Raw genomic sequence first — 55,996 nt, forward strand, 5'->3', positions numbered from 1 at the left:
CAACATTGGTTAGTACCTAGAATTGGCGACTTCCGCGACTGTCATCCAGATTTATCGATGTTAATAGAACCGACCAACAAACTGGTTACCTTTGAAGACTCGGCTGTCGATGTCTGTGTTCGATATGGTCATGGTAACTACCCAAACATTGAATCACGTTGGTTGATGGACGAAGTGGTTTACCCTGTCTGCCATCCTATCTATCAAGACAAATATGGAATCTATGACATCAGCGATCTGCATAAAGCAGAGTTAATTGAAGACCGTTGGCCTGATATGGATTGGAATCTATGGTTAGACGTTGCTGGGGCGAAGGCAGGACGTTCATCATTGCAATTTGATGGCTCACATTTTGTTTTAGAGGGTGCATTATCCGTTCAGGGCGTTGCCTTGGTTAAGCACAGCTTGGTGTATCGCTATTTGCAGGAAAAGAAACTCGTCCGAATCGGTAATATCGCGCTGAAGCCTAAATACAATTACTTTTTATGCGCGCCTCCAGGTTACTTCCATCGAGAAAAGATAAAACGCTTCGAAGAATGGATGCAGGCTCAAGTTAAATTGTTTGGTGACACTGGTAGAGAAGAGCTGTCGATTATCCACACCGATTACGAACTTAAATGGTCTGATAATTCATAAAGCGAAACTGGTATACTGAGCTCAAATAAATGGCGAGAACATCTCATGACACAAGACAATAATCCACTTCACGGTATCACTCTACAGAAGCTACTGACTGAATTGGTTGAACATTACGGTTGGGAAGAGTTGAGTTACATGGTGAACATCAACTGCTTTAAAAAAGACCCAAGCATTAAATCGAGCTTAAAGTTTTTGCGTAAAACAGATTGGGCTCGTACCAAGGTAGAGCAGATTTACATCGACTTAAAGCGTTAATCTCTCCCTACTTTATCTGTCCCGTGTTGATTAAATACGGGACAACCCCTGTGTCTACTTTTTAGGGGCCATATCAATATCACATCTCGCATCTCGCATCTCGCATCTCGCATCTCGCATCTCGCATCTCGCATCTCGCAGTATGTTACAAGCAATAAAAAGCCCCGCAAGCTTTCACTTGCGGGGCTTTTTTAGCTAATTGAGAAAAGGGCTAATTACTTACCAGCTTCTTTTTCTGCTTTAACTTTTGCAATCACTTCGTCAGCAACGTTAGTTGGACATGGTGCGTATTGTGCGAATTCCATAGAGAATTGGCCACGACCAGAAGTGATAGTACGTAGGTGACCGATGTAGCCGAACATCTCAGAAAGAGGTACGTCAGCTTTAATACGAACACCAGTAACGCCAGCTTGTTGATCTTTGATCATGCCACGACGACGGTTAAGGTCACCGATAACATCACCAACGTGATCGTCTGGAGTGAACACGTCAACGTTCATGATTGGCTCAAGAAGTTGCGCGCCAGCTTTAGGCATAGATTGACGGAATGCGCCTTTCGCTGCGATTTCAAATGCGATAGCAGATGAATCGACTGCGTGGAAACCACCATCGAAAAGTTCAACTTCAACGTCTAGAGTTGGGAAGCCAGCTAGTACGCCGTTTTCCATCATAGATGCGAAGCCTTTCTCAACTGCAGGCCAGAATTCTTTAGGAACGTTACCGCCCACAACTACAGAGTTGAACTTGAAGCCAGAACCTGCTTCGCCTGGTTTGATACGGTAATCGATCTTACCGAATTGACCAGAACCACCAGATTGCTTCTTGTGCGTGTAGCTATCTTCAATTGCTTGAGTGATAGTTTCACGGTAAGCAACTTGAGGAGCACCTACAGTTAGGTCAACGCCGTATGTACGCTTAAGGATATCTACCTTGATGTCTAGGTGAAGTTCACCCATACCTTTCAGGATAGTTTCGCCAGTCTCTTCGTCAGTCTCAACTTGGAAAGATGGATCTTCTGCAACCATTTTACCGATAGCGATACCCATTTTCTCAGAACCGCCTTTATCTTTTGGAGATACAGCGATTGAGATTACTGGAGTTGGGAATACCATTGGCTCAAGCGTTACTTGGTGCTTAGGATCACATAGAGTGTGACCAGTTTGCACGTTCTTCATACCAACGATCGCAATGATGTCACCAGCTTGTGCGCTAGTTAGTTCGTTACGGTCATCAGCTTGCATCTCAACCATACGGCCAACACGTTCAGTCTTGCCAGTGAATGAGTTAAGAATCGTGTCACCTTTGTTCAGTTTACCAGAGTAAATACGAACGAAAGTTAGAGCACCGAAGCGGTCATCCATGATTTTGAATGCAAGCGCTTTGAAAGTCTCATCTGTAGAAACGATAGCGTGTTCGCCAGTTTCTTCACCGTTCTCATCCATTAGAGGCTGAGGGTCAACTTCAGTTGGTGCTGGTAGGTAATCTACTACAGCATCAAGGATAAGTTGCATACCTTTGTTCTTGAACGCAGAACCACAGAACGTTGGGAAGAATGCGATATCACGAGTACCTTTACGGATACAACGCTTAACGTCTTCAATAGAAGGCTCTTCACCTTCCATGTAAGCTTCCATTAGGTCATCGTCTTGCTCTACAGCAGTTTCGATTAGCTCTTCACGGTATTGCTCAACGTCATCAACCATGTCCGCTGGAACATCTTTGATTTCGTAGTTTTCAGGAAGACCAGTGTCATCCCAAACGTATGCTTTACGGCTTAGTAGGTCTACAACACCAACGAACTCGTCTTCACGGCCGATTGGTAGAACCATTACTAGAGGAGTTGCACCTAGAACGTTTTTAACTTGGTCAACAACGTTGTAGAAGTCTGCACCCATACGGTCTAGTTTGTTAACGAAGATCAGACGAGATACTTCTGATTCGTTAGCGTAGCGCCAGTTAGTTTCTGATTGAGGTTCAACACCACCAGAACCACAGAATACACCGATACCGCCATCAAGAACTTTAAGAGAACGGTATACTTCAACTGTGAAGTCAACGTGTCCAGGAGTATCGATAACGTTTAGACGGTGATCGTTCCAAAAACAGCTTACAGCTGCTGATTGGATAGTAATACCGCGCTCAGCTTCCTGTTCCATGAAGTCAGTCGTTGATTCGCCATCATGTACTTCACCAGTCTTGTGGATTTGACCAGTTAGCTTAAGGATACGCTCAGTGGTAGTTGTTTTACCCGCATCAACGTGCGCGAAAATACCAATGTTTCTGTATTTCGATAAATCTGCCATTGTCTTACTCTGTTAATAGGATATAAAATGCGCGCAGAGTATATCACAATCTGTGAAGACTGATAGCTTTGCATGCATTTGGGACTAAAAAACTTTGCCTTTTTCTAACATATAGAAAAAGGCAATCTGTAGAAACAATCTAAATGATTGTTTAGTTTAGTGCTAATCTAAAGCGCAATTGGCGTTTTAAGTTAGACTGAATTTCTGCTGTATAGAGTAGCTGAAGTGAGCTCAATTACAACTCATCAAAAGCATTAATTGCTTCTGATAATTTTTTCACACCGTGGATCTGCATTCCTGGAATGCCACCTTTCGGCATGTTCGCTGCCGGTACAATCGCTTTCTTGAAACCGTGTTTAAAGGCTTCATTAAGACGTTCTTGCCCACTTGGTACCGGTCGAATCTCACCCGCTAAGCCTACCTCGCCAAATACCACCACATCTTTTGGCAATGCGCGGTCTCTGAAACTCGAAAGTAATGCCATCACTAAAGCAAGATCAGCACTGGTTTCGGTTACTTTAACACCACCGACGACATTCACAAACACATCTTGGTCAGCCATTTGTAAGCCCCCGTGTTTATGCAGCACCGCTAATAACAACGAAAGTCTGTTTTGTTCTAAACCAACTGCAACACGGCGCGGATTTGCCAGCTGGGAATAATCCACCAGTGCCTGGATTTCAACAAGAAGTGGACGTGTCCCTTCCCATACCACCATAACAGAACTACCTGACGTTTCTTCTTCGCCTCGAGATAGGAAAATAGCCGATGGATTACTGACTTCTTTAAGGCCTTGGCCTGTCATTGCAAACACACCCAACTCATTGACCGCACCAAAACGGTTTTTGTGACTACGCAGAGTTCTGAATCGACTATCGGTTCCGCCATCTAATAAAACAGAACAGTCAATAATGTGCTCAAGTACTTTTGGCCCTGCTAAGGTGCCGTCTTTAGTTACGTGTCCAACTAAGAACACAGCAACGTTATTCTGCTTCGCGTATCGCGTTAACGCCGTTGCCGACTCACGAACCTGGGCAACACTGCCCGGTGAAGATTGAACATCAGCTACATGCATAACTTGGATTGAGTCGATGACCATGATCTTTGGCTGTTCTTTTTCAGCAACCTGGCAGATCTTATCAACGTTGGTCTCAGAGAGCATCTTTAGGTGCTCTTTTGGCAACCCAAGTCTAGAAGCGCGCATTGCAACCTGCTGTAGGGATTCTTCGCCGGTTACATAAAGTGTCGGTAATTGAGAAGAGAGCTGACACATGGTCTGCAATAACAGCGTTGATTTACCTGCCCCAGGGTTACCACCAATCAGGATCGCAGCGCCAGGAACAACACCACCACCGAGTACGCGATCGAGTTCTTTGAAACCACTGCTAAAACGTGGCACTTCTTGTAGATTAATTTCAGATAATGTCTGAACGCTCGATTCTGTTACAGAACCAGCATAACCAGATAATCTTTCATTGCGCGCTACCTGAGGTGAAGCGGCTAACCTAACTTCTGTAATCGTGTTCCAAGCACCACATGCGTTGCACTGCCCTTGCCAACGTGGAAAGTCAGCGCCACAGTCATTACACACATAAGCTCGTTTTGCCTTAGCCATAAAACCTCAATAATTTGCTTGGTAACTGGTAAATGTTACTATTTTGTGACCTTGTTGACCGTACGCATTAAAATAAACGTTGCAGTCATACCACTTATACTTAAAGATCGATTGAAACTAGCCGATAACATCAATGCACCGTCCATTCTAACAAGAAAAATATGCAGCAATCTGAAATTCTATCTGTAGCAGAACGACTTATCCCGGCTTACCACGCCGAAGATTTCGAATTCCTTCTTTCACAAATGACAGAAGGCGAATCGCCGTCTCTAAAGCTACTCGTTAAAATGGAACTGAATCGTATCATGGCTCCGTGTACAAAGAGCATTGATTTACGCGGGCGTATTGATAATGAATGTCGCCAGTTCACGCTAGACGGCCGTAAACACTGGCTTGATGACATCGCTTTGAATGCTTACCAACGCGGCACTAAAAAGTTTAAAGGTTACACAGAGGGCACGTGGGAGTTGGTAATGACACCACGAACTCAGCCACTTCGCAGTGTTGTTAATATCTCCTCTCAAAATAAACATGACATCACCAATGCGAATAGTCCATATGAAGCAGAAGCGATTAACTTGGGCTACGATTTAAAACGTCAAGAAAACAGACTCAAGATCAGTTCACAGGTTGAAGTGACAACATCTAAAGGTCAAAGCCTACATGGTGTGACAGTTGATATATCTCCGTCAGGCGCAAAATTCAAAGTACCAAGCACCTTTCGATACAATCTTGGTGAAATCATTAGTGTTAAATTCACAGAGTTGGTTGAGAAATCTCTAGAGATCGATGTTAACAAAGCCATTGAATTTCGTGTTTTGGGTATCGACGAATCTTATGAGAACAACGCGGTCAAATTTCTAAGAACCATCAAGGTAAGCGACAACAATATTGTGGCTCGCTTACTCGATGAGTCTTTAAATAGCACCAGTAAGAAAACCAGCCATGAGAATCAAGATAGGATTATTCGAACTCGTACTCGAGGAATCGAACATACCTATCTAAAGCATACTTGTAACCTACCCCTGTTTTTCAGCGGCAGCGAACTAAAGCTTGCCCTACTGACGGATAACAACCATCCATTATGGCAATATTGGCACGACGAACGAAATCAACAAGCGCTGGGTACCCTGTTCAACGAGCAACGTATGAACCTGTTGGCGAAACCAGGAGTGAAGGGAACCAGTAACGTTATCTACTCTTTTACCCATGAACACCAAAACAATACCTTGTTCTATTCAATGATGCTGCCTGAAGCCTCTCGTGAACAAAGACAGCTGTTCTGGCACATCGGTGGCAAACGTAAAAGTTGGAAGGCGTTCAAGTTCTCGGTTTTCGAACTTTCAGACACTGAGCGACAAGCATTAGCTAAACACTCGGATACGCTGGCTCAAAGCTCAGCTCAACTGACGCATTGCGGAATCTTGCAAGAGATTGGCGATCACGAAAGTGCGGCGGACTATCTTCTGAGTGAAAAGCCACGCATTCCAAGCAGTGAATTGAACCGCTTCCGTCACCCGCGTACTGTCGTCGGCAATATTCAAAGCATCTACTTTGACTCTCAGACTCGTCGTAAAGAGCCGAGATACCAATTTAAGTCACCGTTGCAACTTACATCACAAGATGGCACAGCGGCGAACGGACACACCTTAGATATTTCGAAGCGTGGACTGAGCATTAGCCTTGAACACCCAATGGTACTCAAGATTAATGATCCGGTATTAGTGAACTTCAATGAACTGCAGCTCTATGACAAGAACCTGCCACTGAGCACAGTGCCTTACCACGTAATTCGAGTGAGTCCGAATGGTCGCAACGTGCAGTTGGTTATTGCCGAGAACGCCAAGACAATGCGTACCATCGCTTTCCTTAATGGGCTTATCGATCAAAACCAAAGTAAGCTGATTAAGAAGCAAGAGATACTGCCAACACATTCGCTACTCGAATCACTGCACAACATTTTGTTGAGCAAGATGGTCAGTAACCCAATATTCATTGATAAGCCAAGTTCAACGCTGCGCTGTAAGATCATTGGTGTGAATTTCCCATTGAATAAGCATCTAGCCTTGCTCGCAAAGCTTGGACACAATCAAAAGTTCTCACTCGAACCTATTTTCAAAGGGCACTCTAACTCGCTACTGGCTGAGCCACTAAAAAGGATTGAAGGGGCAGAACCTAAACACCATGACGTCTACATTGCTGCGGTTAAGTTTGGTGACAAGATCCAATCCGTACATACGAAACTGGTCAAAGATTTCACGTCTGCAAAAGAGCGAATCTTATTCATTAAGAAGGCACAGCACTTAGGTGACGTATACGTATTGCGAGTCACGACAGCTCCCATCTTTAATCCACTCACCAGTTTATTCCAATCGGATTTAGAAGAACTTGCACGAATCAGCATGCACCAGGCGAAGAAATTAGAGAATGAGGTGACGGCGTTTATCGGTTATGGCGAGATAGAGGACATTACCGATGAAGTGCTGATTCGATTGGAGCTAACACGCTAGCCTCGAGTGGCGTATTAACTTAAGCATGAAAATTGAAAAAGCAGGCTGATAGCCTGCTTTTTTTGTGTCTGAGCCACTATTGCTAAATAAGATACATAGCCAATAGCACTTAGGTAGAGCCCCTAAGGTTTCGCTTGCCAGCTGATCTTCTGTTGCTTAGCCAATACACCCGACAAGATACACAGCACACCGCCTAAACCTGCGTAACGAACAGCAGTTTGAGCTTGCTGCTCTACTTTTGGTTTTGCGTGGTAGGCAATGCCTAAACCTGCAGAGCCCATCATCACCAAGTCATTGGCACCATCACCAACGGCAACGGTATTATGTAGTTCCAATTCGTACTCTTCAGCCAACTCTACCAAGATATCCGCTTTGGTCTGCGCCGAAACAACATCGCCTAAGACTTCACCCGTCAACTTACCGTTGACGATCTCAAGCGTGTTTGATTGAGCATGGTCTAGATCAAGGGTATCTTTCAGGTAGTCAGAGAAGTAAGTAAAACCGCCTGATGCAATCGCCGTTTTCCAGCCAAGCTTATTTAGAGTATTCACCAGCCCGACCAAGTCTGGCATGAATGGCAATGACTGACGCACTTGCTCTAATATCGATTCATCCGCACCTTTCAGTGCTCCTACTCGTTGGCGCAGGCTCTGTTCAAAGTCGAGCTCGCCTTGCATCGCTCGTTCTGTGATTTCAGAGACTAACTCTCCCACTCCAGCTAGCTTGGCAATCTCATCAATGCATTCAATTTGAATCGCTGTGGAATCCATATCCATCACGATCAAACCTGGCTTAGATAAGTCTGGGACCTCGCTAAGGCAAGCATAATCAAGCTTTAGCGCTTGGAGGATTTCTTCGTGTGCTGGCGTTAGATTGCCTGACATCAAAGCCACTTCATAATGCCCAACCTTCCACGTATCGAGGATGGTGTTGTAAGTGCCAGTGAAAAAGTCGATGTCATCGAAAGATTGTGGAGATAGGTACTCACCAAACACAATCCAATTGGCCTTGGATTTAGCGAGTTGAGAAGCGAAACAAGTCTCGGGGAGTCGAGTTAATAATGTCGTATGCCTTTTTATCGGCAGATATTTCTGAGCGTCCATGTGTATGATTCCTAATTAACTATGCTAAACGTTAACCTATTGCAATTTGAAAACGCAAGTCTCAATATGTCTTAATCATAACATTTGTTTATTTCAGGCTTCGTGAAACATGAATGAATCATTGTTCTCAATACGTAACGCTTTACGAATGCTAGCCCTCATTTTGTTGGCTACCATGTTCGTTGTAACGATTAAAAATACGGTCGTGATCAGTAAAGGTAACGAGAAGATCCAAGCAAAACAGTTGGAAACTCTTACCAAGCTGCTTATCTCTCAGGCATCACTTTCAGCCAGCAAGATGATCACGCAACAAGACCAAGAGCGATTGCTTGATCTGACTAACCAGCTATCTCAAGACCGACTGGTGTTCGATACCACCATCTATGATGCAGAGGGTATTCGACTGGCTTCGAGCGAAAAAGCCCTCTCGGTACGTGAGGTTCTTGGCTTAGATACACCACTTTCAACAGCAAGTATCGGCAGACAACAGTTAGTTGAACCTATTTATTCTCCAGAGAAAACGATCATCGGCTTTATTCGAGTGACTTTTGAAACCGGTAAGATGACGGCGATTTCTGATCACCACTACCGCAAAAGTGATCGCTACATGATCGGTATGGTGTTGATGGGGTTTGTGAGTGGCTTGTTGTTCATCATGCTGATTCGCAGAAGACCAACTAAGTCTGGTGAGAACTTACTATTGAAAAATGTAAGCTCATAAACACACTAGGCTGACAATAAATACTAGACTCAGAATAAGTACAGCAATCCAATAAAAAGCCCCGACGCTCAGGCAGCAACGGGGCTTTTTGTTATCTGTTCACTTATCAAGCTAAGACAAATCAAGATTATTCTTGGTCACCAAGCAACACTGAGTCTAGTGCGATAACCATCATGTCGTTGAAAGTCGTTTGACGTTCATCTGATGTCGTTTGCTCACCAGTCTTGATGTGGTCAGAAACAGTACAGATCGTTAGAGCTTTTGCGCCGTATTCAGCACATACACCATAGATGCCAGCCGCTTCCATCTCTACGCCAACAATGCCGTATTTGTCCATTACTTCGAACATCTCTGGATCTGGCGTGTAGAACAGCTCAGCCGAGAACAGGTTACCGACTTTTACGCCGACACCGAGAGCTTTGGCTGCATCTTCTGCCGCGCGCACCATTTTGTAATCCGCAATCGCCGCAAAGTCATGATCTTTAAAGCGAATACGGTTCACTTTAGAGTCAGTACATGCGCCCATGCCGATCACCACATCACGCACTTTGATATCTTCGCTCACTGCACCACAACTGCCCACACGAATGATCTTCTTCACACCAAAGTCTTTGATAAGCTCAGTCGCGTAAATAGAACAAGATGGAATGCCCATACCGTGTCCCATTACCGAAACCTTACGACCTTTGTAAGTACCGGTGTAACCAAACATGTTGCGAACGTCGCACACTTGAACCACTTCTTCTAAGAAGGTTTCAGCGATGTATTTAGCACGTAGCGGATCGCCTGGCATTAAAACTACGTCAGCGAAATCACCCATTTCAGCATTAATATGTGGAGTAGCCATTGAAAATATCCTTAATCTCAAAACAAAAAAAGAAGAGAGAGGTTTCCCTCTCTCTTCGTTAACTATTATAGAAAGCTTGTACCGTGTCCCATTGGCGATGTACCAAAGTATGACGCTAAGCTTTGACCGATATCAGCGAACGTATCGCGACGGCCTAAAGAACCGGCTGGAACCTTCTGACCGTAAACAATCACAGGGATGTGCTCACGAGTATGGTCTGTACCTGGCCATGTCGGATCACAACCGTGGTCAGCAGTTAAGATAAGCACATCGTCTTCTTTCATCATATCGATGATTTCATTGATGCGACCATCGAAGTACTCAAGTGCCGCTGCGTAACCAGCAACATCACGGCGGTGGCCGTAAGCTGAGTCAAAATCAACGAAGTTAGTGAACACGATAGTGTTGTCGCCCGCTTCATTGATCGCATCTTTGGTTGCTTCAAATAGCGCAGGGATACCTGTTGCTTTGGTTTTCTGAGTGATGCCACAACCCGCGTAGATATCAGAGATCTTACCGATTGAGTGAACGTTACCGCCCTTCTCATCAACCAACTTCTGAAGAATGGTAGCTGCAGGTGGCTCAACAGAAAGGTCACGACGGTTACCAGTACGTTCGAATTGACCTTTACCTGGGCCAATGAACGGACGAGCGATAACACGACCAATGTTGTAATCTTCTAGCTCTTCACGAGCAATCTGACAAAGATCTAATAGGTTTTGCAGGCCGAATGTCTCTTCGTGACAAGCGATCTGGAAAACAGAGTCTGCAGAGGTATAGAAGATAGGCAAGCCAGTCTTCATGTGCTCTTCACCTAGGTTATCTAGGATTTCCGTGCCAGATGAGTGGCAGTTACCTAAGAAACCAGACAGGCCTGCACGCTCAAGGATGCGGTCAGTCAGTTCTTTTGGAAAGCTGTTCTCTTTGTCGGTGAAGTAGCCCCAGTCAAACAGTACAGGAACACCCGCGATTTCCCAGTGACCTGATGGCGTGTCTTTACCAGAAGACAGCTCAGCAGCGTGACCGTAAGCGCCAATGATCTCAGCGTCTGCATCCATACCAGGAGCAAAACGACCTGTAGACTCTTTGTGAGCCATCGCTAGACCTAGCTTAGACAGGTTTGGCAGTGCCAGTGAACCTTTACGATCTGCATTGTCTGCAAGACCTTGGTCACAATGATCTGCGATGTGGCCCATAGTGTCAGAACCTACATCACCAAATTTGTCTGCATCCGCTGTTTCACCGATACCGAATGAATCTAAAACTAAAATAAATGCTCTTTTCATTTTCTTCACCAACTTATTGCTCTTTGCACCAGAACTCTGTTTATCGGTATACGCGAGGTATACCGATACCTGTTATTTACACGTCTTCAGAACGAATCTGACGGTAAACGTCTGGCGTTGCTGTATATTCTCCGCCCACAGTGATTGCATTTTGTAATGCTGTTGCAGCTTCTTGCCACTGTTGTTCGTTACGAGCATGAATCATTGCTAATGGCTTATCTTCACTTGCTACTTCACCTAGGCGAATGAAGTGATCAAAACCGACTGCGTAATCAATGCTGTCAGTTGCTACACGACGACCGCCGCCCATACCAACCACAGCCATACCAATTGCACGAGTATCCATTGCTGATACCACACCGCTTTCTAACGCGTACACTGGCTTAATAATGTCTGCTTTTTCTAGGTAGTTATCGTAGTTCATTACGAAATCAACTGGACCACCAAGGCCCGCTACCATTTTACCGAAGCACTCTGCTGCCTTACCGTTATCCAGTACTGCCATCAGTTTTTCGCGCGCTTCGTCTGAGTCTTTAGCTAGGTTACCGAGCACCAGCATTTCAGCACACGATGCTAGAGTGATCTCTAACAAGCGAGGGTTACGGTATTCACCCGTTAGGAACTGAACCGCTTCACGAACTTCTACTGCGTTACCCGCTGAAGAAGCCAGCACTTGGTTCATGTCCGTTAGGATTGCTGTTGTTTTAGTACCCGCACCGTTTGCTACTGCAACGATAGATTTCGCTAGCTCTTCAGATGCTTCGTAAGTCGGCATGAATGCGCCTGAACCTACTTTTACATCCATCACTAGAGAATCAAGGCCCGCAGCCAGTTTCTTAGATAGGATTGAAGCCGTGATCAGCGAGATGTTATCGACTGTTGCTGTGATATCACGAGTTGCGTAAACACGCTTGTCAGCAGGAGCTAGATCGCCTGTTTGACCGATGATAGCCACGCCAGCATCTTTCGTTACTTCACCGAACACATCGTTGGTTGGTGTAATGTTGTAACCCGGAATAGATTCCAGCTTGTCTAGCGTACCGCCAGTGTGGCCTAAACCACGACCAGAGATCATTGGAACGAAACCGCCACATGCTGCCACCATTGGGCCAAGCATCAGAGAAGTAACGTCGCCAACACCACCAGTAGAGTGTTTATCAACGATTGGGCCATCAAAGTTCATGTGGCTCCAGTCAATCACCATGCCTGAATCACGCATTGCACACGTTAGTGCGATACGTTCTGGCATCGTCATTTCATTAAAAAAGATAGCCATTGCGAATGCGGCAATTTGGCCTTCAGAAACCGTGTTCTTAGCCACACCTTGAATGAAGAAGTTAATTTCTTCAGCTGTTAGGACTTCACCGTCACGTTTTCTGCGAATAATTTCTTGAGGTAGATACATTAGTGCCTCCCAAACTCTAGTGAGTATGGTTTGTAGGGAAAAGAGGTAATATGGAGTGGCTTGACGCCACTCCATCAAACAGACTTATTATGTTCAATACTCTAAATATTTGGCGTTGCAGTTAGGCGACCAGTGAGTTCATTCCTATGAGCATAGAGGCTCTATGTGATTAGGAGGAACTTACGCAGTCAACAACGCTGCGGTGTCAAATATGACGAGTAAATTAGTATGCTGCTGGATCAGCAGTCTGGTCTGTCACTTCTAATGTATTAAGAAGGTTAGTTAGTAGGCTTGAAGCACCAAAACGGTAGTGCATGTTGTCTGCCCACTCAGCGCCTAGTAGCTCATCAGCCATTGCTAGGTATAGTGCTGCATCTTCAGCAGTACGTACGCCACCAGCTGGTTTGAAACCAACTGTTTTAGCAACACCCATGTCACGAATAACTTCAAGCATCATGCGCGCGTACTCTGGAGTCGCGTTTACTGGCACTTTACCTGTTGAAGTTTTGATGAAGTCTGCACCTGCTTCGATACAGATTTGAGAAGCTTTCTTGATTAGTGCTTCTTCTTTCAGTTCACCTGTTTCGATGATCACTTTAAGCGTGATGTCACCACAAGCTGCTTTACACTGTTTAACTAGCTCAAAGCCAACTTCTTCGTTGCCAGCAATAAGAGCACGGTATGGGAATACTACGTCAACTTCGTCTGCGCCGTACGCTACCGCTGCTTTTGTTTCTGCAACAGCAATTTCGATGTCGTCATTACCATGAGGGAAGTTAGTTACAGTCGCAATGCGTACTTCTGGAGTACCTTGCTCACGCAACGCTTTCTTAGCTGCTGGGATAAAGCGAGGGTAAATACAGATTGCAGCGGTGTTGCCTACTGCAGTCTTCGCGTCATGACAAAGCGCCACTACTTTTTCAGTAGTATCGTCGTCATTTAGCGTAGTTAGGTCCATAAGTTTAAGTGCACGTAGAGCTGCTGCTTTTAAATCGCTCATTTCTATCTCCGATCAATATATTCAAATAGTTAACTACTTCGCCCTCCATCCAGTATAGATGGATATTTTAGTAATGCTCAGTAGCCACAAATGAACGGACTTGGTTCCCTGAAGACTTGATAACTTTCGCTACCAATTGCAATCCTTGTCACCGCACAGTACCAGTTTGGTCTATGGCACAACAAATCAGTCATGTTGTGTCTAACATCTATAGCGTATCGCTAATTTTGGCTTAATCCCAGAAGAATAACGTTCGAGTTGATTTCGAGGTTACTTTCTTGCCAACAGAGACATCCTATCCCTTTAGCTTATACATTATAGGTATCCATCAATAAATTGTAGTGCTCCTTAGAACGCAAACGGTTTGTATCTCAAAAAAACATTCTAGACCCTACATCGAATCTAAGCATAAGCGCGTGCATATACTAAAAACGGCAGGCCTAAAAACAAAAAAGCCCCGCAGCAATTTCTTGCTACGGGGCGATATTATTATGGCGTCTATATATCGATTTCTAACTAATTAGAAAGACAGGAAGAAGCCAGCAATTGTTGCTGCCATCAGGTTAGATAGAGTACCAGCAATTACCGCTTTAACACCCATACGTGCGATGTCGTGGCGACGGCTTGGTGCAATACCACCTAGACCACCTAGAAGAATCGCAATTGAAGAAAGGTTTGCGAAACCACATAGTGCGAATGCGATGATAGCTTGAGTCTTCTCAGACATCACTTGACCAGTTGCTGCAACAACTTGAGCGTTTTCACCAACGTATGGTACGAAGTTTAGGTATGCAACGAATTCGTTAACAACTGTCTTCTGACCAATGAAAGAACCAGCGATAGTTGCTTCTTCCCATGGAACACCAATGATGAATGCTAGCGGTGCGAAGATCCAACCTAGAAGAAGTTCTAGAGTTAGGTTTTCCATACCGAACCAACCACCGATGCCACCTAGGATACCGTTGATTAGAGCAATTAGACCGATGAATGCTAGTAGCATTGCACCAACGTTAAGTGCTAGTTGTAGACCAACTGATGCGCCACCTGCTGCTGCGTCGATAACGTTAGCTGGTTTGTCATCGCCACCGTCCATTTCGTCAGCGATGTTGTCGTCTGGCGTATCTGTTTCAGGCTTGATGATTTTAGCGAATAGTAGACCACCAGGTGCTGCCATGAATGACGCTGCAACTAGGTACTCTAGAGGTACACCCATAGATGCGTAACCTGCTAGTACACCACCAGCTACAGAAGCCAAACCACCACACATTACTGCGAATAGTTCAGAGTTAGTCATTTTAGGAACAAATGGACGAACAACTAGAGGTGCTTCAGTTTGACCAACGAAGATGTTTGCTGCTGCAGACATAGACTCGGCGCGAGAAGTACCTAGAGCTTTCTGAAGACCACCACCAAGAACTTTGATTACAATTTGCATAACACCAATGTAGTAAAGTACAGAGATAAGTGCAGAGAAGAAAATCAGAGTTGGTAGTACTTGGAAAGCAAAGATGAAACCGATACCGTCAACTGAGAAGTTAACTAGGCTGCCGAATAGGAAACCAGTACCGTCTTTACCGTAGTCGATCACGTTTGCTACACCAGCAGAGAAACCTGCAAGTAGATCACGACCCCAAGGGATGTAAAGTACGAATGCACCAAGTGCGAATTGGATAGCGAAAGCGCCACCCACTGTTCTTAGATTAATAGCTTTGCGGTTGTCAGATAGTAGTACTGCGATTGCGATCAGTGCAACCATTCCGACTAGGCTCATAAACAGGCTCATAGTTTATGACTTCCTTATTAGTTATTTATTGGCGTGTTACAAAATGGGGCTATAAAGCGGAGGCAATTATACTCATGCGACCACTAATAAAGTAATGCCGTCCTCACACTTTCGTAGAAGATTCATGTACCATTCACACACAAATGTGACCCAAATCACAAGCTCAGTGCAATTTACGCAAACGATAAACAAAAACCTTCGATTTTATTCACATATACCGAATGCGCGATGGCTATTTTGCCAAATTTGCGCTGCAATCGATTGCTTTGGCTCTTTTCTAAGCAAAAAAAGTTCATTTAAGATCGTAACTAAATATTTGGAATGATTAACATTTCCTTGGTTTCCATACATGGGCATGTCCGGAGCATCCGTTTCCAATACCAGACATTCAAGGGGCAATTTTGCGATGGTTGTGCGTGTTTTTTGCGCTCTTGGGTAAGTTATCGTTCCACCGACGCCAATATAGAAACCGAGCTTGATCCACGCCAAAGCTTGCTGTTCACTCCCAGAAAAACCGTGAATCACACCACCTAAGGTGAACTTATGCTGCTTTATTAGCTCGATAAGTCGGTTGTAAGACTTCCTCTCATGGATGATTAAAGGCAGGTCAAACTCCTTGGCAAGTTCCATTTGCTGGATGAAAAAGCGCTCTTGTTTCTCCTGTTCCACATCCACAAAAAAGTCCAACCCACACTCACCAATGGCCACACACTGACGTGTTTTTGATGCGAGTAGTTGGTGAAGTTCTTCAAATTGCATCTCATCCGCTTGCTCTAAAAAGTAAGGATGAAAGCCTAATGCGTAGTAAACATTGGGGTGAGATTGAGCGATTTCATCGAGCTTCCTCCAGTTACTTTGGCCAATAGAAGGGATGATTAACTTCTCGACTTGAGCTTGCTTTGCTTCTTTAAGATAGCCATCAATACTTTGTTCAGGTGTAAAACCTTGCTCAAACGCCTCAAAATCCGCGTGGCAATGAGTATCAAACAGCGGAAAGTCACTTATTTGCTGTGTCATCTTCCCTACTCTCTGTTTGTTTCCCTTGAGGATCACGGCGATAAGCAACACAACTGCGCTTGTTCTCAGGCGTTAACCCAAGCTCTTCACACCACTTATCGTATCTTTTAACCCAAGTTTTTATCCAACCCAACATAACTGCCTCTAACCTCAGCCTTTAAACCTCAAATAAAACGCATTAAAAAACGCCTATTGCAGAACAATAGACGTTTTTGTTTAACTCTAATAGATCGCGGAGAAATTAGTGCTCGCGCGTCGCTCGGAATTGAACTTCAGGGAAACGTTCAGAAGCTAGGTTCAAGTTCACCATAGTTGGTGCGATGTAAGACAGGTTGTCACCGCCATCTAGCGCTAGGTTAGATTGGTTCTTACGTTTGAACTCTTCCAGTTTCTTAGCGTCGTCACACTCAACCCAGCGAGCTGTTGCAACGTTAACACCTTCGTAGATAGCTTCTACGTTGTATTCCGCTTTCAAGCGCGCTACAACCACGTCGAACTGAAGTACACCAACCGCACCAACGATCAGATCGTTGTTCTGCATAGGACGGAATACTTGTACTGCGCCCTCTTCTGAAAGCTGAACTAATCCTTTTAGAAGTTGCTTCTGCTTCAGTGGATCGCGTAGACGGATACGACGGAATAGCTCAGGTGCGAAGTTAGGAATACCAGCGAACTTAAGGCTCTCACCTTGAGTAAAGGTATCACCAATCTGGATAGTACCGTGGTTATGTAGACCGATAATATCACCCGCGTATGCTTTTTCAGCACGTGCACGGTCACCCGCCATAAAGGTTACCGCATCAGAGATACTTACACTCTTGCCTGTACGAACATGGTTCATCTTCATACCTTGGTTGTAAGTACCCGAAACGATACGCATGAATGCGATACGGTCACGGTGTTTAGGGTCCATGTTTGCTTGGATCTTGAAGACGAAACCAGAGAATTTCTCTTCTGTCGCTTCTACATCACGCTCATTCGCTTGGCGCGTTTGAGGTGCAGGAGCCCACTTCGTTAGACCATCAAGCATGTGGTCCACACCAAAGTTACCCAATGCAGTACCGAAGTAAACCGGCGTTAGCTCACCAGCAAGGAACAGTTCGTGATCAAACTCCGGACAAGCACCAATAACAAGCTCTAGTTCTTCACGTACGCTTTCCGCAAGATCAGCACCTACCGCTTCATCTAGCTCAGGGTTGTCCAAACCTTTAATGATGCGAACTTCTTGAATCTCATGACCGTGGCCAGATTCGTACAAGATCGTTTCGTCACGGTGAATATGGTAAACACCTTTAAACTCTTTACCACAACCGATTGGCCATGAGATTGGAGCACAAGCCATACCTAGCTCGCTTTCCACTTCATCAAGCACTTCCATCGGGTCACGAACATCACGGTCAAGTTTGTTCATAAACGTTACGATTGGAGTATCACGAAGACGTGTTACTTCCATCAGCTTACGAGTACGGTCTTCGACACCTTTAGCAGCATCGATAACCATCAAACAAGAATCAACCGCTGTTAGCGTACGGTACGTATCTTCCGAGAAATCTTCGTGTCCTGGAGTATCGAGTAGGTTTACTAGGCAATCATTGTATGGGAATTGCATTACCGACGTAGTTACCGAGATACCACGTTCTTTTTCCATCTCCATCCAGTCAGATTTAGCGTGCTGGTTAGAGCCACGGCCTTTTACGGTACCCGCTTTTTTAATCGCGTTTCCGAATAAAAGAACTTTTTCAGTAATCGTGGTTTTACCCGCATCCGGGTGAGAGATAATCGCAAACGTTCTACGTTTGCTCACTTCTTGTTGGAAAGACATAGTCGCCCTTTGCTGATCTAAAGCGTAAAAAGGGCAAGTAGATAATACTTGCCCTTGAATTCTGTGTGCGGATTATACAGAAAGCGTATCACTTTCTAAAGGGTCAGTTTACACCCTATTTTTTGGCTAATTTTGTGATTAGCTATCTAGTTAGCGAAAAGACGTAACATGACTAGCTAAAAGACATAAAAAGATAGCTCATAATGATGGCATCTTCGTTGCCTTGTTTAGTTGGATAGTAATTACGACGGCGATCAACTTCGTTGAAGCCTGCCTTTTCGTAAAGATTAAACGCGTTCACATTACTTTCGCGAACTTCCAGCCAAGCACTTTCCGCGTCAGCTTGCTCACACATATCAAGGAAATGTTCCGTTAACGCTTTTCCATACCCTTTGCCTTGCTGGCTTGGGTCTACCGCGATATTAAGCAATGTGACTTCGCCAACGATGTTTTGCGCGAAGAAATAGCCCACCACTTGTCCATCAACTTCAAGGACATGATGACAAGCGCCTCGGCTATCAAGATCTCGGATCATATTTTCAGACCAAGGGTGAGAATGCGCGGCCTGCTCTATCTTCCAAATGGCGTCTAGGTGTTGTTGTGAAGTCGGTAAAAATTGATTAGTCATAAGCACAAATTTGTTGCCATAAGTCGCGGCGGTGTTGGTTGTTACCGTTAATGTCAGACAGTAATGGCGATTGAAGTGTTTTAGCCTTCAGCTCTTGAGCCGACTCACAACCAGCAAACCATATCCACTCAACCGAACCTAAATCCACAGTAGACAAGTGTTGCGGTTGAAGGTGTAAAGCCTGAGATAAGTCGAGCTTGATACTTTTGAGTACTCGCTCAAACATCACGGCGAGATCTTCCTGAGGTTTTTCAGGCGAAACCAACAGTAACTTGCAATCGCTCGAGAGCGGAGTCAATTCAGATTCATAACCTGCTAAACGCTCTGGGTGACTTAGTTCCCATTGGCTAATGCCCATCTCATGTAGGTATTGCGCGTGTGTTTGTGACATATCTAGCGGTAGTAACCTTATGTTTATTGGAGCCAAAGTTTATTGGAGCCAAAGTTTATTGAAACCAGAAGTTTGTTAGAACTAGTTTTGTGAAAGCTGCCTCTATTGAAAGAGCGCTTATTAGAGCAGGGCTGATACTAACAAAAAATAAAGGAGCATCAAGCTCCTTTATTTAGACTAAATCAGTTTGTATCTTGTTGCGTGATAAATCAGCTTATAAGTCGTTGAACTCAGGACTGTAAGCAATCTCACCAGTATGTCCAGCAAACGCACCGTTTACCAATTCAATCGCTTGGAAAGCACCTTCAGGCACATCCCAAACACAACTCAGGCCAAACTCGCTCGCAGCCTTGAAACCAAAGCGGCTGTAATAAGCAGGGTCACCCAACACAACGCAAGCTGGGTAACCAAAATCAACCAAAGTGGAAAACGCATCTTCAACTAGAGATTTGGCAATGCCTTGGTTGCGGAACTCTTCTTTCACAGCGAGAGGCGCAAGCCCTTGCCAGTTATGATCGTCGCCATCAAGAGTGATAGGGCTAAACATCAGGTGACCAACCACCTCGCCTTCATCAGAACAAGCCACCAGCGATAGCGTTAAATGGCTATTCTCACGCAAGCTCATAACCAAGTTAGCTTCTGCATCTGTTTCAAAAACAGATTTCAATAAACGATCAATGACAAGTATATCTGCCGGTGCTTCAGTTCGAATAAGCATTCATTACCTCACTTTGTGTATCTGGGGATTGTACTCCCTTCTGCACAAAATCAGCTAATTGATTTAACAAAGTTTTCATAGGAGTCGGCAATAAGTCCAAATCTACGCTATCCATCAAGTTTTTAACTTCTAAACCGAGCTCGGTATCGCCTTCAATAGACAGTCTACGTTGGAAGAAAAGCGTATCTGGGTCTTCTTTACGCCCCGCAATCAACACAAGATCGTTAAGATTGCCGCTAAAGCTTACATCTTCAACCACCTCTTTATCAGCTACAACCAGTTGCTCATTTTTGTAGCTAATACACCAACTTAACCCCATGTCTTTTATTGAGACTTTCAGCCATTTGTCTTCTAAAAACTCAAAGTCACCGTCCTCTAAAGCTTCCTTGAATACATTCTTAAGCGCCTCCAATAAGGCTCTTTTTTGTACTGTTTTAGGCAATAACTGGACTGGAGATCGCAAAATTGATGCGGCATTTTGAACTAGTTGAGTGCGAATCTTGTTTATCACGTGACTTATCCGTAACTTTGTCAATAATATGGAATGCATCATAGATGATGTTGAGATCTCAGTTACTGTTATGTATCAAATTAACTTCTGTTTGATACTCGACCTTTAATATCCTGAAAATCACAGTTATAGTAACTCAGGTAATGAGAATTACAGCGGATCGCTGCACTCACAGGTAAATATCGATAGCCACACAAAAAGTAATAAATATTTATCGATAGTGAATATTCAAGCTCTTGGAGAATTGGTAGTACTTTGATGCCTCCCCAACAACTACAACATTGGTTTACCCAGCTAACTGCAAATAGTCCGTTCTTTTTTGCAGTACTTGATGCTCAACATAACTATTTTATGGTGAATGAGCGTTACTGCGATATTGCTGGTTTGAGTCAAACAGAGCTTGCAGGCATGAATGATCGCCAAACATTGGGCGAACAGTTCTACCAACATCTCAAGCCTTACTATGAGCGTGCATTCAGTGGCGAAACGATTGAGGCCGAAGTCACCCTCAACGAAACAGACCTCGATACCAGCCTTCATTTCAGCCTATCTCCGCTTACCAATGGCAACAAAACCGACTACATCGTCTTTCACGCCTTCGACACATCAGAAAACCAAGTACTTGTCCGTTCTTTAGAAGAATCCGAAGCCAAATTCCACAAACTATCTCAACTACTCCCTGACGGATTACTGCTCGTTGAAAGTGACTACATCTTGTCATCTAACCCAGCAGCAGCGCGCTTGCTTGGCTTTAACTCAACCACAGAGTTAATTGGTGAAGAGTTGGGACGCCTATTTATCGATGAACAAACCAAAACAGTCTTCAATAATAACCTCAGCTCTATTATTTCTGAGTCTGGTTTGGTTTGCTTAACGGGTGCGCGATGCGGCTTTGAACGTAAGGTCCAGCTCAACATCGACTCCACCACCGTTCTTGGAAGCAACACTCAGCTGGTGCTTATTCAAGACGCACAAGAAACCGCAAAACAATACACACCAGCAAACAGTGAAGATGCCTACATAGATGCACTGACCAAACTCTACAATCGAGTTGGGTTTACTAAGCGTCTTGAGCAGTTCATTCACAACGATACGCCGGTGGTGATGCTCTACTTAGACATTGATAACTTTAAAAATATCAATGACTCACTTGGTCATCACATCGGTGACAAGGTGATTAAAGAGGTCGCTTCGCGTCTTAAACGCTTACTGCCTCGTAAGGCCGTGATTGGACATTTAGGCGGGGATGAGTTTGGTATTATCCTTCCAGAACCTGAACATCAGCGAACACCTGAAATGCTCGCTGAAAAGATCATTTCCCTGATCAATCAACCCTTCGATCTTCACCACTTTAGCAAGCGCTTAGCCTGCTCTATTGGTAGTGTGAGCTTTCCTCAAGATGGTACTGATGCTCGTATCTTGCTGCAAAATGCAGACACAGCAATGTATGAAGCGAAAGATCGTGGTCGTAATCGTCTGATCAAGTTCAACGAACAGATGAATAAAGAAGCGCGTATGCGACTGTGGCTTGAGATAGAGCTCCAAAAAGCACTGCAACAAAATGGACTTGAGGTTTGGTATCAACCGAAAGTGAATGCCCGTGATTTCACCATCAACGGCGCTGAAGCTCTGGTACGTTGGAAGCATCCTGTCGAAGGTTATATCAGTCCGGCCGCGTTCATTCCTGTGGCGGAACGAGCAGGGCTTATTGAACAACTTGGCCGAGTGGTAATGCGTGAAGTATTTGCTACGGTTAAGCGCTGGAAGATGCAAGGTATCCTTCCAGGTCGAGTGGCTATCAACCTTTCACCAGAACAGTTTGGTAACCCGAAACTGATTGATTACATGGAAAAGCTACTGCGTTCGACCGAGCTTGATCCAAGTGCGATTACATTCGAGCTAACGGAAAGTGCGGTGATGAGTGATAGTGAACACACACTCCAAATGCTTAACGCCATCAAGAAACTTGGCTTTGCTCTCTCCATTGATGATTTTGGTACAGGTTACTCTTCACTGTCTTACCTTGCTCGCTTCCCAATTGATGAGCTTAAGATAGACCGTGCTTTCATCTCTGATATCGATACCCTACCAAAGCAAATCACCGTAATTGAAAACATCATCAACCTAGGTAAATCTCTCGATTTGACCGTGGTTGCTGAAGGTGTCGAAACCAGTGAGCAAGCAACTCTGCTATCGAACCTCAACTGTAGTTCGATTCAAGGCTTCCACTTCTACCGTCCGCAACCAAAACAAGATGTCGAAGAGTTGTTTGCCCAAAACCGCCGTCATAAGAACTAATTAAGCGACTCAAATACCTTACCGCCTAAGCGAAACTAATACACAAAACCACGATTCGTCAGTACCTCAAACGGAGTAAAAGCAGATTTATCCATCTAAACCTGCCTTACATCAATTCCGTCATTCACAATTCTTCATAAAATGCTCGCTTCAACTTAATTCTACTGGTAGTGAGCAAATGGAACTCTTATGCCCAGCGGGTAACTTACCTGCTTTGAAAACCGCTATTGATTGTGGTGCGGATGCTGTCTATATCGGATTCAAAGACGATACCAATGCCCGACACTTTGCAGGCCTAAACTTTGCGGGTAAAAAGCTCGATCGTGCTGTGCAGTATGTGCATGACCACAACAAGAAAATTCATGTTGCCCTAAATACGTTTGCTCACCCAAATGGCTTCGACCGTTGGACTAATGCCGTAGACAACGCCGCTGCTCTGGGTGTTGATGCGCTGATCATCGCAGACATCGCGGTGCTTGAGTACGCTGCAAATAAGTATCCAGATCTAGAACTGCACCTATCAGTGCAAGCATCTGCGACCAATGCGGCGGCTATCGACTTCTACCATAAAAACTTCAACGTTAAGCGTGTCGTACTACCGCGTGTGTTGTCGATTCATCAGGTCAAACAGCTTTCTCGTAACATCACTTCTGACGTTGACCTTGAAGTATTCGCTTTTGGTAGCTTGTGCATCATGGCAGAAGGCCGTTGCTACCTCTCTTCATACATGACAGGCGAATCACCAAATACTGTTGGTGCTTGTTCTCCGGCGAAATACGTTCGCTGGCAAGAAACAGAAACTGGCCTCGAATCTCGCTTGAACGAAATCCTTATCGATAAATATGAAGCAGGTGAAAACGCAGGTTACCCAACGCTGTGTAAAGGCCGCTTTGAAGCAGATATCGATGGTGAACGTAAGCGCTATCACGCACTTGAAGAGCCAACCAGCCTCAACACGCTATCCATGTTGCCTGAGCTTTTCGCGGCGAACGTTGCCTCAGTGAAGATTGAAGGTCGCCAACGCAGCCCGGCTTATGTTGAACAAGTCACTCGTACGTGGCGTGCAGCTATCGATCGCTACTTAGCGAACCCAGAACAATACCAAGTGGAACAAGCTTGGAATGCGACACTGGCGAATGTATCGGAAGGTACACAAACCACGCTTGGCGCTTATCACCGTAAATGGCAATAGAGCCAAATGGAGAACTCAATGAAATACGCATTAGGCCCTCTACTTTATTTTTGGCCAAAACAAGACGTTGAAAGCTTCTATGAGCAAGCGAAATCAAGCTCAGCCGATATCATCTACCTAGGTGAAGCGGTGTGTTCAAAGCGTCGTGAGATGAAAGCGAAACACTGGATGGACATTGCTAAAGAGCTGTCGGCTTCAGGTAAGCAAGTCGTACTTTCCACCATGGCATTGCTAGAAGCACCAAGCGAAGTCAACATCATGAAGAAGTACATCGATAACGGTGACTTTGCGATCGAAGCCAATGATGTGTCTGCTATTCAACTGGCCAGCGAAAGCAAAGTACCTTTCGTGGTTGGCCCGGCAGTAAACACCTACAACGCACGCACCCTGAACCTATTCTTGAAACAAGGCATGACGCGTTGGTGTATGCCGGTTGAGCTTTCTCGCGAATGGCTAAGCAACGTAATGACCCAGTGCGAAGAGCTAAATATTCGTAACAAGTTCGAAGTTGAAGTGTTTAGCCACGGCTACCTGCCGCTTGCTTACTCAGCACGCTGCTTTACCGCTCGCGCGGAAAACAAAGCTAAAGACGATTGCGAAACCTGCTGTATCAAGTACCCAACAGGGCTACAAGTAGAAAGCCAAGAAGGCCAATCAGTATTCAACCTTAATGGTATCCAGACGCAATCAGGCTACTGCTACAACCTAGTCAATGATTTGCCAAACATGCACGACCTGGTTGATGTGGTTCGTTTAAGCCCACTCGGTATCGATACCTTCTCTGAAATCAACAACTTCAGAGCGAACGAGCAAGGTCAAAAACCGATGAAGATTGAAAGCCGCCAATGTAATGGTTACTGGCATCAGCTTGCAGGTTTAGACGTTAAGAACATCTAGTTCCTCGCATTGAACTAACCAGCAACAGATACAAAAAAGGTCTAGCATTCGCTAGACCTTTTTAATTCGACTTAAGAAACAGACCTATGCCGTCGCTGTTTCCATCGGTGAGGCATCGAGCTTCTTTAAGTCTTTGTAGAGCATTACCATCACCACCACACTTAACGCGATGTTAGACAGTGGGTACGCAATCCAGATCCCCGGCACACCGTACAACTTAGGCATGATATACAGGAACGGCAGTTGGATTAGCATATTGCCTATCGTTACAAACATCGCCTTGCTGCCCTTGTTTACCGCTTGGTAATAAGCACCCGCTACCACTAAGAAACCGTCCAGCGCCAATGCAAACATGTGTAGTCGAATACCCAACACCGTGTACTCAACTAACTGAGGTTCGTCTGAGTTAAATACTGATACAAACTCACGTGGGAACGCATTGAGAAGCAGCACGAACGCCACACCAATCAATACCGAACTCATCATCGCAATCTTAAGTAGCTTGCGGATGTTTGCTTGGTTACGCGCACCATGGTTGTAGCTCACCAATGGTTGCATGCCGTTGGCGATACCTTCAGCCGTGAGATAATAAACCGTCACGATGTAGCCCAAAATCGCGTAAGCACCGATCATCAACTGGTTGCCATATTGAGAGAACAACGCATTGTGCAACGCCACCATCATCGAACCATAAGCGTACATAAAGAAGCTTGATGTACCAATGGCGAAGATTTGTGGAATCACATCCAGCTTCAATCTCAACTCATTCCAACGTAAACGTAGGTTTGCTCGACGCGAGAAGAAGTAAGCCAAGCCGAGAGCCGTTACTACAAACTGGGCAATCGCTGTTGCTAATGCTGCACCCATCAACTCCCAGCCATAGAGAGCGATAAACAGGTAATCGAGCACGATATTAATCACCGCACCAACGATCATCAGTATCGTCGCTAAGTTCGGACTGTCATCGTTACGCAGTAGAAACGGCATCGCGATCGAACCTAGCGTGAAGACACTAGCACCAATCAGAATGTGTAAGTACTGCAGACCAAGTTCATACACTCGCCCTTCAGCGCCCTGCCAAAGCAAGAAGTTATCAGCAAACAAGAACAGCAATGCAGAGACAATAGGCGTTATCGCTAACAACAAGGTTAAGCCCGTTGCTAAGATCTGCTTAGCGCCTTGAGTATCTTTTTCACCTTGGCGAATCGAGACAAGCGCACCAGTGCCCACACCCACCAACATACCAATACCAAGAATCGAACCAATCACAGGCCACGCAACATTGATACCTGCAAGTCCATCAGCCCCCACATAGCGGCCAATGAAGATGCCATCCACCACTTGGTACAGGCCATTAACCAACATGGCCGCCACGGTAGGGATTGTGTATCGCCAAAATTGACGACTAATTGAGTTACTCATTTCTTACTCTACTTTCATTTGTGAGTCGCATATCAACAAGATATGACTCGAAAAATTAGTTAACAAGGCTAACTAAATATCTAAATTATTTACTTTAAAGCTTTATTTAATAATAGGTTTAACTGCTGAGATTCTTGCTCAGACAAACGGCTTTCCAGTATCTGTGCCATGACCTGATAGATCTTACTTTCTTCTTCCAAGCCGACTTCCGCTTTGCTGGTCAGTACGACCAACTTAGACCTCGCATCTTCGAGCGAAGCTTTACGCTCAACGAGACCTTTTCTCTCTAACCTTTGAACCATAGTAGTTGCTGAAGGCTTGGTTACTTGCATTTCAATCGCCAGATCTGTCAATCGGATCGGTTCAGGAGAGGCTTGAATGACCTTCAAATAGTCATATTCATTGAAGCTCAATTGGCAAATAGGATCTTCATTTACCTGAGTGCGCCATATCTTAGAGGCGAAGCGCTCAATCTTTTCTAAATTCTGGTTCAGCATACTCACCTAATCAAAGAATGGCATTTAGTTAGCAAGGCTAACTATTTTAGTGTTGTTTAAATAAAAAGCAATCAAAACGAGATGAAGATCATAAAAAAGGAGCATAAAAAAACCGCTGACAGGCAGCGGCTTTTCGGAATCAAAATGTGTTGCTTACTTAGCGTTAGCTTCTTCTTCGGCCTCAGCTAACTTAACTTGTGCTAAGTGCTCAGCTTTAAGCGTGGTGAAGATACGGCTTAACTCTAAGAAAGAGTAACGGTGTTCTACGTATTCATACACGTTAAAAGAAACCGCTAACTTGTACAAAGAGATAGCATTCGCGTAATCACCATTCATATGGTAACGCTTAGCAAGGTAGAAGTACGTCTCTGTTAGACGCTGCGCAAGTAACGTGTTGTCACGAGTACCGGTTAAGATCGCCTTGAAAGCCTGCTCTTCAGTAATGTCATCAAGCATAATCGCGACTAATACCCAACCCCACTGCTCATCACGGCTCTCGTAACGTTTTTGCAAATCAAGCTTAGCCTGCTCTGGCGTCAGCTCATGCTGAATGATGTACAACCACAGAGCGCGAAACGGATCGCTAGGATCGTCGGCATAGTGCTTCATCATCTCTTCATTGGCTAAGTCGTAACGCTCGCCATAGTAAAGCGCGATAGAGCGGTTCCTTTCTGCGTAAGAGTTTGCAGGATCAAGCTCTAACGTAGAATCAAAAGATTCATAAGCCGCATCAAACTCCCCTACCTGCGTAAAGTAAACACCCAAAAGATTGAAGATATCAGGTTGAGCAGGGTTCAATGAAAGAGATTGGTTGAAGTCGAGACGCGCGAGATCACGCAGGCCAACACTGTCGTAGTAGTTACCACGTTCAAACAGCATCTTAGCTCGAACTTCATCGTTCAAATCTGGGCGCTGTAATAACTGACTAAGACGTGCAATTTGAACTTCTTGCTGAACGCTTGGTTGCAGTGGCACAGCCATCGGTGGATAAACCCAACTTGAGGTGTTATCTGATGTTGTCGCACAACCTGTTAGTACAAGCAGTAAACACATACTCGCGGTTTGAAACCATTTCACAAATAATTACTCCTGTTATGACCGCAATAAAAAAGGGGAGCGATATGCTCCCCTTTATAACATGCTTTGTTGACGATAGGTTAGAAATCACTAAAAAGCGATATCACCATCGACACACTGAGAATTACTCAGCAGCAGGTGCTTCGCCTTCAGCTGGCGTTTCAACTGCTTCTTTCATGCTTAGACGTACACGGCCTTGACGGTCAATTTCAAGAACCTTAACAGGAACTTCTTGACCTTCAGTTAGGTAGTCAGACACTTTCTCAACGCGCTTGTCAGCGATTTGAGAGATGTGTACTAGACCATCTTTACCTGGAAGGATAGTAACGAATGCACCGAAGTCAGCTAGACGAGCAACTTTACCTTGGTAAATGCGGCCAACTTCAACTTCAGCTGTGATCTCTTCGATACGACGGATAGCTTCTTTAGCAGCTGCGCCTTCAGTAGCAGCAATCTTGATTGTGCCATCGTCTTCGATTTCGATTGTAGTACCAGTTTCTTCACAAAGAGCACGGATAACTGCGCCGCCTTTACCGATAACATCTTTGATCTTATCAGAGCTGATTTTCATTGTGTGGATACGTGGAGCGAATTCAGAGATATCTTCACGAGCACCAGAGATAGCTTCATCCATTACAGAAAGGATGTGCTTACGTGCACCTTGCGCTTGGTTAAGTGCAATTTGCATGATCTCTTTAGTGATACCTTCGATCTTGATGTCCATTTGAAGTGCAGTGATACCAGCGTTAGTACCTGCTACTTTAAAGTCCATGTCACCTAGGTGATCTTCGTCGCCAAGGATGTCAGAAAGAACAACGAAATCGTCGCCTTCTTTAACAAGACCCATTGCGATACCCGCAACAGAAGCTTTGATTGGAACACCAGCATCCATAAGAGCTAGAGATGTACCACATACAGAAGCCATTGAAGAAGAACCGTTAGATTCTGTGATTTCCGATACAACACGAACTGTGTATGGGAATTCTTCAACAGAAGGCATTACTGCTTGGATACCACGTTTAGCAAGCTTACCGTGACCAATTTCACGACGCTTAGGAGAACCAACGAAACCAGTTTCACCTACACAGTATGGAGGGAAGTTGTAGTGTAGAAGGAAGTTGTCTTTCTTCTCACCCATCAGGCTGTCGATGATTTGAGCATCACGTTGTGTGCCAAGCGTTGCAGTAACAAGTGCTTGAGTTTCACCACGAGTGAATAGAGAAGAACCGTGTGTACGTGGAAGAACACCAGTACGTACGTCTAGCGCACGAACCATGTCTTTTTCACGGCCATCGATACGTGGGTTGCCAGCGATGATGCGGCTACGTACTACGTTTTTCTCTAGAGAACCAAGCATGCCGCGGATTTCGCGCTCATCTAGGTTTTCGTCTTGTGCAATTAGAGCTTCAACAACGTCGTTCTTGATTACGCCAACTTGCTCGTAACGAGCCATTTTCTCAGTGATCTGGTACGCGTCAGATAGACGAGTTTCAGCAAGTTCAGCAACTTGAGCTTTAAGCTCAGTGTTAACTGCTGGTGCTTCCCAGTTCCAAGATGGAGTTGCAACTTCAGCAGCAAACTCGTTGATTGCTTTGATTACAACTTGTTGTTGGTCGTGACCGTAAACAACAGCTGAAAGCATTTCTTCTTCAGATAGGTTATCTGCTTCAGATTCAACCATAAGTACTGCGCCTTCTGTACCAGACACAACTAGGTCTAGTTTAGAGTTTTCAAGCTCAGTATTTGATGGGTTAAGAACAAGTTCGCCGTCGATGTGACCAACACGTGCAGCACCGATAGGACCATTGAATGGAGCACCAGAGATAGCAAGCGCAGCAGATGTTGCGATCATAGTGATCATGTCTGGGTTTACGTCAGGGTTGATAGAAACAACCGTAGCGATAACTTGAACTTCGTTTTTAAACGCACTTGGGAAAAGTGGACGAATTGGACGGTCAATCAGACGAGCTGTTAGTGTTTCGCCTTCAGATGGACGACCTTCACGCTTGAAGAAACCACCAGGGATTTTACCCGCAGCGTATGTACGCTCTTGGTAGTTTACTGTTAGTGGGAAGAAGTCTTGACCTGCAACTGCTTCTTTCTTAGCAACAACAGAAACGAATACTGAAGTATCGTCCATAGTCGCCATTACAGCAGCAGTAGCTTGACGTGCAATTACGCCCGTTTCTAGAGTAACGGTGTGGTTACCGTACTGGAACGATTTTACAACTGGTTTTTCAAACATTGTATATCCTTAGCTCTAAAGTCAGACTTTAGATTAAGTGAATAATGACTCAAGACATTACCAATCGCGACTAGTGAAAAGGGACTTAGGATGGTGACTCTTTGTATGTGTTCATACGCCGAATTAAGACCAAATCCGCCTTTGAATAGTCGCGACCTATTGGCCGACATCTGTGACTGTAATCTCTTGAGAGGTTGATTGCCAAACGCTGAAAACGCTATAGGCGGGCGTAGTATAAACTATTTTTATTAGGAGATATATTTCCTATCAGAAAAAGCCAGATGATATTCTGAGCATCCAGCCTAGCATTTTCTTACAGGCACAAAAAAAGGAGCATAAATGCTCCTTTTCTTCAAACTGTCTTTGCAGACATCGCTATTAGCGACGTAGGCCTAGACGCTTGATTAGGTCTTGGTAACGAGCAAGGTTTTTGCCTTTCAAGTAATCAAGAAGCTTACGACGGCTAGAAACCATACGTAGTAGACCACGACGGCTGTGGTGATCGTGTTTGTGCGCTTTGAAGTGACCTTGTAGGTGGTTGATAGAAGCAGTAAGTAGTGCTACTTGTACTTCTGGTGAACCTGTGTCGCCTTCAGATTGTGCGTATTCTGCAACGATTGCTGCTTTAGTTTCTGCATTCAGAGACATAATTCTCTCCTGATAAGAGTAAGTTTATATTTGTAGCAGCCAATCTCTGATTCAGCCGCTACGCGAGCCGAGGATTATAGGGAAGTTTGTCAGTTGGTGCAATAACAATCGAACCCATTAAAAACGAAAAAAGCGAACCACCTAAATTAGGCGTTCGCTTTCTATCTTATTTGCTCGCTTTTCACGACTCAGCGCTAAGATCCGATGTAAGCGCTACGCTTGTGGCTCTTCATCTCTGAAAACAACCAAACGCTTCGGTGCAACTCGGCCATCTTCAGCAATCTGAGCTACGCCGACAAACAGCTTCTCTTCGCCACTTGTCATACGAACCGTGCCTTCAGTTGGCGCACCAGCAACCTGAACTGGCATACCGTGCTGAACTAGGTCAGTCAGTTCCGCGTTCAGGTTTACTTCTGGTAAGTCTTCAACGGCAGTGTCCATTGGCATCAGCAGTGGATCAAGCAGCTCTTTCGGTGCAATTTCTTGCGCCTGTGCTTGCTCTAAGATCTCGTTTAACTGCTCCAAAGTCACCATACGCTCGTATGGGTACTTCGCGACACCTGTACGACGAAGCATGGTCACGTGAGCACCACAACCTAGCATCTCACCAAGATCGTCGGTAATTGTGCGGATGTATGTGCCTTTCGAACAATGCACTTCCATTTCAACTTCATCACCTTCAAAGCGAAGCAGTTCAATAGAGTACACAGTGATCTTACGAGACTCACGAGGAACCTCAATACCTGCACGTGCGTATTCGTACAAAGGCTTACCTTGATACTTCAATGCCGAAAACATTGATGGTATCTGATCGGTTTCACCCTTGAAGCTCGCAATGCAACGCTCAAGCTGTTCTTGAGTCACGTTAACATCACGTGTCTCTACCACTTCACCATCAGAGTCAGAGGTATTGGTACGCTCACCAAGCTTAGCGATAACAACGTAGCGCTTATCAGAATCTAGAAGAAACTGAGAGAACTTCGTCGCTTCACCAAGACAAATTGGCAGCATGCCAGTCGCAAGAGGATCCAGAGCACCGGTGTGCCCTGCCTTCTCTGCAAAGTAAATACGCTTTACTTTTTGCAGTGCATCATTAGACGAAATACCAGTCGGCTTATCTAATAGAATTACCCCGTTGATAGGGCGACCTTTACGACGGCGAGCCATTACTCTTCGCCCTTAGACTGAGTTTCGTCAGTGCGGCCAGCTTCTTCTTGCTTACGCTTGTCGTCGTTCAGAACTTCACTTACTAGGTTAGACATACGCATGCCTTCTACTAGTGTGTTGTCGTAAGTAAAACGAACTTCAGGCGTTAGACGGTGGCGAATACGCTTACCAAGAGCCATACGAACTGGCACTTCATGCTCTTTAAGAGCTTTAAGGCATGATTCCGGTGTTTGCTCACCAACACATAGGAAAGTCACGAACACTTTTGCGTAAGCAAGGTCACGAGACACTTCTACGTCTGAGATAGTTACCATACCAATACGTGAGTCACGAACTTCACGTTGTAGGATAAGAGCAAGCTCTTTTTGAAGCTGCTGAGACACACGTTGTGTGCGGCTAAATTCTTTTGACATTTTCTTTTCTCACTTAGAAAGATGGGGGGCTTGGTAATTACCAGCCCCCCATGGTGTATTCAACAACCGATTACTTATTACCTTTACTAGTAATGTTAGTAACCTTAGTCAATATGTCGAGTCGTACAGACTGATTAGTCTAGAGTACGTTTAACCTCAACGATTTCGAATACTTCGATCTGGTCACCAACGCGAACGTCGTTGTAGTTCTTAACGCCGACACCACACTCGTAACCGTTCTTAACTTCTTGTACGTCATCTTTAAAGCGACGAAGTGACTCTAGTTCACCTTCGTAGATAACAACGTTTTCACGAAGTACACGGATTGGGTTGCTACGCTTAATCGTACCTTCAGTCACGATACAACCAGCGATTGCACCAAGTTTAGGCGACTTAAATACGTCACGAACTTGTGCAAGACCAATGATCTCTTGACGGAATTCAGGAGCAAGCATACCGCCCATCGCCTGTTTAACTTCGTCAATTAGTTGGTAAATGATTGAGTAGTAACGTAGATCTAGGTTTTCGTTCTGAACCGTGTTACGCGCAGTTGCGTCAGCACGAACGTTGAAACCAAGGATGATAGCGTTAGAAGCTGCAGCAAGCGTTGCATCAGTTTCAGTAATACCACCAACACCAGAACCTACGATGTTCACTTTCACTTCGTCAGTTGACAGTTTCAGTAGAGAGTCAGCAATCGCTTCTACAGAACCTTGAACGTCAGCTTTAAGTACCACGTTAAGCTCAGCAACTTCGCCAGCCGTCATGTTCGCGAACATGTTCTCTAGTTTCGCTTTTTGTTGGCGAGCTAGTTTAACATCACGGAATTTACCTTGACGGTAGTTCGCAACTTCACGTGCTTTACGCTCATCACGTACAACAGTCGCTTCATCGCCTGACGAAGGAACACCAGAAAGACCTAGAATTTCTACAGGAATAGATGGACCTGCAGTTTCGATGTCTTTACCGTTTTCATCACGCATTGCACGAACACGGCCGTACTCTTGACCACAAAGAACGATATCGCCTTTGTTTAGAGTACCAGACTGTACTAGTACTGTTGCAACTGGACCACGACCTTTATCAAGACGAGATTCAACAACAACACCAGACGCCATGCCTTCTTTAACCGCTGTAAGTTCAAGAACTTCAGACTGAAGAAGGATAGCTTCTAGAAGACCATCGATGTTTGTACCCTGTTTAGCAGAGATGTGAACGAAGATGTTCTCACCACCCCACTCTTCAGGAATAACGTCGTATTGAGCTAGCTCATTCTTAACGTTGTCTGGGTTTGCACCCTCTTTATCGATCTTGTTCACAGCAACAATCAGAGGAACGCCTGCCGCTTTCGCGTGCTGGATTGCTTCGATTGTTTGTGGCATTACGCCATCGTCTGCTGCAACTACAAGTACAACGATATCTGTCGCTTGAGCACCACGAGCACGCATAGCTGTAAACGCCGCGTGTCCAGGAGTATCAAGGAAAGTGATCATACCGTTGTCAGTATCTACGTGGTAAGCACCAATGTGCTGCGTGATACCGCCAGCTTCGCCAGAAGCAACGTGTGCTTTACGAATGTAATCAAGTGTTGAAGTTTTACCGTGGTCAACGTGACCCATGATAGTAACAACAGGAGCACGACCTTCAGCGATAGCATCGCTATCACGGTCAGCTAGTACTGCTTCTTCAAGTTCGTTTTCTTTACGTAGGATTACCTTGTGACCCATTTCTTCAGCAACAAGTTGTGCTGTTTCTTGGTCGATCACTTGGTTGATAGTCGCCATAGCGCCCATCTTCATCATTACTTTGATAACTTCAGTTGCTTTAACTGACATTTTGCTAGCCAGTTCAGAAACAACGATAGTTTCGCCGATAGCAACGTCAGATTTAGCAACAGTTGCTGACTTATCGAAGCCTTGCTGCATTGAAGTTGGTTTAGCAAGCTTAGCTTTACCGCCACGACCACGCTGGTTACGACCACCACGGTTGTTTGCAGGTTGGTTAGCAGGAGCTGCTTTCTTCTTGCGACGACGAGGTGCTTTCTCATCTTTCTTATCTGCCGCATCTTCAGCTTCACGAGCGTAAGTAGAAGTAGTCACATGGTAATCCGCAGATTTCTCTTGCTCTTTCTTCTTCTTCTCTTCTTCAGACCAACGTTCTTGGTTCTCTTCTGCTAACTTACGAGCTTCTTCAACAAGCTTAGCTGCTTCAGCTTCTGCTTTACGAGTTGCTTCTAGCTCTTGACGAGCTTTAAGTTCATCCGCTTCTTTTTTCGCTTGTGCGTTAGCGTCTGCATTTTTTGAATTCATGTCTTTTTTAGCCTTTTCAGCTTGTGCGCGTTGAGCCTTCTCTTCAGCTTCACGTTTTGCATCCGCTTCACGTGTTACTTTTTCTTCAGCTTCGCGCTGTGCTTTCTCTGCAGCATCACGTTTCGCTTGCTCTTCAGCATCGCGTTGTGCTTTCTCTTCCGCTTCACGATTAGCTACTTCCTCAGCTTCACGTTTCGCTTCATCTTCAATAGTGCTGCGCTTCACGTAAGTACGCTTTTTACGTACCTCTACTTGAACATCCTTACTCTTACCGCCTCCAGCGGCAACACTTAGCGTGCTGCGGGTCTTGCGTTGAAGAGTTAAACGAGTCGGTTCTGTTTCGCCTGAAGTATCGCCGTGCTCCTTTTTAAGGTGCGTTAGCAATGTTTGCTTCTCTGAATCAGTCACTTGATCCGACCCTGCTTTCTTCATGCCTGCATCAGCAAGTTGTTCAATTAAGCGGTCAACTGGCGTACCAATCTCTTCACTCAGTGCTTTAACTGTTAATTGTGTCATACCGCTTTCTCTCCTTGCTGAATTATTCTTCGTCGCCGAACCAACAGATGTTACGCGCAGCCATAATTAGCTCGCCTGCACGCTCTGCAGTTAGGTCTTCGATGCCTTCTAGTTCATCAACGCCTTGGTCAGCTAGGTCTTCCAGTGTCGCAACGCCTTTTGCTGCTAGCTTGTAAGCCATTTCACGCTCAAGACCTTCAAGTGCAAGTAAGTCTTCAGCAGGCTCAACACCGTCGAAAGTTTCTTCTTTCGCTAGCGCTAGAGTAGTCAGTGCGTCTTTTGCGCGGTTACGTAGTTCTTCAACGATACCTTCGTCTAGACCGTCTACTTCAAGAAGCTCGTTCACAGGAACGTATGCTACTTCTTCAAGCGTAGAGAAGCCTTCTTCAACAAGCATTTGAGCAAAGTCTTCTTCAATGTCTAGGTGCTTCATGAAGTTTTCAATAGAGGCAACTGCTTCTTCTTGGTGCTTCTTCTCAAGATCAGCAACAGTCATTACGTTCAGTTCCCAACCAGTAAGTTGAGACGCTAGACGTACGTTTTGACCGCTACGGCCAATCGCTTGTGCTAGGTTATCCGCTTCAACAGCGATATCCATAGAGTGTGCGTCTTCATCAACGATGATTGAAGCAACATCAGCAGGAGCCATTGCGTTGATTACGAATTGAGCCGGGTTATCATCCCAAAGAACGATATCGATACGTTCACCACCAAGATCGTTAGAAACAGCTTGTACACGTGCGCCACGCATACCAACACACGCACCAACTGGGTCAATACGTTTGTCGTTTGTTTTCACAGCGATTTTAGCACGAGAACCAGCGTCACGTGCAGCACCTTTAAGTTCAATTAGCTCTTCACCAATCTCAGGCACTTCAACACGGAATAGTTCAGCTAGCATTTCTGGCTTCGAACGAGTAACGAAAAGCTGGAAACCACGAGCTTCTGGTTTAACTGCGTAAAGAAGACCACGAACACGGTCACCTGGACGGAAGTTTTCACGAGGAAGTTGGTCATCACGAAGGATTACCGCTTCAGCGTTGTTACCTAGGTCTAGAATAATAGTGTCACGGTTAACTTTCTTAACTGCGCCAGTTACTAGCTCGCCTTCGTTATCGATGAACTGCTCAACGATTTGAGCGCGTTCAGCTTCACGTACTTTCTGTACGATAACTTGCTTAGCCGTTTGAGTCGTAATACGGTCAAACGTTACTGATTCGATATCATCTTCAATGAAACCGCCAAGTTCGATCTCTGGGTCATCGTACTTTGCAGCTTCAATAGAGATTTCTTTTGTTGGGAATTCAACTTCCTCAACAGCTTCCCAACGACGGAAAGTTTCGAAATCACCCGTTTTACGGTCAATTTCAACACGAACTTCAATTTCTAGTTCGCTTTTCTTTTTTGTTGCCGTTGCAAGCGCGATTTCAAGCGCTTCAAAAATACGCTCACGAGGAACTGCTTTCTCATTTGAAACAGCTTCTACTACCGCCAAAATTTCTTTGTTCATTAATCTAGCCTCTTAAGCTCTTCTCTCTAGGAGAACTAAAATTTAGGGATCAGGTTAGCTTTCGCAATATTGCTCAGGACGAATTCTTCTTCTTGTCCTTCAACCAATACTTTCACTGTCTCGCCTTCGATAGATTGGATATCACCTTTCCATTTACGACGGTTGCCGACAGCCATTTTCAAAACGATGCTTACCTCGTGACCAATAAATTGTTGGTAATGCTCTGCTTTGAACAGTGGTCTCTCTAAACCTGGTGAAGACACTTCAAGGTTATAAGCCACTGAAATTGGATCTTCAACGTCCATTACGGCACTTACTTGGTGGCTAACTTCAGCGCAATCATCTACATTGATACCGTTTGGTGAATCGATGTAAATACGTAGCGTTGAGTGCTCACCAGCACGAATAAATTCTAATCCAACTAACTCATAACCTGATGCTGCTACTGGAGCGTCAAGCATTTCAGTAAGTTGTCTTTCTAAACCAGTCATTTAACCACTCCAGAAACAAAAAAAGGGCTCAAAGCCCAATTTAAATTCCAAGCAAACATTATCTAAATACATTTACAAATGCTTAGATAACAAAAAACCCCGTATAAGCCGGGGTTTTTGTTGCTGGACCCTTATATGTTAAGTGCCATCACATTCGATATCGCACCTAACTCACAGTGAGGTTCACACTGTGCAAACTTGCTACCAATACAAGCTATATAATAGCATTGAAATTGGTTGCGGGAGCCGGATTTGAACCGACGACCTTCGGGTTATGAGCCCGACGAGCTACCAAACTGCTCCATCCCGCGTCCGACTTGCGAGCATTATACGCCCAACAAGATGTTTTACAAGTTTGTAAACATGGTGCCGAGAGAGGGACTCGAACCCTCACACCCTAAGGCACTAGCACCTCATGCTAGCGTGTCTACCAATTTCACCATCTCGGCATCAAATCTTTACAGATTATTGTGGAATTTCGTCGCCTTGCGCCGGAACTTCACTCACTGCATCATCAGCTTGTTGAATCACCTGACCTTGGGTCGGGTCAATCCATTGTGACTCAGTTTTATGTGTAGACATATTACCAAGCACTAAGCTAAGGATAAAAAATGTAGTTGCAAAAATTGCAGTCATTCGGGTAAGGAAATTTCCTGAGCCACCAGCACCAAACACAGTGTTTGAAGCGCCAGCACCGAAAGAGGCTCCCATATCTGCGCCTTTACCTTGTTGAATCAACACTAGGCCAATTACACCAAGCGCTGCCAACAGGTAAATCACAAGTAGAACTGTAAACATTTTTCCACCTATGTTCCTAATTGTTGAGCCAGCGCCGTTCAAAAAACTATTTTTAAGAACAAGGCTAGCGACCTCCTAACTGAAGGCCGAGCAATACTAGCGAATGCGACGATGGCTGACAAGGAGAATTTGCTAAAAAATAAGCCTTTACCAAGTGAATGGTCAAAAAAAGGTCAAAAGCGACACAAAACTCATTTATGTCTCTTTTGACCGTTATATCTTTTGACCGTTATATAAGTCAACCACTTCTAATCACAAGCGCTATTCGCTGCGCCAGCTAAGTAAAAGGTTAAATTAGCAGTTTGCTTTTACTGCATCTGCAATCTTAAGCGCTGATGCTTGAACAAGCTCTGCATCTTCGCCTTCAACCATGACACGCAGTAGTGGCTCGGTACCAGACTTGCGTAATAGTACACGGCCTTTCTCGCCAAGCTCTGCTTCTACTTCAACAACCGCTGCTTTTACCGCTTCGGCTTCTAGTGGGTTTGAATCTCCGCTGAAACGAACGTTTTCTAGAACTTGAGGGTACAACGTCATGCCCTGAGACAACTCATTCAGTGTCATTTCGCTATCAACAACTGAAGCCAAAACTTGCAGAGCAGCAACGATAGCATCACCCGTCGTCACTTTATCTAGTAGGATAACGTGCCCCGAATTTTCAGCGCCGATCTTCCAGCCTTTAGCAAGAAGCTGTTCCATTACGTAACGGTCACCAACAGCAGCACGTACAAACGGAATACCTAACTGCTTAAGGCCGTTTTCCATACCCAGGTTGGTCATTAGTGTACCAACAACGCCGCCTTTCAACTCACCGCGACGCAGTGCATCACGAGCAATAATGTAAGCGATTTGGTCGCCATCAACTTTGTTGCCTAGCTCGTCAACCATGATGATACGGTCACCATCACCATCAAAGCCAAGACCTAATGCCGCTTTTTCTTCAAGCACTTTTGCTTGCAGAGCACGTACATCCGTCGCACCGACTTCGTGGTTGATGTTAGTACCGTTTGGCTCAACACCAATCGCAACGACCTCAGCACCCAGTTCTTTAAATACAGCAGGCGCAATGTGGTAAGTCGCACCATGTGCACAATCGATAACGATCTTCATGCCAGCTAATGTCATTTTATGTGGGAACGTACTTTTACAGAACTCGATGTAACGGCCAGCCGCATCGTTCAAACGTACTGCTTTACCTAGCTCTGAAGAATCAACACATTCGATGTCTTTATCCAACTCTGCTTCAATTGCCAACTCGATATCGTCCGGCAGTTTTGTTCCCTCAGAAGAGAAGAACTTGATACCGTTATCGTAGTATGGGTTGTGTGATGCAGAGATAACAATACCGGCTTCAGCGCGGAAGGTTTGAGTTAGGTAAGCCACAGCAGGTGTTGGCATTGGGCCAGTAAACGTAGCCTGAAGACCAGCAGCAGCAAGGCCAGCTTCTAGCGCTGACTCAAGCATGTAACCAGAGATACGAGTATCTTTACCAATGATGACTTTCTTTGTGCCTTGCTTCGCAAGAACACGACCCGCAGCCCAGCCAAGCTTCAGAACAAAATCAGGTGTAATCGGGTACTGGCCTACTTTGCCACGCACACCATCTGTGCCGAAATAACGTCTTTTATCAGACATAGTGATTTTCCTTAATTATATTTAGTGATTGTTGTTCATCACTTCGATTATTTTCATCGCTTCCAGTGTCTCCTCGACATCATGAACGCGAATAATTTGTGCGCCTTTCATCGCGGCAATCGTCGCGCAAGTGACGCTTGCGACCATGCAGTCGGCCGGAACCTTGTCTAGCAATTTAAAGATCATCGATTTTCTCGACATCCCCGCTAAAACAGGTAAGCCTAACGAATGAAACTTTTCAAGGTGCGCTAATAGGTGGTAATTATGCTCAATGGTTTTACCAAAACCAAAACCAGGATCCAGAATCAGCTGATCTTTTGATATACCAACAGCCTCACAAGCCTCCACCCTTTCTTTTAAGAACGCTTCAACATCCATTAGGACATCATCGTAATTAGGGTTAGCTTGCATGGTTCTTGGCTGACCTTTCATGTGCATCAGGCAAACGGGCACATTAGCATCGGCGGCCGCTTCTAAAGCTCCGGGCTCTTGCAGTGCGCGCACATCATTGATCAAATCAGCCCCCGCTTCAACGGCTTGGCGCATCACTTCAGCTTTACTGGTATCAATGGAGATCCACACATCAAACTTAGCGCGAATTGCTTTAATGGCAGGAATAACGCGAGCGAGCTCTTCTTCTAAAGGAACGTCAGGCGCTCCCGGGCGAGTTGATTCACCACCAATGTCAATAATGCTAACACCAGCTTGAATCATTCGCTCTGCTTGCAGTAAAGCATTATCTAATGAATTGAATTTTCCGCCATCAGAGAAAGAGTCAGGCGTAACATTGAGGATACCCATCACATGTGGGCGGTCTAAAACGAGCGTTTTATTATGTGCTTTTAATATCATGGAAGGTGGGTCTTAAAGGTAAAAACATCTAGGGCTAGAAACAGAAAAACCCTGAGCGTACTCAGGGTTTTAATTTAAAGCTTAGCAATTAAGAATCTTTGTTTTGAGCATCATCTGTTTCAGATTTAACTTCTTCAACTTTCGACTCTTCAGCTTTTGGTTCCGCTTTAGCTTCTTCTGCCTTAGCTTCAGGTTTTGCTTCTTCCTTTGTAGGTTCAGCTTTTACCTGATCACCCCAACCAGCTGGATCACGAATCTCTTGCTTACGCTCCATCAAGTCATCAATTTGACCTGCATCGATCGTTTCGAACTTCATTAGAGCGTCTTTCATCGAATGCATGATATCCATGTTATCTTCAAGAATCTTCTTAGCTCTATCGTAGTTACGGTCGATAAGGATACGAATCTCTTCATCGATAAGCTTAGTCGTGTCATCAGAAACGTGCTTAGCTTGGCTCATGCCGCGACCTAGGAAAACTTCACCTTCTTCTTCTGCGTAAAGAAGAGGACCCAATTTCTCAGAGAAGCCCCACTGCGTAACCATCTTACGAGCAATATCAGTTGCACGTTCGATATCGTTAGACGCACCAGTTGACACTTTGTCTTTACCGTAAATAAGTTCTTCAGCAAGACGACCACCGTACAGGCTAGAAATCATAGACTCTAGATGTTGGCGAGACATGCTCACACGATCTTGCTCTGGCAAGTACATGGTTACACCAAGCGCACGACCACGTGGAATGATTGACACCTTGTACACTGGATCGTGTTCAGGTACCAAACGACCAACAATTGCGTGACCCGCTTCGTGGTAAGCCGTTGACTCTTTCACTTCTTCAGACATAACCATTGAACGGCGCTCTGCACCCATCATAATTTTGTCTTTCGCAAGTTCAAACTCAACCATAGATACATTGCGCTTGTTACCACGAGCAGCAAATAGCGCCGCTTCGTTCACAAGGTTCGCAAGATCTGCACCAGAGAAGCCTGGAGTACCACGAGCGATCAGCGACGGTTCAACATCACCTGATAGTGGCACTTTACGCATGTGTACTTTAAGAATCTGTTCACGACCACGTACATCCGGTAGACCAACCACAACTTGACGGTCAAAACGACCAGGACGAAGTAATGCAGGGTCTAGTACGTCTGGACGGTTAGTCGCAGCGATAACGATAATACCTTCGTTACCTTCGAAACCATCCATCTCAACCAACATTTGGTTCAGTGTTTGTTCACGTTCATCGTGACCACCACCAACACCAGCGCCACGTTGACGACCTACAGCATCAATTTCATCGATAAAGATGATACAAGGTGCCGCTTTCTTCGCTTGTTCGAACATGTCACGCACACGAGATGCACCAACACCAACAAACATTTCAACGAAGTCAGAACCAGAGATAGTAAAGAACGGTACTTTCGCTTCACCGGCAATCGCTTTTGCAAGCAATGTTTTACCCGTACCAGGAGGACCAACCAACAGGATACCTGTCGGGATCTTACCACCTAGCTTTTGGAAGCGGCTTGGGTCACGAAGGTAGTCCACAAGCTCTTTCACGTCTTCTTTTGCTTCGTCACAACCAGCAACATCAGCAAACATGGTTTTGATTTGTTCTTCGCTCATCATTCGAGCTTTACTCTTACCGAAAGACATCGCGCCTTTACCGCCGCCGCCGCCTTGCATTTGACGCATGAAGAAAATCCATACACCAATCAGTAAGATCATTGGGAACCATGAGATGAAGATAGTGCCAAGCAGGCTCTGCTCTTCAGGTGGTGTACCCTGAACTTTTACGTTTTGATTAATTAAGTCATCAAGTAGCTTTTGATCATAAACAGGCATGTAAGTTACATACTTAGAACCACCACCACGACGTGTGAAAGTGATTTCGCTGTTATTGAACTGTGCGTCTTGAATCTGGCCTTGGCCAACTTCCTGTACAAACGTGGTGTAATCTACTGCTCTGCCGTTACTTTCCCCAGGGCCGAAGCTCTGGAATACCGACATCAACACTACCGCGATAACAAGCCACAGAATTAAATTTTTTGCCATGTCACTCAAGGTGTAAGCCTCTCGATAACTAATTGTAATTAAAGGTAGGGTACTACAGTTTGTAACCTGTAGCCATGTTGTTAACTCTCACTCTTGGAAGAGAATCGTTAACCTTTGTAACCAGTGGCTACGATAAACACTTCACGAGATCGAGCTCGAGAAGAGTCGGGTTTTCTAACTTTTACTGTTTTAAACATCTCGCGGACGTCCTTAACGTATTGGTCAAACCCTTCGCCTTGGAATACTTTTACAACAAAACTACCATTGGTAGCTAGAACTTGTCGACACATATCCAAAGCTAATTCAACTAAATACATAGCTCTTGGCTGATCCACAGAATTGTTGCCTGCTATATTAGGTGCCATATCTGACATCACGACATCAACCATGTTTGGTTGTATACGTTCCAACAAGGCATCTAGCACAGCTTCTTCGCGGAAATCGCCTTGTAAAAAGCTAACACCAGCAATCGGATCCATTGGTAACAAGTCACACGCAATGATTTGTCCGTTGTCTCCAACAATCTTAGCAGCATATTGAGACCAACCGCCAGGTGCTGCACCCAAATCCACAATGGTCATCCCAGGAGACAGCAATTTATCTTTCGTTTGAATCTCTTCCATTTTGAAATAAGCACGTGAGCGATAGCCTTTCTTTCTTGCTTCGTTTGCGTACTTGTCGTCGAAGTGTTCCTTCAACCAACGGCCTGAACTGGCCGAGTGTTTCTGTTTGCTCATTGGATACCTAAAGTGGAGGAAAGTACTAATTGCCGAATAAATTATAGTCTTCAGCTTTAGATGGCGTTAAAATAGGTTTTTTCAACCCTAATAGTAAAGAAAATTGGCCGCGTAATGAACCTAAGTACCAAACAAAAGCAGCATCTAAAGGGCCTAGCTCACAGTTTAAAACCTGTTGTGCTAATGGGCGCAAATGGACTTACTGAAGCTGTTCTAGCGGAAATCGAATTAGCTCTAGACCACCACGAACTGATCAAGATTAAAGTTGCATCAGAAGACCGTGAGACTAAGCAACTGATTATCGATGCAATTGTACGTGAAACTAAAGCTGAGAAAGTACAGACTATCGGTAAAGTTCTAGTACTGTTCCGCCAGTCAGAAGCACGTAAAATCGAGATTCCACGTAAATAAGCGAGTTTGATATAAGCTAACTTCACTAATAGGAAGCCACAGCGCTTATCTTTTAGTGTAGCGTGAGAAACGAAAAAGGTCGCATTTAGCGACCTTTTTACTTATCAGAAACAAAGAAAATTCAATTAGATATATTCTACTTTGTCGATTTCGAAGTCTTTGTCACCACCAGGGGTAGAGATCATGACTTCGTCGCCTTCCATTTTACCGATAAGACCGCGAGCAATTGGCGATTTCACAGAAATGCGACCCGTTTTGATGTCTGCTTCGTCTTCTGAAACGATTTGGTAGCGGAACTCATCATCGGTATCCACATCAATCAGTGTCACTGTCGTACCAAAGATAATCTTGCCCGTATTATCCATTTGCGTTACATCGATGATCTGAGCCAGTGATAGCTTATATTCAATATCACGGATCTGAGCTTCACAAATACCCTGCTCTTCACGAGCGGCGTGGTATTCAGCATTCTCTTTTAAGTCACCTAGTTCACGTGCTTCACCAATAGCTGCTGAGATAACAGGGCGTAGCTTAAGTAGGCGATCTAATTCATCACGTAGCTGCTGAGCGCCACGTACTGTCATTGGAACCTTTTCCATTTTTTACCTCTATGCCAAAGCTTTCTTTAGCCAACATAAATACACCCAACGTATTTATTGGGTGATAGAAACAAAACGATTTGGCTTAGTGTAAACAAACTTTATGGCTAAATCACCTTTATTCCACTTTGCGTTATAAAAGCTTTATCTAGGTCTAAATTACAGACATCACAAAAATGAATAATAACCTCCCCATCAATAAGTTGAGAATTAAATACCTAAAAAAACAAAAAACAAACAAAATAAACACAGATCACACTTTTATAAAAATCACTTTAAAACAAATACTTAATCAACAAGAGATATAATAAAACAGTGTTCATTTTTTAGTTTTATATCATTTTACTAACTGACCATGGAACTTTAGAGGTAAAAAGTAACCCATGGATTGCACTGGCATTTTTCAGACTTCTGTTCTAATCATGATTATGAAGCCTGATTAATACAGGCAATACACAAAAGGGTTCAAATCCTTGATAAAACTTCTATGGACAGTAATTAGGAAATAATAACATGAACAAGACTATGATCGCGCTTGCTGTATCTGCTGCAGCTCTTGCTACTAACGCAGTGGCAGCGGACGGTAAACAAGCTGGTGGTATCGAAGGTACATCTGTATACAGCTCAAACGGCACTTCTCTAGAAATCGGTGGTCGTGCGGAAGCTCGTCTATCTCTAAAAGATGGCAAAGCACAAGACAACTCTCGTGTACGTCTAAACTTCCTAGGTAAAGTTGAAATCCAAGATGGCCTATACGGCGTTGGTTTCTACGAAGGCGAATTCGTTTCTAACCCAGAAACTGTACTAAATACATCTGGCGAAAAAGTTACGGTAGACAGTTTAGACAACCGTTACGCTTACGCTGGTATCGGCGGTACATTCGGAGAAGTGACATACGGTAAGAACGACGGCGCTCTAGGCGTTATCACAGACTTCACTGATATCATGTCTTACCACGGTAATTCCGCAGCAGACAAACTTGCAGCAGCAGACCGTACAGACAACATGCTTTCTTACAAAGGTCAATTCCAAGACCTAAGCGTAAAAGCAAGCTACCGCTTTGCAGATCGTACAGATTCAGCAACTGACAGTGGTTACGACGACAACGGTGAAGATGGTTACTCTCTATCTGGTATCTACGCAATCGGCGATTCTGGCTTCAAGCTAGGTGCGGGTTACGCTGATCAAGACCTAGACAACGAATACATGCTAGCGGCATCTTTCCGCACTGAAGCTCTATACTTTGCAGGTGTATTCACTGACGGTGAGAAAGAAGCTGACACTCTACGCCGTACTGTAGATTACACAGGTTACGAATTTGCAACTGCGTACACGCTAGATAAAACTGCGTTTACTCTAACGTACAACAACGCAGAAACTAACGATGAGACTTCTGCAGATAACGTTGCAATCGATGCAACTTACTACTTCAAGCCTAACTTCCGCACGTACATCTCGTACAACTTCAACCTAATTTCTGAAGGTGACAAGATCGGCGGTACATCTCTAGTAAACGGTAATGCATCTAAAGCTGACGCTGAAGACGAAATCGCTCTAGGTCTACGTTACGACTTCTAATTCTGATTATCTAATTGATTAATTAGTTAATTGAGAATCAAAACGCCCGCTATCTAGCGGGCGTTTTTTATATCTGTATACTGAAAACATCAGCCATCCAAGAAATCTTCTATGCGCCTTCTATCCACACTACTTGTATGTAGTTTTTCCATTAGCGCTTTCTCAGTTAACGCTTTCGCTTACCCCCCTCTAGATAAACTGCCTGATGGCAGTAGCACCAGTGTAATTTTGGAATCCCTGAGAGGCGATTCATACAAAATGAATTCCAACAGTGATGGCTTCTACCCTCCCGCCAGTACTTTAAAGCTGGTCACAGCTTTAGCAGCGAAGTTGGAATTAGGGGATGACTTTCACTATACGACTAGCATTGCTCGTTCTAATAAAGATGTTGTGCTCTCATTCAGCGGCGACCCGACGCTACAAAGAGAGCAGTTAAAAAGGCTTTTAGCTCAATATACTAAATCACAATCTAAAACCATTAACGGTAACCTGTATCTCGATAACTCGACTTATACGGGCTATCAACGCGCGGTGGGTTGGCCTTGGGACATTTTAGGCGTTTGTTACAGCGCGCCTTCTAGTGCAATGACCTTGGACAGCAACTGCGCACAAGCCTCTATTTATACAAAAGGTAATGGCAGCACTCGCGTTTATATTCCCGCTCACTATCCGATAGACGTGACGACCACCGCTGCCACGGTAACTCGCTCTGGGCAGAAGGCGACACAATGCGACTTAGAGCTCATTACCACTCCAGATAACGCTTACAAGCTCTCTGGTTGCTTGGTTGAGCGTAAAAAGCCACTGCCACTCAAGTTCGCGATTCAAAATCCAGAACTTTACACCTATCAAGTCGTGACATCGCTTCTCAAAGAACTGAAAATAGAAGTAAAAGGTGATGTGATTATTGGTAAAAAAGCGAAAGCAGACAAAACCACGTTAGTCGCTAGTCACAACTCAGAAAAGCTTCCTGAACTGCTCGATATCATGCTCAAGAAGTCGGATAACCTTATCGCAGATAATCTAACTAAAACGCTAGGAGCGACATTTTATGTTCAACCGGGTAGCTTCAATAACGGTACTGAAGCGATAAAACAGATATTACTGACCAAGGCTAATATTGACCTGAGTAAAGCGCAGCTCGTCGATGGTTCAGGGTTATCCAGAAATAACCGAATGAGGTCACAGACCATGGCTCAAGTGCTTCGTTATATCTGGGAAAACGATCAACAGCTCAGCCTGATTGAGGCTATGCCTACATCTGGCACTGATGGAACGCTCAAATACCGTCAGAGCATGAGAAAAGCACCGATTCAAGGCAACATTATCGCCAAGAGTGGTTCTCTATACGGCAGTTACAACATGGCGGGATACGGATTAGATAAAGCGGGAAAACCAAACTCTCTGTTTGTGCAGTTTGTTCGTGATTACTTCCCTGAAGAACAAGATCCAGACAAACCAGTGGAAGCACCTATCACCCAGTTTGAGCGTGCTTTCTACAAAGATGTAGTTGAGTTCAGTCAAACACAAAGCAAATCGAAGTAATGTTTGGCTCTGTGTAAACTTCTACTCAAACAATAAAAATGGCGCTGAAGACCTTCAATCTGCAGCGCCATTTTTGTTTCTCAGATGTATTTAGCTATTTTTATAGGTGCCTATTTTTATAGGAGCTAAGCGATACCGAGGAATGAGTTAACCACAGTGAAGTAGATCCACATTCCTGAGATATCAACTATGGAAGCAAGCACTGGGCTCACTAGCACTGCAGGGTCCAACTTGAACAAACGAGCCACGATAGGCAACCCGCCGCCAAGAACCGTCGATATTGTCACCTGAATAAACAGAGCAACAGCGATAGCAAAGGCAATCATGTTAATGTCGTAACCACCAGTAGACTGGTTTTCACTGAACAGCAAGATACGTCCAATCATTACCGCGGCAATCGCCAGTGCTAAACAAATAGCCACTCTAAACTCTTTCCATAGAACATTGGCCCACTGACGTTTTTTCAATTCACCAGTGGCTAAGGCTCTAATCACCAAAGTAGCGGCTTGTGTTCCCGTGTTACCTCCCGCTGCAGCGATAACTGGCATATAGATAGCTAGCAGTACCAGTTGGCTAAGGATATCTTCGTACTGAGCGATGATAAGACCAGAAACGATACCTAGCAGTGCCAGCGCAATAATCCAACCGATACGCTGTCTAACATGGCTTAATACACCTGTAGAAAGGTAACCCTGTTGAGGCTCAACCTCTGAATAGATTAGCCCTAGTTGGTGAGCTAGATGTCGCGAACGCTTTTCAAAGCCTTGCTCCTCTAACTCACTAAGTAGAGCTTGAATCGTACTTAGAGAGCATTGCCCTAATACAAGTACTGCATCTTCAAGCGGCATACAGTTGAGAAGCCTAACTTGCTGCTCACGCCCGTATTGCTGAAATGCATTCGATACAGCTTGGATGTCTTGCTCTGAGTACAGAGCTTCAATAGATAAAAAAGTGTTGTTCATTACCGTCATGGCGAATCTCCCGATTGGCAAAGGTAACGACCATCAAAACAAGTAGCCTACAGTAAGTACTTCACAAACATAAAGCGGTGTACACCAAGAGCGTAGAACTCGATACCTAAAGCATATAACTGAGCGCACCAAGAGCTTAAAGCACTGGTGTGTCTACTTGTTAGAATCTAGAGTGTGGAAAAGAATGAAGGGAAAACAAAGATACCCTACCTGAACGGCAGGACAATAGATCAATACCGAGACAGGTTATTCTTCTCCATTCAAACTAGGAGGATGGTCGGTATTGTTCATAAAAATCTCCAAAATTACTGTCAATATGACAGCGCGCATAGTGTAGCAATAGCCGTTCAAAAACTTCGTCAAATTCCTGTCAATAAATAGGGGTCAATAAAAAAGGCATCCGTGGATGCCTTTAGTTCAATTATTGATGTGCATTATTACTTAATAGTAATACGAGCAAACTTACGCTTACCTACTTGGTAAACCGCAGTACCTGCTTCAGGTACGAATTTGCTGTCTTCAATCTTCTCGCCTTCAAGCTTAGCCGCGCCTTGCTTGATCATACGCATCGCATCAGAAGTCGAGTTTACAAGACCCGCTTCTTTTAGAACGTTCGCAATTGGCAGGCCTGCTTCGAATTCAAATTCCGGCATTTCATCAGGAACTTGGTTTTTAGCAAAGCGGTTAACGAACTCTTGCTCTGCTGCATCAGCATCTGCTTCACTGTGGAAACGAGCAATGATCTCTTTAGCCAGAAGTACTTTAACGTCACGTGGGTTTTTACCCGCTTCAACACCAGCTTTCAGCTCTGCCACTTCTTCAAGTGGACGGAAAGAAAGTAGCTCGTAGTAGCTCCACATTAGATCGTCAGAGATAGACATGATCTTACCAAACATTTCGCTTGGTGCTTCGCTAATACCGATGTAGTTGTGTGCAGACTTAGACATCTTCTTAACGCCGTCTAGACCAACAAGTAGTGGCATCATCAGTACCGCTTGTGGTTTTTGACCTGCTGCTTTTTGCAGTTCACGGCCCATTAGCAGGTTAAACTTCTGGTCAGTACCGCCAAGCTCAACATCGCTCTCTAGTGCAACAGAGTCGTGACCTTGTAGAAGTGGGTACATGAATTCGTGGATAGCGATCGGTTGACCACCAGCGTAACGCTTTTTGAAGTCATCACGCTCAAGCATACGAGCAACAGTTTGGTTAGAAGCAAGACGAATCATGCCTTCAGCGCCAAGCTCAGATAGCCATTCAGAGTTGAAACGAATTTGCGTCTTCGCAGGATCTAGAATCTTGAATACTTGCTCTTTGTAAGTTTCAGCATTCTTCAATACGTCTTCGCGGCTTAGCGGTGGACGTGTTGAGTTTTTACCTGATGGGTCACCAACCATTGCAGTGAAATCACCGATAAGGAATGTCACTTCATGACCAAGCTCTTGGAAAGCACGAAGCTTGTTAAAGATAACCGTATGGCCTAGGTGGATATCTGGAGCTGTTGGATCGGCACCCAGCTTAATGCGTAAAGGACGACCTTCTTTTAGTTTTGCAATCAGTTCGTCTTCTGGAATCAGTTCTTCTACGCCACGTTTGATCTCGGCTAGTGCAGCTTCAATACTCGCCATTCTTGTTCACTCCCACAGATTTGGCAAAAATACATTAATTAGACATCTTACTTGAATAGCGATGTATTTTGAAACCAGTTACACTATTCCGTCGTCGATTTTCATAATATTTACAGAACGAACCGGAACATGTTGTCTATTTTTGCACGCCTTCCTATTTTGCACCGGGCTTTTATCGCATTTTTTAGTGCCATAATTTTCGTCGCGATTTTCTTACTCCCCGACGTCAACAGTTTGCGTGACGATTCGGGCGCTTTAGTTGTGGGAAAACATTACCCACTGACTATCAATGCCTCTGCACTTATTAGCTCAAGTGACGCTCCACCGACGGCAGTGCTCAATTGGGAGAAATACACCGTTCGCTCTGGCGAAAGCACCTCTGTTTTATTTGAACGTATTGGCCTCTCATACCGTCTGCTGATCACACTACTCAATACCAATAATGATATTAAGAAGCAGCTGTCTAACCTAAGACCTGGTGATGTCTTGCAGTTCGGCTTTGATGAAAACAACGACCTTATTCAGTTAAAACGACAACTTAGTGCGTTTGAAAGCTTCAAGATCACTAAATCTGGCGATTCTTTCTCATCAAGTTTCGACAAAAAAGAAGTGGTATACCAATACAATTATGCCGAAGCCAACATCACCTCTAACTTCTGGAACGCTGGCGTCAGCGCAGGTTTAACCGCAAACCAAATTATGGAACTGGCCGGCATCTTCGGTTGGGATATCGACTTTGCGTTAGATATTCGTAAGAACGACAGCTTCAAAATCTTATACCAAGAGAAAGTGGTTGAAGGTGAAGTAGTTGGTCGCGGTAAGATCATGGCAGCCGTATTCAAAAACCAAGGCGATTCATTTACCGCGGTATTGGATGATAAAAGCGGCAACTACTTCGATGAAAATGGTCGTGCGATGAAGAAGGCGTTCTTGCGCTCACCAATTGATTTTCGTCGCGTAACATCGAACTTTAACCCTACCAGGAGACACCCAGTAACCGGTAAGATTCGAGCTCACCGCGGTACTGACTACGCAGCCCCTGTTGGCACGCCTATCTGGGCAGCCGGTGACGGTATTGTTCAGAAGTCAGGTTACAACCAATTCAATGGTAACTACGTGTTCATCCGCCACAGCAACACCTACATCACCAAGTACCTGCACATGAAGCGACGTATGGTGAAAACCGGTCAGCGCGTAAAACAAGGCCAAACCATTGGTACTTTGGGCGGTACAGGCCGTGTGACTGGCCCGCACTTACATTATGAATTCTTGGTTAATGGCGTACATAAAAATGCGCGTACCGTGAAATTGCCTCAATCCAAGTCGTTAACTGGTAAAGCAAAAGCAACCTTTATTGCCAACTCAGAGATTCGATTAAGAAACCTTGAGCGATACGGTCAGTTACTAGCGACTAACTAGGCGTTTGTAGCTTCACTGCAAAATAGAAAAATGCAAAGAGCGCCCATCAAGGCGCTCTTTTTTATGCTCACATACCACAACTAGCTACTGTTTTTCAGGTTTGTTGTTCCGTCCAAGCATTAACAAACAAGGGGTTAATACTAAAGTCAGCACCGTGGCAAACGCCAAACCACCAGCAATAGCGGTCGCAAGCTGTGACCACCATTGTGTACTTGGCGCGCCAAACTCTATCTTTTGATTAATCAGGTCGATGTTCATCTCTAACACCATCGGCATTAAACCTAAGATAGTCGTAACCGTCGTGAGCATTACTGGCCTTAAACGCTGAACACCGGTTCTTAGAATCGCATCTCGCTTGTCCAAGCCTCTTTTGATGAGCTGATTATAAGTATCAATCAACACGATGTTGTTGTTCACGACTATGCCGGCGAGCGCTATTACCCCAATTCCCGACATCACAATGCCAAACGGACGTTGGAAGATCAGTAAGCCAACGAACACGCCAACGGTCGAAAACAATACAGCACTCAGAATCAAAAACGCTTGATAGAAGCTATTGAACTGAGTAATCAGAATCAAAGCCATTACCGCCAAAGCAACCAAGAAAGCACTTTGTAAAAAGGCTGACGAGTTTTCTTGTTCTTCGTTTTGACCACGGATGCGAAATTCCACGCTACTCGGCAGCCCTAGCTCACTCAATGCTTGTTCGATCTTTGGTAGTTCGAGAGCAAGGTTATACCCTTCTTCCATATCCGCCATGATGTTCACCACACGCTTGCCATCAAGGCGTTTAATGGTGTCTTGCTTATGGTCGGGAACGATCTGAGCGAAATTAGTAATAGGTACTAAACCTGCTGGCGTTTTCACCCTAAGCTGGTCGAAGCGCCCGATATCACGCTTATCATTAGGGTAGCGCACCAAGATATCGACCTCTTCTGAAGAGTCATCGGGCAGATAATCACCAATCTTGAGACCATTAGTCACGAATTGAACGGTATTACCCACTAAGGTCGCATCAGCTGCAAAGCGCGCAGCATCGTCGCGGCGAATATCCACCTTCCAATCGATGCCATCTTTACTCGCAGTATCGCTGATATTGGTCAGTGCTTTATTTCCATCAGCCCAACCTCTCACAATTTTTGCAGCCTGATTGAGCTGCTCTGGAGTTCTTGCCGACAGCTCAATCACTAAGTCATTTTCAACCGGAGGCCCAGCATCAGGGAACTTATATTCAATCTCAACACCAGCGTATTGATCGGTTTGTACCTTCAACTCATCAATAATCGCCTTAACGCTGCGTCGATATTGCCAGTCAACAGGCGTAATTGAGATCAAACCAATCTGGTCGTCACCACCAGTACGCGTGTAAACGGTATCGAACTCATCATGATTGAGCATCATCAGTTCAATATCACGCATGATGTCATCCTTTTCTTGGATAGACAGATCCCCATGCGAGCGAACTTTGACATTAAAGAATGGCGGATCAACTTCTGGGAAGAACTCTGCACCTAGACCCGCTTTTGAATAAGTAAAACCAACTGCAACCGCGAGCAGTGCCGCACTGAACAAAATCTTAAAGGGGTGTTTAATCGCTAAAGAAAGCGTGTGGTAGTAAGCCTTGGTTAAACCAGTAGCCTGTGAAAAGTCACCATTATGCAGTGCGACCATTCGAGCTTGGCTTTTAGACGATACGTATTGAGGTTTGCCAATCAAACCGCCCAGCACGGGCACAAACAACAACGCCATGATCAATGATGCAGTTAAAGTCGCGATCAGAGTTAGTGGTAAGAACTTCATAAATTCGCCCGTCACATCAGGCCAAAACAGTAACGGAGCAAATGCGGCTAAGGTTGTGGCAGTCGATGCGGTTATCGGCCACGCCATCCGTTTCGCTGCATCTCGGTAAGCGGCTTTGCGCCCTTCACCCTCTTGCATTCGCCTGTCTGCAAATTCGGTCACCACAATCGCACCGTCTACTAGCATCCCCACCGCCATAATCAGAGAGAACAGCACTACGATGTTGACGGTTAAGCCAAACACCGAAAGAACCAATAACCCGGTTAGGAATGAGCCTGGAATGGAAATACCCACTAACAAAGCGGTACGCACACCAAGAATCGCGATGATAACGATCACCACCAGAATAATGGCGGATAAGATATTGTTTTGCAGATCATTAAGCATGATCTTCACATCTTTAGATTCATCCCAGGTGTATTTGACCAACAGGTTATTTGGCCATTCCGCTTGCTGCTGAGCACCAGCCATTACCGCTTTGACTAGCTCAACGGTTTCGATGATGTTCTCACCTGCACGCTTCTTGATATCCAACACCACCGCAGATTTGCCATCTAAACGAGCAAAACTTTCAGGATCTCGAAACGCTCGACGAACCGTAGCGACATCGCCAAAAGTGACCACCTGCTTGCCATCCACTTTAATAGGCAACTCAAGCACGTCTTTTAAGGAGTTAAATACCGAAGGGACTTTGACAGAAAAACGTCCGTAGCCAGTATCAACAAAACCTGCGGCCACTACTCGATTGTTCAGAGCGATCAGATTATAGATATCCGCTTGATCTAAGCTGTAGCTCTCCATCAATAACGGATCGACAATGATCTCGACGATGTCAGCGCGATCGCCCGCAATATCGACTTCAAGGATTTGGCGATAGCTTTCTAATTTGTCTCCAAGCTCTCGGGCAATTTGCACTATGGTGCGCTCAGGAACGGTACCGAATAGCACAACAGACAAAACAGGTTGCTCAGAAGCCAGCGTCACCTCATTTACGGTCGGTTCGTCACTGTCTTCTGGTAGTTTTGGTTTAGCCAGATCAACCGCGTCACGCACATCGGCCATTGCTTTGGTGAGATCGACGCCAACATTAAACTCCAACACAACAGAGGCATGCCCTTCTGCTGCGGTTGCTGTCATCTCTTTTACGCCTTCAATCGACCTCAGCTCTTGCTCAATAGGTCGAACCAATAAACGTTCTGCATCCGTTGGCGAGATCCCTTGGTGCCCGACCGAAACATAGATAATTGGGATGGTAATGTCTGGGCTCGATTCCTTAGGTATCGTGATATAGGTGACGACACCGGCTACAAGGATTAACGCTAAAAGGGAGAGCATTGTTCGAGCACGAGACAAGGCTGCATCAATAATTGAATACATCGGTTATCTCCTACTCTGCGGTTACGTTAGAGAGTTCAGCGACTTGCTCAACAGCAATCACCGAATCACCATCACGCACAAACCCTTGGCCTACTGTGATGATATCGACGCGTTGTCCAAGTCCTGTGAGCCAAACTCCATCTTGTTCGGCCTTTACTAGCTGAATGCCTACAAACTTCACCGTTGGTGAGTCATCGACTGAAACCAAGGTTTTGACCCCTAGGTTACCCGCCTCATCCAATGCTAGCATCGCCGGTGTTATCTTTATTGCATCTCTTGTTTCTAGGTTGAGTTTAACTTCGGCACTGACACCTGCTGGTAATAGGCCTTTAGAGTTATCGATTTCTATCTCGATTGGGAAGGTATTAGTAGCAACAGAAGAGATACGAGAAACATAGCGTAAACGGCCTTCCGCTTCTTCTCGCCCTAACAAACGAACCAAAGCAGATTGATTGACTAGCAAATGTTGGATATGACGCTCACTGACATCCGCCTCAATAACCAAAGGATCGAGGTCAATCACGCCAGCAACAGGATCGCCAACACTAACGAAATCACCGAGCTCCACCATCAAATCTTGAACCACACCCGAAAAAGGCGAAGTAATGACAGTATTCTTTAAAGCCAATTCCGCATTGCGCATCATGGCTTTTGCTTCTGTTAATGAAGCCTCAGCTGTGGTGTAGGCGATTTCACCTTGCAGTCCTCTTTTCTTCAGTGACTGCGCCGCTTTGAACTCTTTCTGCTTCAAGCGATATAACGCAGATGCTCGCTCTAGTTGAATCTCTAAATCACCCTTATCTATCTGGGCAATGGCTTGTCCTGCTTTAACCATCCCCCCCTTAACAACATTCAATCTGACAATCTTACCCGCGACTTCTGCACCTAGACGAGCATGCCTATCGGGCGCCGTTCTTCCATAGAGATCAATCGTTTTAAAGGTCGGTGATGAGGTGAAGGTTTGAAAGGAAACCTTAGCCAGCGGAATTTCTGTTGCTTTTTTCTCAGGCGACTCTTCTGCTTGCCCTACGCCTAAACCAAGCCAGATCGACAACAACACGACTAGAGTCAGAGAAACCAGCCACGGCTGCTTCAATTTCTGAAAAAGTGGTGAGTTAGAAAATAGAGTGGGCATAACAAATCCTTTTGTCCGATGTCATTCAGGCGCGCTAGTTGGCTTAATAGCGTGATGTGCAACTTCCTTATGCACAAAGGTAACCTTAACAGACCAATCCTCAACGAAGTTGGACGCTATCGACAGTTTAAAAAATATGCCGTGTACTAAAAATGAGAGGAATGCTTTGTCGAGTAGACGACACTTGTTACCAAGTGCCGCCCCTCTAAGAACCGTACGTGC

General features: G+C 44.9%; 46 protein-coding genes, 2 tRNA genes and 1 pseudogene (1 of these 49 cut by a window edge). 11 read left to right on the top strand and 38 right to left on the bottom strand.

Going from position 1 to position 55,996, the window contains the following annotated elements:
* Nucleotides 1-636, top strand: partial view of a LysR substrate-binding domain-containing protein gene (locus AB6D06_RS03890; RefSeq protein WP_372109938.1) — the 3' portion only. Its footprint begins 315 nt before the window's first position; the window shows 636 of its 951 coding nt (coding positions 316-951); its start codon lies beyond the left edge, outside the window; its stop codon occupies nucleotides 634-636.
* Between the two features lie 45 nt (nucleotides 637-681).
* Nucleotides 682-894 carry a VF530 family DNA-binding protein gene (locus AB6D06_RS03895; RefSeq protein ID WP_012604684.1) on the top strand — a complete coding sequence of 71 codons (213 nt, stop codon included), beginning with the start codon at nucleotides 682-684 and terminating at the stop codon, nucleotides 892-894.
* Nucleotides 895-1,109: 215 nt separating this feature from the next.
* Here the strand turns inward: AB6D06_RS03895 and fusA are convergent, their stop codons facing one another.
* A complete protein-coding gene (gene fusA, locus AB6D06_RS03900) occupies nucleotides 1,110-3,197 on the bottom strand; it encodes an elongation factor G (RefSeq protein ID WP_017058825.1) in 2,088 nt (695 codons plus the stop codon).
* A 235-nt stretch (nucleotides 3,198-3,432) separates the two neighbouring features.
* Nucleotides 3,433-4,812: a DNA repair protein RadA gene (radA, locus tag AB6D06_RS03905; protein ID WP_010436213.1), complete on the bottom strand. Its 1,380-nt coding sequence runs from the start codon at nucleotides 4,810-4,812 to the stop codon at nucleotides 3,433-3,435.
* A 161-nt stretch (nucleotides 4,813-4,973) separates the two neighbouring features.
* Here radA and AB6D06_RS03910 point away from each other — a divergent pair, with 161 nt between their 5' ends.
* A complete protein-coding gene (locus AB6D06_RS03910; RefSeq protein WP_372109939.1) occupies nucleotides 4,974-7,322 on the top strand; it encodes a PilZ domain-containing protein in 2,349 nt (782 codons plus the stop codon).
* A 122-nt stretch (nucleotides 7,323-7,444) separates the two neighbouring features.
* Here AB6D06_RS03910 and serB read toward each other — a convergent pair whose 3' ends face one another.
* Nucleotides 7,445-8,425: a phosphoserine phosphatase gene (gene serB / locus AB6D06_RS03915; protein ID WP_372109940.1), complete on the bottom strand. Its 981-nt coding sequence runs from the start codon at nucleotides 8,423-8,425 to the stop codon at nucleotides 7,445-7,447.
* 109 nt (nucleotides 8,426-8,534) lie between these two features.
* Between serB and AB6D06_RS03920 the strand changes: the two genes are divergently transcribed.
* Nucleotides 8,535-9,146: a YtjB family periplasmic protein gene (locus AB6D06_RS03920; protein WP_372103579.1), complete on the top strand. Its 612-nt coding sequence runs from the start codon at nucleotides 8,535-8,537 to the stop codon at nucleotides 9,144-9,146.
* A gap of 127 nt (nucleotides 9,147-9,273) precedes the next feature.
* Here the strand turns inward: AB6D06_RS03920 and deoD are convergent, their stop codons facing one another.
* The 12 genes from deoD to AB6D06_RS03980 form a co-directional block, all read right to left on the bottom strand.
* Nucleotides 9,274-9,993, bottom strand: coding sequence for a purine-nucleoside phosphorylase (gene deoD / locus AB6D06_RS03925; protein WP_017063285.1), 720 nt, complete (start codon nucleotides 9,991-9,993; stop codon nucleotides 9,274-9,276).
* Between the two features lie 65 nt (nucleotides 9,994-10,058).
* A complete protein-coding gene (locus tag AB6D06_RS03930; protein WP_136977832.1) occupies nucleotides 10,059-11,279 on the bottom strand; it encodes a phosphopentomutase in 1,221 nt (406 codons plus the stop codon).
* Between the two features lie 76 nt (nucleotides 11,280-11,355).
* The gene (gene deoA / locus AB6D06_RS03935) at nucleotides 11,356-12,684 is read right to left on the bottom strand and encodes a thymidine phosphorylase (RefSeq protein WP_017063283.1); all 1,329 of its coding nucleotides are present in this window, start codon (nucleotides 12,682-12,684) and stop codon (nucleotides 11,356-11,358) included.
* Between the two features lie 223 nt (nucleotides 12,685-12,907).
* Nucleotides 12,908-13,684 (bottom strand): deoxyribose-phosphate aldolase, encoded by a 777-nt coding sequence (deoC, locus tag AB6D06_RS03940; RefSeq protein WP_010436196.1) that lies wholly within the window; start codon nucleotides 13,682-13,684, stop codon nucleotides 12,908-12,910.
* Between the two features lie 520 nt (nucleotides 13,685-14,204).
* Nucleotides 14,205-15,467 (bottom strand): NupC/NupG family nucleoside CNT transporter, encoded by a 1,263-nt coding sequence (locus AB6D06_RS03945; RefSeq protein ID WP_017058833.1) that lies wholly within the window; start codon nucleotides 15,465-15,467, stop codon nucleotides 14,205-14,207.
* Nucleotides 15,468-15,671: 204 nt separating this feature from the next.
* On the bottom strand, nucleotides 15,672-16,484 hold the full coding sequence (locus AB6D06_RS03950; protein WP_372109941.1) for a TatD family hydrolase: 813 nt from the start codon (nucleotides 16,482-16,484) through the stop codon (nucleotides 15,672-15,674).
* Nucleotides 16,465-16,620 (bottom strand): DUF5363 family protein, encoded by a 156-nt coding sequence (locus AB6D06_RS03955; protein ID WP_157938685.1) that lies wholly within the window; start codon nucleotides 16,618-16,620, stop codon nucleotides 16,465-16,467. The genes AB6D06_RS03950 and AB6D06_RS03955 overlap by 20 nt, the downstream gene beginning before the upstream one ends.
* A gap of 105 nt (nucleotides 16,621-16,725) precedes the next feature.
* The gene (gene prfC, locus AB6D06_RS03960; RefSeq protein WP_372109942.1) at nucleotides 16,726-18,306 is read right to left on the bottom strand and encodes a peptide chain release factor 3; all 1,581 of its coding nucleotides are present in this window, start codon (nucleotides 18,304-18,306) and stop codon (nucleotides 16,726-16,728) included.
* Nucleotides 18,307-18,478: 172 nt separating this feature from the next.
* Complete coding sequence (rimI, locus tag AB6D06_RS03965) at nucleotides 18,479-18,934, bottom strand: ribosomal protein S18-alanine N-acetyltransferase (protein WP_017063281.1); 456 nt, start codon at nucleotides 18,932-18,934, stop codon at nucleotides 18,479-18,481.
* Nucleotides 18,927-19,325 carry a DNA polymerase III subunit psi gene (locus AB6D06_RS03970; protein ID WP_017063280.1) on the bottom strand — a complete coding sequence of 133 codons (399 nt, stop codon included), beginning with the start codon at nucleotides 19,323-19,325 and terminating at the stop codon, nucleotides 18,927-18,929. The genes rimI and AB6D06_RS03970 overlap by 8 nt, the downstream gene beginning before the upstream one ends.
* A gap of 214 nt (nucleotides 19,326-19,539) precedes the next feature.
* Entirely contained in the window at nucleotides 19,540-20,043 is a 504-nt protein-coding gene (locus tag AB6D06_RS03975; RefSeq protein WP_372109943.1) for a GNAT family N-acetyltransferase, read from the bottom strand.
* Entirely contained in the window at nucleotides 20,027-20,554 is a 528-nt protein-coding gene (locus tag AB6D06_RS03980; protein WP_029235120.1) for an SCP2 domain-containing protein, read from the bottom strand. The genes AB6D06_RS03975 and AB6D06_RS03980 overlap by 17 nt, the downstream gene beginning before the upstream one ends.
* Before the next feature lie 258 nt (nucleotides 20,555-20,812).
* Here AB6D06_RS03980 and AB6D06_RS03985 point away from each other — a divergent pair, with 258 nt between their 5' ends.
* The 3 genes from AB6D06_RS03985 to AB6D06_RS04000 all read left to right on the top strand — a co-directional run bounded on the left by AB6D06_RS03985 (nucleotide 20,813) and on the right by AB6D06_RS04000 (nucleotide 24,941).
* Nucleotides 20,813-22,852 (top strand): bifunctional diguanylate cyclase/phosphodiesterase, encoded by a 2,040-nt coding sequence (locus tag AB6D06_RS03985; protein WP_017068226.1) that lies wholly within the window; start codon nucleotides 20,813-20,815, stop codon nucleotides 22,850-22,852.
* 178 nt (nucleotides 22,853-23,030) lie between these two features.
* Nucleotides 23,031-24,044, top strand: a complete 1,014-nt coding sequence (locus AB6D06_RS03995) for a peptidase U32 family protein (RefSeq protein WP_017059238.1) — start codon at nucleotides 23,031-23,033, stop codon at nucleotides 24,042-24,044.
* Nucleotides 24,045-24,062: 18 nt separating this feature from the next.
* Nucleotides 24,063-24,941, top strand: coding sequence for a U32 family peptidase (locus AB6D06_RS04000; RefSeq protein ID WP_017059237.1), 879 nt, complete (start codon nucleotides 24,063-24,065; stop codon nucleotides 24,939-24,941).
* Between the two features lie 84 nt (nucleotides 24,942-25,025).
* Here AB6D06_RS04000 and AB6D06_RS04005 read toward each other — a convergent pair whose 3' ends face one another.
* The 17 genes from AB6D06_RS04005 to rlmE form a co-directional block, all read right to left on the bottom strand.
* Nucleotides 25,026-26,363: an MATE family efflux transporter gene (locus AB6D06_RS04005; protein ID WP_372109944.1), complete on the bottom strand. Its 1,338-nt coding sequence runs from the start codon at nucleotides 26,361-26,363 to the stop codon at nucleotides 25,026-25,028.
* An 89-nt stretch (nucleotides 26,364-26,452) separates the two neighbouring features.
* Nucleotides 26,453-26,860 carry a MarR family winged helix-turn-helix transcriptional regulator gene (locus tag AB6D06_RS04010; RefSeq protein ID WP_017056675.1) on the bottom strand — a complete coding sequence of 136 codons (408 nt, stop codon included), beginning with the start codon at nucleotides 26,858-26,860 and terminating at the stop codon, nucleotides 26,453-26,455.
* A 153-nt stretch (nucleotides 26,861-27,013) separates the two neighbouring features.
* A complete protein-coding gene (gene nlpI / locus AB6D06_RS04015) occupies nucleotides 27,014-27,937 on the bottom strand; it encodes a lipoprotein NlpI (protein ID WP_017059235.1) in 924 nt (307 codons plus the stop codon).
* Nucleotides 27,938-28,061: 124 nt separating this feature from the next.
* Nucleotides 28,062-30,182: a polyribonucleotide nucleotidyltransferase gene (pnp, locus tag AB6D06_RS04020; RefSeq protein ID WP_017059234.1), complete on the bottom strand. Its 2,121-nt coding sequence runs from the start codon at nucleotides 30,180-30,182 to the stop codon at nucleotides 28,062-28,064.
* A gap of 378 nt (nucleotides 30,183-30,560) precedes the next feature.
* Nucleotides 30,561-30,830, bottom strand: coding sequence for a 30S ribosomal protein S15 (rpsO, locus tag AB6D06_RS04025; RefSeq protein WP_010436144.1), 270 nt, complete (start codon nucleotides 30,828-30,830; stop codon nucleotides 30,561-30,563).
* A 213-nt stretch (nucleotides 30,831-31,043) separates the two neighbouring features.
* A complete protein-coding gene (gene truB, locus AB6D06_RS04030; protein ID WP_017059233.1) occupies nucleotides 31,044-31,997 on the bottom strand; it encodes a tRNA pseudouridine(55) synthase TruB in 954 nt (317 codons plus the stop codon).
* Entirely contained in the window at nucleotides 31,997-32,410 is a 414-nt protein-coding gene (gene rbfA, locus AB6D06_RS04035) for a 30S ribosome-binding factor RbfA (RefSeq protein WP_017065964.1), read from the bottom strand. The genes truB and rbfA overlap by 1 nt, the downstream gene beginning before the upstream one ends.
* Before the next feature lie 134 nt (nucleotides 32,411-32,544).
* Nucleotides 32,545-35,235 (bottom strand): translation initiation factor IF-2, encoded by a 2,691-nt coding sequence (gene infB, locus AB6D06_RS04040; RefSeq protein WP_372109945.1) that lies wholly within the window; start codon nucleotides 35,233-35,235, stop codon nucleotides 32,545-32,547.
* A gap of 22 nt (nucleotides 35,236-35,257) precedes the next feature.
* Nucleotides 35,258-36,745, bottom strand: a complete 1,488-nt coding sequence (gene nusA / locus AB6D06_RS04045; RefSeq protein ID WP_017059230.1) for a transcription termination factor NusA — start codon at nucleotides 36,743-36,745, stop codon at nucleotides 35,258-35,260.
* A 35-nt stretch (nucleotides 36,746-36,780) separates the two neighbouring features.
* A complete protein-coding gene (gene rimP / locus AB6D06_RS04050) occupies nucleotides 36,781-37,236 on the bottom strand; it encodes a ribosome maturation factor RimP (RefSeq protein ID WP_004738265.1) in 456 nt (151 codons plus the stop codon).
* Between the two features lie 234 nt (nucleotides 37,237-37,470).
* Nucleotides 37,471-37,547: transfer RNA gene (locus AB6D06_RS04055), tRNA-Met, on the bottom strand.
* A 53-nt stretch (nucleotides 37,548-37,600) separates the two neighbouring features.
* Nucleotides 37,601-37,685 (bottom strand) — tRNA-Leu (locus AB6D06_RS04060).
* A gap of 16 nt (nucleotides 37,686-37,701) precedes the next feature.
* On the bottom strand, nucleotides 37,702-38,034 hold the full coding sequence (gene secG, locus AB6D06_RS04065; protein ID WP_017059392.1) for a preprotein translocase subunit SecG: 333 nt from the start codon (nucleotides 38,032-38,034) through the stop codon (nucleotides 37,702-37,704).
* Between the two features lie 294 nt (nucleotides 38,035-38,328).
* A complete protein-coding gene (gene glmM, locus AB6D06_RS04070; protein WP_017059393.1) occupies nucleotides 38,329-39,669 on the bottom strand; it encodes a phosphoglucosamine mutase in 1,341 nt (446 codons plus the stop codon).
* A 21-nt stretch (nucleotides 39,670-39,690) separates the two neighbouring features.
* Complete coding sequence (gene folP, locus AB6D06_RS04075) at nucleotides 39,691-40,521, bottom strand: dihydropteroate synthase (protein WP_102393175.1); 831 nt, start codon at nucleotides 40,519-40,521, stop codon at nucleotides 39,691-39,693.
* An 88-nt stretch (nucleotides 40,522-40,609) separates the two neighbouring features.
* A complete protein-coding gene (ftsH, locus tag AB6D06_RS04080; protein WP_017068905.1) occupies nucleotides 40,610-42,577 on the bottom strand; it encodes an ATP-dependent zinc metalloprotease FtsH in 1,968 nt (655 codons plus the stop codon).
* 107 nt (nucleotides 42,578-42,684) lie between these two features.
* Nucleotides 42,685-43,314, bottom strand: a complete 630-nt coding sequence (gene rlmE, locus AB6D06_RS04085; RefSeq protein ID WP_017059396.1) for a 23S rRNA (uridine(2552)-2'-O)-methyltransferase RlmE — start codon at nucleotides 43,312-43,314, stop codon at nucleotides 42,685-42,687.
* Nucleotides 43,315-43,428: 114 nt separating this feature from the next.
* Between rlmE and yhbY the strand changes: the two genes are divergently transcribed.
* The gene (gene yhbY, locus AB6D06_RS04090) at nucleotides 43,429-43,725 is read left to right on the top strand and encodes a ribosome assembly RNA-binding protein YhbY (protein ID WP_004738252.1); all 297 of its coding nucleotides are present in this window, start codon (nucleotides 43,429-43,431) and stop codon (nucleotides 43,723-43,725) included.
* Between the two features lie 125 nt (nucleotides 43,726-43,850).
* On the opposite strand, the gene greA is transcribed toward yhbY, so the two are convergent.
* Nucleotides 43,851-44,324 (bottom strand): transcription elongation factor GreA, encoded by a 474-nt coding sequence (gene greA / locus AB6D06_RS04095; RefSeq protein WP_017059397.1) that lies wholly within the window; start codon nucleotides 44,322-44,324, stop codon nucleotides 43,851-43,853.
* Nucleotides 44,325-44,837: 513 nt separating this feature from the next.
* On the opposite strand from greA, the gene AB6D06_RS04100 reads away from it, so the two are divergent.
* Both AB6D06_RS04100 and dacB read left to right on the top strand, forming a co-directional pair.
* A complete protein-coding gene (locus tag AB6D06_RS04100; protein WP_102428939.1) occupies nucleotides 44,838-45,902 on the top strand; it encodes a porin in 1,065 nt (354 codons plus the stop codon).
* 111 nt (nucleotides 45,903-46,013) lie between these two features.
* Nucleotides 46,014-47,447, top strand: coding sequence for a serine-type D-Ala-D-Ala carboxypeptidase (dacB, locus tag AB6D06_RS04105; protein WP_372109946.1), 1,434 nt, complete (start codon nucleotides 46,014-46,016; stop codon nucleotides 47,445-47,447).
* Nucleotides 47,448-47,572: 125 nt separating this feature from the next.
* Here the strand turns inward: dacB and AB6D06_RS04110 are convergent, their stop codons facing one another.
* Both AB6D06_RS04110 and tyrS read right to left on the bottom strand, forming a co-directional pair.
* The gene (locus AB6D06_RS04110; protein WP_017059400.1) at nucleotides 47,573-48,418 is read right to left on the bottom strand and encodes a magnesium transporter; all 846 of its coding nucleotides are present in this window, start codon (nucleotides 48,416-48,418) and stop codon (nucleotides 47,573-47,575) included.
* A 437-nt stretch (nucleotides 48,419-48,855) separates the two neighbouring features.
* On the bottom strand, nucleotides 48,856-50,043 hold the full coding sequence (tyrS, locus tag AB6D06_RS04115; RefSeq protein WP_372109947.1) for a tyrosine--tRNA ligase: 1,188 nt from the start codon (nucleotides 50,041-50,043) through the stop codon (nucleotides 48,856-48,858).
* 129 nt (nucleotides 50,044-50,172) lie between these two features.
* Between tyrS and AB6D06_RS04120 the strand changes: the two genes are divergently transcribed.
* Nucleotides 50,173-51,462, top strand: a complete 1,290-nt coding sequence (locus tag AB6D06_RS04120) for a peptidoglycan DD-metalloendopeptidase family protein (protein WP_065584911.1) — start codon at nucleotides 50,173-50,175, stop codon at nucleotides 51,460-51,462.
* A gap of 84 nt (nucleotides 51,463-51,546) precedes the next feature.
* On the opposite strand, the gene AB6D06_RS04125 is transcribed toward AB6D06_RS04120, so the two are convergent.
* From AB6D06_RS04125 to AB6D06_RS04135, 3 genes and pseudogenes are all read right to left on the bottom strand, one after another.
* A complete protein-coding gene (locus tag AB6D06_RS04125) occupies nucleotides 51,547-54,639 on the bottom strand; it encodes an efflux RND transporter permease subunit (RefSeq protein ID WP_017063268.1) in 3,093 nt (1,030 codons plus the stop codon).
* A 10-nt stretch (nucleotides 54,640-54,649) separates the two neighbouring features.
* Nucleotides 54,650-55,774 carry an efflux RND transporter periplasmic adaptor subunit gene (locus AB6D06_RS04130; protein ID WP_017059405.1) on the bottom strand — a complete coding sequence of 375 codons (1,125 nt, stop codon included), beginning with the start codon at nucleotides 55,772-55,774 and terminating at the stop codon, nucleotides 54,650-54,652.
* A 21-nt stretch (nucleotides 55,775-55,795) separates the two neighbouring features.
* Nucleotides 55,796-55,996: pseudogene (locus AB6D06_RS04135) on the bottom strand (hypothetical protein); the annotation flags it as partial.

It is taken from the genome of Vibrio sp. 10N.239.311.G01 (genome assembly GCF_041465805.1).
Lineage (GTDB): Bacteria > Pseudomonadota > Gammaproteobacteria > Enterobacterales > Vibrionaceae > Vibrio > Vibrio crassostreae_C.

What these genes read in the sequence shown, in the direction of transcription:
- AB6D06_RS03895 (WP_012604684.1), top strand. Translation starts at nt 682, where the DNA reads ATGACACAAGACAATAATCCACTTCACGGTATCACTCTACAGAAGCTA.
- fusA (WP_017058825.1), bottom strand. Translation starts at nt 3,197, where the DNA reads ATGGCAGATTTATCGAAATACAGAAACATTGGTATTTTCGCGCACGTT.
- radA (WP_010436213.1), bottom strand. Translation starts at nt 4,812, where the DNA reads ATGGCTAAGGCAAAACGAGCTTATGTGTGTAATGACTGTGGCGCTGAC.
- AB6D06_RS03910 (WP_372109939.1), top strand. Translation starts at nt 4,974, where the DNA reads ATGCAGCAATCTGAAATTCTATCTGTAGCAGAACGACTTATCCCGGCT.
- serB (WP_372109940.1), bottom strand. Translation starts at nt 8,425, where the DNA reads ATGGACGCTCAGAAATATCTGCCGATAAAAAGGCATACGACATTATTA.
- AB6D06_RS03920 (WP_372103579.1), top strand. Translation starts at nt 8,535, where the DNA reads ATGAATGAATCATTGTTCTCAATACGTAACGCTTTACGAATGCTAGCC.
- deoD (WP_017063285.1), bottom strand. Translation starts at nt 9,993, where the DNA reads ATGGCTACTCCACATATTAATGCTGAAATGGGTGATTTCGCTGACGTA.
- AB6D06_RS03930 (WP_136977832.1), bottom strand. Translation starts at nt 11,279, where the DNA reads ATGAAAAGAGCATTTATTTTAGTTTTAGATTCATTCGGTATCGGTGAA.
- deoA (WP_017063283.1), bottom strand. Translation starts at nt 12,684, where the DNA reads ATGTATCTACCTCAAGAAATTATTCGCAGAAAACGTGACGGTGAAGTC.
- deoC (WP_010436196.1), bottom strand. Translation starts at nt 13,684, where the DNA reads ATGAGCGATTTAAAAGCAGCAGCTCTACGTGCACTTAAACTTATGGAC.
- AB6D06_RS03945 (WP_017058833.1), bottom strand. Translation starts at nt 15,467, where the DNA reads ATGAGCCTGTTTATGAGCCTAGTCGGAATGGTTGCACTGATCGCAATC.
- AB6D06_RS03950 (WP_372109941.1), bottom strand. Translation starts at nt 16,484, where the DNA reads ATGACACAGCAAATAAGTGACTTTCCGCTGTTTGATACTCATTGCCAC.
- AB6D06_RS03955 (WP_157938685.1), bottom strand. Translation starts at nt 16,620, where the DNA reads ATGTTGGGTTGGATAAAAACTTGGGTTAAAAGATACGATAAGTGGTGT.
- prfC (WP_372109942.1), bottom strand. Translation starts at nt 18,306, where the DNA reads ATGTCTTTCCAACAAGAAGTGAGCAAACGTAGAACGTTTGCGATTATC.
- rimI (WP_017063281.1), bottom strand. Translation starts at nt 18,934, where the DNA reads ATGACTAATCAATTTTTACCGACTTCACAACAACACCTAGACGCCATT.
- AB6D06_RS03970 (WP_017063280.1), bottom strand. Translation starts at nt 19,325, where the DNA reads ATGTCACAAACACACGCGCAATACCTACATGAGATGGGCATTAGCCAA.
- AB6D06_RS03975 (WP_372109943.1), bottom strand. Translation starts at nt 20,043, where the DNA reads ATGCTTATTCGAACTGAAGCACCGGCAGATATACTTGTCATTGATCGT.
- AB6D06_RS03985 (WP_017068226.1), top strand. Translation starts at nt 20,813, where the DNA reads ATGCCTCCCCAACAACTACAACATTGGTTTACCCAGCTAACTGCAAAT.
- AB6D06_RS03995 (WP_017059238.1), top strand. Translation starts at nt 23,031, where the DNA reads ATGGAACTCTTATGCCCAGCGGGTAACTTACCTGCTTTGAAAACCGCT.
- AB6D06_RS04000 (WP_017059237.1), top strand. Translation starts at nt 24,063, where the DNA reads ATGAAATACGCATTAGGCCCTCTACTTTATTTTTGGCCAAAACAAGAC.
- AB6D06_RS04005 (WP_372109944.1), bottom strand. Translation starts at nt 26,363, where the DNA reads ATGAGTAACTCAATTAGTCGTCAATTTTGGCGATACACAATCCCTACC.
- AB6D06_RS04010 (WP_017056675.1), bottom strand. Translation starts at nt 26,860, where the DNA reads ATGCTGAACCAGAATTTAGAAAAGATTGAGCGCTTCGCCTCTAAGATA.
- pnp (WP_017059234.1), bottom strand. Translation starts at nt 30,182, where the DNA reads ATGTTTGAAAAACCAGTTGTAAAATCGTTCCAGTACGGTAACCACACC.
- rpsO (WP_010436144.1), bottom strand. Translation starts at nt 30,830, where the DNA reads ATGTCTCTGAATGCAGAAACTAAAGCAGCAATCGTTGCAGAATACGCA.
- truB (WP_017059233.1), bottom strand. Translation starts at nt 31,997, where the DNA reads ATGGCTCGCCGTCGTAAAGGTCGCCCTATCAACGGGGTAATTCTATTA.
- rbfA (WP_017065964.1), bottom strand. Translation starts at nt 32,410, where the DNA reads ATGTCAAAAGAATTTAGCCGCACACAACGTGTGTCTCAGCAGCTTCAA.
- infB (WP_372109945.1), bottom strand. Translation starts at nt 35,235, where the DNA reads ATGACACAATTAACAGTTAAAGCACTGAGTGAAGAGATTGGTACGCCA.
- nusA (WP_017059230.1), bottom strand. Translation starts at nt 36,745, where the DNA reads ATGAACAAAGAAATTTTGGCGGTAGTAGAAGCTGTTTCAAATGAGAAA.
- rimP (WP_004738265.1), bottom strand. Translation starts at nt 37,236, where the DNA reads ATGACTGGTTTAGAAAGACAACTTACTGAAATGCTTGACGCTCCAGTA.
- secG (WP_017059392.1), bottom strand. Translation starts at nt 38,034, where the DNA reads ATGTTTACAGTTCTACTTGTGATTTACCTGTTGGCAGCGCTTGGTGTA.
- glmM (WP_017059393.1), bottom strand. Translation starts at nt 39,669, where the DNA reads ATGTCTGATAAAAGACGTTATTTCGGCACAGATGGTGTGCGTGGCAAA.
- folP (WP_102393175.1), bottom strand. Translation starts at nt 40,521, where the DNA reads ATGATATTAAAAGCACATAATAAAACGCTCGTTTTAGACCGCCCACAT.
- ftsH (WP_017068905.1), bottom strand. Translation starts at nt 42,577, where the DNA reads ATGGCAAAAAATTTAATTCTGTGGCTTGTTATCGCGGTAGTGTTGATG.
- rlmE (WP_017059396.1), bottom strand. Translation starts at nt 43,314, where the DNA reads ATGAGCAAACAGAAACACTCGGCCAGTTCAGGCCGTTGGTTGAAGGAA.
- yhbY (WP_004738252.1), top strand. Translation starts at nt 43,429, where the DNA reads ATGAACCTAAGTACCAAACAAAAGCAGCATCTAAAGGGCCTAGCTCAC.
- greA (WP_017059397.1), bottom strand. Translation starts at nt 44,324, where the DNA reads ATGGAAAAGGTTCCAATGACAGTACGTGGCGCTCAGCAGCTACGTGAT.
- AB6D06_RS04100 (WP_102428939.1), top strand. Translation starts at nt 44,838, where the DNA reads ATGAACAAGACTATGATCGCGCTTGCTGTATCTGCTGCAGCTCTTGCT.
- dacB (WP_372109946.1), top strand. Translation starts at nt 46,014, where the DNA reads ATGCGCCTTCTATCCACACTACTTGTATGTAGTTTTTCCATTAGCGCT.
- AB6D06_RS04110 (WP_017059400.1), bottom strand. Translation starts at nt 48,418, where the DNA reads ATGACGGTAATGAACAACACTTTTTTATCTATTGAAGCTCTGTACTCA.
- tyrS (WP_372109947.1), bottom strand. Translation starts at nt 50,043, where the DNA reads ATGGCGAGTATTGAAGCTGCACTAGCCGAGATCAAACGTGGCGTAGAA.
- AB6D06_RS04120 (WP_065584911.1), top strand. Translation starts at nt 50,173, where the DNA reads ATGTTGTCTATTTTTGCACGCCTTCCTATTTTGCACCGGGCTTTTATC.
- AB6D06_RS04125 (WP_017063268.1), bottom strand. Translation starts at nt 54,639, where the DNA reads ATGTATTCAATTATTGATGCAGCCTTGTCTCGTGCTCGAACAATGCTC.
- AB6D06_RS04130 (WP_017059405.1), bottom strand. Translation starts at nt 55,774, where the DNA reads ATGCCCACTCTATTTTCTAACTCACCACTTTTTCAGAAATTGAAGCAG.